Consider the following 57,671-nt stretch of genomic DNA (forward strand, 5'->3'; position numbering starts at 1 on the left):
CGGTACGCCGGACTCGTCTGCGCGTTCCAGCAACCTCGCCAGCGCCCCGGCACCGGGCAGGGCACGCCGCCTCCGCGACCGGCCCGCTGGACGTCCTTGCCCGCCGCACCCGCCACCGCCGCTCCCTGGGCCTCCCCGCCCGCCGCGTCGACACCCGCGCCCCCGGCGGACTCGCACCCGCCGGCCGGCCCCGTGCCCCCGGCCACCGTCACCCCGGCGGGCTCCCGGTCTCCGGCCGCCCCCGCAACCCCGGCCACCCCCGCGCCTCCGGCGGGCTCCCGGTCTCCGGCCGCCCCCGCAACCCCGCTCACCCCACCCGTCCCCGCCACCCCCTCAGCGCCTCCCGTCCCCGACCCCGCACCCCTCCCGTCCCCACCCCCCTCATCCCTCGACTACGTGGGCTCCGGGCCGCCCACCTACGACCCCGAGCCCACCGCGCTTCCCGCCGTCGATCCGGACGATCTCGCCGAGCTGGTTCCCGACACCGTGCTGGACGGGGCCCGGTACGGGGCCTGCACCTTGCGTGCGGTGTCGTTGCGCGGGGACTCGGCGCGGTACCGGGGTGAGCAGCGACGGGACGCGCTGCTCACCGCGCGGTTCGGGACGGGGGAGCAGGCGCTGGTGCTCGTGGCGGTGGCGACCGGCGCCCGGGCCACGCCGTACGCCCAGCTGGCGGCGGCCGAGGCGTGCCAGCTGATCGGGCGGGCCGTGGGCCGCAGCCACCAGCGGCTGGCGGAGGACATCAGGGCGGGGCGGCGCGGCGACCTGAAGTCGGGTCTGCACCGGCTGACCGACCGCGGTCTGGGCAAGCTGCGCGCCAGTGCCGTGGAGCAGGACCTCGACCCGGAGGAGTACGCGGCGAGCCTGCGCTGCCTGCTGCTGCCCGCCGACCCCGACTGCCGTACCCGGGTGTTCTTCGGCGTCGGCGACGGCGGTCTGTTCCGGCTGCGGGACGGCGAGTGGCAGGACATCGAGCCGCGGGTCGCGCCCGCCGACACCACCGGTGAACCCGTCCTGAGCTTCGGCTCACCGCCCGCCGAGACCCCGGAGGGCGACCGGCTCACCATGGACCTCGGCATCCCGACCCCGCCGAGCCCGTACGAGCCGGCGCCGGAGCCGCCGCGCGAGCCGTTCCGGTTCCGCGCCTCGGTAGCCCGCCCGGGTGATGTGCTCGTGATGGGCACGGAGGGGTTCGCCGAGCCGCTGCGCGGTGAGCCCGCGCTCTGCGCCTACCTGGCCCGCCGCTGGTCCGACCGCACCCCGCCCGGCCTCGCCGCGTTCCTGGCGGACGTCCAGGTGCGGGTGAAGGGCTACGCCGACGACCGTACGGCGGCGGCTGTGTGGGAGGCGTGATCGCGGACCCTGTGGATTGATGGACCGGGAGGGGCGGTTCCCGGGACAGCGAAGGGGCAGACGCGAGCCATGGCCAGACAGAACGTCGCCGAGCAGTTCGTCGACATCCTCGTCCGCGCGGGCGTGCGCCGTCTGTACGGCGTCGTGGGCGACAGCCTCAACCCCGTCGTGGACGCCGTGCGCCGCAACGCCGCCATCGACTGGATCCACGTACGGCACGAGGAGACGGCGGCCTTCGCGGCCGGTGCCGAGGCGCAGATCACCGGGCACCTGACGGCCTGCGCCGGTTCCTGCGGCCCGGGCAACCTGCACCTCATCAACGGCCTGTACGACGCCCACCGGTCCATGGCGCCGGTGCTGGCCCTCGCCTCGCAGATCCCCTCCAGCGAGATCGGCCTCGGCTACTTCCAGGAGACCCACCCGGACCGGCTGTTCCAGGAGTGCAGCCACTACAGCGAGCTGATCTCCAGCGCCAAGCAGATGCCCCGGCTGCTGCAGACCGCGATCCAGCACGCGGTCGGGCAGAGCGGCGTGAGCGTGGTCTCGCTGCCCGGTGACATCGCCGCCGAGCCCGCCCCGGAGAAGGCGGCGCAGAGCGCCCTGGTCACCTCCCGGCCCACCGTGCGGCCCGGCGACGCCGAGATCGACCGGCTCGTGGAGATGATCGACCAGGCGGGCCGGGTCACCCTGTTCTGCGGCAGCGGCACGGCCGGCGCGCACGCCGAGGTCATGCGGTTCGCCGAGCTGGTCAAGTCGCCCGTGGGCCACGCGCTGCGCGGCAAGGAGTGGATCCAGTACGACAATCCGTACGACGTCGGTATGAGCGGGCTGCTCGGGTACGGCGCCGCCTACGAAGCCACCCACGAGTGCGACCTGCTGATCCTGCTCGGCACCGACTTCCCGTACAACGCCTTCCTGCCCGACGACGTGCGGATCGCGCAGGTCGACGTGCGGCCCGAGGTCCTCGGCCGCCGCTCCCGGCTCGACCTGGCCGTGTGGGGCGACGTCCGCGAGACGCTGCGCTGCCTGATCCCGCGGGTGCGGGAGAAGACCGACCGGCGCTTCCTGGACCGGATGCTGAAGAAGCACGCCGACGCGCTGGAGGGCGTGGTCAAGGCGTACACCCGGAAGGTCGACCGGCACATCCCGATCCACCCCGAGTACGTGGCCGCGGTGCTCGACGAGACCGCCGACGACGACGCCGTGTTCACCGTCGACACCGGCATGTGCAACGTCTGGGCCGCCCGCTACATCTCGCCCAACGGCCGCCGCCGGATCATCGGTTCCTTCTCGCACGGCTCCATGGCCAACGCCCTGCCCATGGCGATCGGCGCCCAGTTCACCGACCGGCGCCGGCAGGTGATCTCCATGTCCGGCGACGGCGGCTTCGCCATGCTGATGGGCGACTTCCTGACGCTGGTCCAGTACGACCTGCCGGTCAAGGTGGTGCTGTTCAACAACTCCTCGCTCAGCATGGTCGAGCTGGAGATGCTGGTCGCCGGTCTGCCCTCGTACGGCACCACCAACGTCAACCCCGACTTCGCGGCCGTCGCCCGGGCCTGCGGCGCCTACGGGGTGCGGGTGGAGAAGCCCAAGCAGCTCGCCGGGGCGCTCCGGGACGCCTTCAAGCACAAGGGGCCGGCGCTGGTGGACATCGTCACCGACCCCAACGCCCTGTCGATCCCGCCGAGGATCAGCGCCGAGATGGTGACCGGGTTCGCGCTGTCGGCCTCGAAGATCGTGCTGGACGGCGGTGTCGGCCGCATGCTCCAGATGGCCCGCTCCAACCTGCGCAACGTGCCCAGGCCCTGAACCGGGGCCTCAAGGGACGTTTTCCGGCCAGTTTCACGCCCCGTGACGGACCGTCTGCGGCGCGTGCCGGACGGTTGTGACCGTCCGTGCTGGGGCCCCCGGGGCACGGTACGGCGGCCCTGCCGGGCGGGACACCGCCCGGACGGGGTCGGCGGGCCGGGCGAGAGGGCGGCCGGCCGTGGCCGAACAGAGGGACGTCCATGAGCCACCAGGACTGCCCGGTGGCCCGTTGGGCAAGGATCCCCGTGAACGTGTTCGACCAGGAGGGGCAGGGTCAAGCAGCGTGCGGGCGGGGGTCATGAAGAGGCAGGCACGAGGGGGCGGTCCCGTGGCCATCGGGGCCTCCTCGGCGAAGACGGGGGAAGAGTCCGACACCATCACCGAAGCGGCGCACCCGCCACCGCTCAGACGCAGACTGGGGCGCGCGGACCTCAGGGCGGTGCCCGAGGCCCGCAGGGAACTGCGCGAACTGCTGCGGCACTGGGGCAGGCCCGGCCGTTCGGAGATCGCCGAACTGCTCGCCAGCGAACTCGTGACCAACGCGCTCGTGCACACCGACGCCGACGCCGTGCTGATCGCGGTCGTCTCGGCGCGTGGACTGCGGGTGGAGGTACGGGACTTCGTGTCCCGCAGGCCGCTCCTGCGGGTGCCCGACCTGACCGAGGACACGCACGGCCGGGGCCTGCTCCTGGTGCAGTCCCTGGCGGACGCCTGGGGCGTCCGGCCGCACGGGGTGGGCAAGTCGGTGTGGTTCGAACTGGGCGCCGAGGCCGCCTGAGGGCGGTCCGTACGGACACGGGGCGGGGGCGCGACCCCTGATGGTCGCGCCCCCGCCCCGATGCCGGCCGCCCGTGTGCCGGGCGTGCTGGACGTTCCTGACGCCTAGCCGAACTGCTGCTCCAGGTCCTTCAGTTTGCGCTCCAGCGAGTCCAGGCGCGGCAGAGCCATCGTGTCGTCCTCCGCGGTGAGGTCGACGGTGACGGGCTCAGCGCTCTTGCGGACCGGCTGAAGGGAGGGCCGAGAGCGTACGGGCAGCTGCTCCGGCGCGGATATGGCAGGCTCCGCGGTCGCCTGCGCGGGGGCGCGCTCCACCGCCTGCACCTCGGCCTGCCGGCCGCCGCCGCGGCCGACGAAGCCGCGGTGGCCCCGGCTGATGGCCTTGAGCTGGGCGCGTTCCATGCGCTGCTGGTCGCGCCTGCGCCGGCGGGTCTCCTCCTTCTGCCTGCTGTCCTCGCGGACCTCCTCGACGGCCTCGTCCAGGCTGCGCACGCCCTCGAGGAGCATCAGCGACCAGGCCTTGTAGGTCTCGCGGGGGGCACGCAGCCAGCGCACTATCCGGATCTGCGGCAACGGGCGCGGCACCAGGCCCTGTTCGCGCAGCGCGGCCCGGCGGGTCTGCTTCAGCGCCCGGTCGAACAGCACGGCGGCGGACAGGGACATGCCGGAGAAGAACTGCGGTGCGCCCGCGTGGCCGACGCCCCTCGGCGCGTGCACCCAGTTGAACCAGGCCGCCGCCGCGGCGAACATCCACACGAGTATCCGGGAGCCGAGGGCCGCGTCGCCGTGGCTGGCCTCGCGCACCGCCAGGACGGAGCAGAACATCGCCGCGCCGTCCAGGCCGAACGGCACCAGGTACTGCCAGCCGTCGGTCAGGCCCAGGTTCTGCTCACCGAAGCCGACCAGGCCGTGGAAGGACAGCGCGGCCGCCACCGCCGCACAGCAGAAGAGGAGGACGTAGGAGGCCGTGCCGTAGACGGCCTCCTTGCGCCGGCGGCGCTCCTCGCTGCGCTCCCACGAGTCGTCCGCGCTCGCGTTCTCCCCGGAGGAGCGCTTTCCGCGCGCGAGCACCGCAACCGCCGCCAGCATGCCCAGGAGCAGTACGGCGCCGGGAAGCAGCCAGTTCAGCGATATGTCGGTCAGTCTCATCAGGGGTCCCTTGCATTGGGATAGGGCGTAACGCCCGCCATAGTGGCCCACTCCCGACGGCCCTCAGGGGGTTTCGGGGCAAGAGGCCGCCAAGGAGGTGCAAGGGGATGCCCAGGGCGACGTTCTGCTCGAACTGCCGTATGAGGGACGGAAGTTGAGTTCGAACAAGACTACCCGTACGGATGGTTCCCGGGAAAGTTCCCGAGGGCTGTGAGGAAGTTGTGAACTATTGTCCGGCACACGGGTGGCTCGATCGCGGTGATCTTAGTCGACCGGGTGCCCGCCGCCGACCTGAGGGTCCCTCAGGCGGCCGCCCCGGCAGTCGACTTGGCGACACGGTCACTGTCGCAGCTGCGCGGGCAGGTGGCGCAGGTGTCCTCCGGCCGGACGGTGTAGAACATGCAGCAGCTCGCCCGGTCCCGGGTGGGCAGCGGTTCGCCGGCCGGCCCGGTCAGCACCCGGAACGCGGCCGCGCCCACGTACGGCCGGGTCGCCCCCGGCAGCAGCAGCTCCAGCTCCCGCACCGCCCGCGCCTCCTCGGTCCCGCCCAGCAGCCGGGCGACGTACCACAGCCCCTCCACGACCTCGTCGGTCGCCATGCCCCACAGCGCCCGCCCGCGCCGCCGCATCCGCGGCCCGAAGGCGGCGAGCACCGGCTCCAGGTGCTCGGCGACGGCCGCGCGCACCTCGGCCCGCAGCGCCTCCTCGTCGTCGACCACGACGGCGCCGGGCAGCGCGGCCGCCGGGTCGCCGGGCAGGCAGGCGAAGGAGGCGGGACGCACGGCCATGCGTCCGGCGACGCGGTCGTAGGAGACATGCGTCACGGGCAGCCGGGGCACCCGGCGGTGCAGGAACCACGGAACGGTGATCAGCAGGGAGGCGGGCCACGCGTAGCGGTGCAGACCGAAGCCGGCCACGACGTCCGGCCGGGCGGGGCGCCCGTGGTCCCGCAGCACCTGCGCCTCGTCCCAGGCGAGGAAGGCGTCGAGCTCGCAACCGCCGCGCGAGCCCGGCGGTGGTGAGCCATCCGTCACCCCGCGGCAGCGGATCCGCCGGTCCGAGCACGGTCACGGCCGGGCCGGCGCCGGTCCCGGCGAGGCGGGCGTAGGCGACGGAGAGCGGCGAGGCCGCAGCGGGCATGGCGGTCCCTCCGGTCCAGGGGCGGGGGCGGGCTGTGCAGGTAAGCCTAACCTTACTCACTCGTCGGGAAGTTTGAAGTGCCGCCTTGTGCGCCTAAGGTGCTTGACGGACAAGTAACAACCCGCCGTTAATGACCCCTAAGTGCCGGCGGCCCGGAGGAGGAGCCCGTGGAACAGGGCGTGCAGGGCGCCGCCGAGGCGCGGGCCCACGCCGGGCCGCAGGGCGCTGCCGCCCGGGTGCCGGCGCAGGCGCGCGCGGCCGACCCGGTCCGCGAGCGCGACGCCGGCCTGCCGGGCGTCCGGGGCGAGCACACGCACGGCGAGGCGCCGCTCCCGCGGCCGCGGGTCGTGCAGCGCTCCTCGGTGCGCGGCCAGATCCTGGACGCGCTGCGCACCTCCCTGGTGGCGGGCGAGCTGAAGCCCGGCGAGGTCTACTCGGCGCCGGTGCTCGGCGAGCGGTTCGGGGTGTCCGCGACACCGGTGCGCGAGGCCATGCAGCAGCTCGCGCTGGAGGGCGCCGTCGAGGTCGTGCCCAACCGCGGCTTCCGGGTCGTCGAACGGGGGGCGCGGGAACTGGCCGAGCTGGCCGAGGTGCGGGCGCTCATCGAGGTCCCCGTGATGCTGCGGCTCGCCCGTACGGTGCCCGGGGAGCGGTGGGCCGCCCTGCGTCCGGTCGCCGAGGCGACGGTGCGTGCCGCCTCCTCCGGCTGCCCCGCGACGTACGCCGAGTCCGACCGGGCCTTCCACCGCGCGATGCTGTCCCTCTCCGGCAACGAGCAGCTCGTGCAGGTCGCTGACGACCTGCACCGGCGCGCGCAGTGGCCGCTGGTCGGGGGACCGGTCCGGCAGCGCCGGGCGGACCTGCTGGCGGACGCGGCGGAGCACACGGCGCTGCTGGACGCGCTCGTCGCACGCGACCTCGACGTGGTGCGCGGCCTGGTCGGCGAGCACTTCGCCGGCGCGGTCTGACGCTTCCGCGTGCCGCGTCAGGTCTCCAGGGTTCCCGTCCCCGGTCGACCGTCTTCAGTCGACTGTTTCCGGTCGACCGTCTGCATTCGACCGTCTGCAGACGACTGTCTCCGGTTCCGCGCCCGGGGCACGACTGCTCAGGAACCGTCCCCCGAGCCGTGCGCGCTCTTCGAGTAGGCGTCGTGCCAGGCCGCCTTCGCGCCGGAGTCACCGATCCGGTACACGTCGACGACCGCCCCGGCCGCCACGGCCAGCGACAGGACGGCGACCACGATCCGCACCGGCAGCGCCGCCGTCCGGCCGGCGCGCGCCGTACCCGTCGAACCCGTCGACTCCAGGTCCTCGCCGGGCACCGCCCTCTTCGTGCCGCGCGCCGTCCACCACACGACCGCCGCCAGGACGAACAGGCCCAGCGCCCACGGCAGCAGCCCGTCGCCCAGCTCGGTGTGCCGCCGGACCAGCGCGTCGGCCTCGACGTGCCGCTCGAGCCATTCGCCGGCCTGGGTGGTCAGGGGCACGCTGACCAGGGCGGCGAGGGCGAGCCCGGGCAGCAGCACCCCCAGCCGGCGGGCCGCCCGGGGCCACAGTGCGGCGGCCACCAGCGCCAGCGCGGTCAGCGGTATCAGCACGACGACGACGTGCACCAGCAGCACATGGGCCGGCAGGCCGTTGACCAGACTCATGGGGACACTCCTGAGGGGGGCGGGGGCTCGGGGCGCGCCAGCGTGGCACAGGAAGCTCTCAGTTGCCTCTGAGTGCGCCCTCGGCCCCGGCTACGCCGTGGCCGCCCCCGGAGCCGGCGGCGCCAACTGGCGGGCCAGCCAGGTCGGTACGCCCCCCAGCAGCCGGAACAGCCGTCCGGCCTCCTCCCGCAGCCGGGACGCCTCCGGCTCGGACTCCGCGTCCGCCAGGGAGGCCAGCGCCGGGGCCGTGCCCACCAGGTAGCCCAGCTCCTCGCGGATCCGCAGGGACTCGGCGAAGCCGTGCCGTGCCTCGGTCAACTCGCCGTCCCGCAGGGCGAGTCCGGCCAGATGGCGCCAGGTGAAGGAGAGCAGCAGCGGGTCGGCGTGCGCGGTGGCGCCCGCGTGCGCCCGGCGGTAGGCCGCACGGGCCGCCTGCGGGGAGCGGGCCAGGTTCTCGGCCAGCAGGCCCCGGCGGAAGTCCAGCAGCGCCCGGCCCGCGGCCCCCGGGGCGATCAGCGCCGCCGCCCGGCCCAGTGCCGCCCGCGCCTCGTCCGCCCGGTCGCGTACCCCGTGCAGGGTGGCCGCGTAGGCGAGCTGGCCGCGTTCGCAGGCGGCCGCCCCGCGCTCCTCGTCGGTGTGCGCCAGCGCCTCGGCCGTGCGCAGGGCGTCCTCCGCCTCCTCCCAGCCCCGCTCGGTGTACAGGCACCGTTCGACCAGCAGCGTGGCCCGCTGCAGGGCCAGGGCCGGGGTGTCCGGTGGCAGCAGGGCCGCGGCGTCGGCCCAGCAGGCCCGCGAGCGCAACCGCCATACCGCGGTCTGGAGTGGATCGTCACCGGCGGTCGTTCCATTACCAGACATGGCGGAATGCGCCACGTTGCCCTCCCCGAGCACGCCGTTGAGCTGTTGAGTGGTGGCGGCATTCCAGCACCAATGCCGGTGCCGGGCCAAGAGGGTGGGTGAAAGTTTTCACAAAGTAGGGGCCCGATGGCGTGACTTGATCGCCCGGCGTCACGCCCCGCCGGGTTCAGCTCATGCGCAGGGCCAGGAAGAAGTCCAGCTTGTCCTCCAGGCGCGAGAGGTCACGCCCCGTCAACTGCTCGATCCGCCCGACCCGGTAGCGCAGCGTGTTGACGTGCAGGTGGAGCCGGGTGGCGCAGCGGGTCCAGGAGCCGTCGCAGTCGAGGAAGGCCTCCAGGGTCGGGATCAGCTCGGCGCGGTGGCGGCGGTCGTAGTCCTTCAGCGGGTCCAGCAGGCGGGCCGTGAAGGCGCGGCGGACGTCGTCCGGGACGAACGGCAGCAGCAGGACGTGGCTGGCCAGTTCCTGGTGGCCGGCCGCGCAGACCCGGCCGGGACGGGCCGCGGCGACCCGGCGGGCGTGCCGGGCCTCCTCCAGGGCGCCGCGCAGCCCCTCGGCGGAGTGCACGGCCGCGCTGACGCCGAGGGTGAGCCGCCCGTCGTCGTTCAGGCCCGCCGACAGCGGTTCCCGTACGGTCTGCAGCAGCGCGTCGGCGAGCAGGCCGGTCTCCGAGCCGTCGTGCTCTGCGGTCACCGCGGGCAGCGGGACCAGGGCGATCGCCTCGTCCCCGGTGTGGGCGACGGCGATCCGGTCCGAGGGTTCGGGGCCAGTGGCCAGCGGGTCGACCAGGATCTCCTCCAGCAGCGACTGCGCCACCGGACCGCCCTCGACCTCGGCTCCCTCCCACTCGACCCGGGCCACGACCACCTGCCAGTGCGGGGCCGCGCCGAGCCCGGGCAGCAGCACCGGCGCCGCGACCCGCAGCCGGGCGGCGATCTCGGCGGGCGCGGCACCCGTCTGCACCAGCTCCAGCACCTCCTGCGCGAGCCTGCGGCGGACGGTGCGCGCCGCGTCACGGCGGTCCCGCTCGACGGCGATCAGCTGGGTGACGCCCTGCAGCAGGTCCAGGCGCTCCTCCGGCCAGTCCCCGGCGTCCGCCTCGACCGCCAGCAGCCAGTCCGACAGCACCGACTCGCGCACGTCGCGGGCGGCCTGCGGGGCGCGCCCGGAGGAGCGGATCGGGAAGAGGGAGTACGTCGTCCCGGCGAGCAGGACGCGGTGCGGTCCGCGGCGGCCCGTGCGGGCGGCGGCCAGGTGCTCGGCGGCCAGGCCCGCGCAGGTCTCGGCGGGCAGCGCCGGGCCGCCGAGCTTCGAGCCCGCGATCAGCCGGCCGGTGGGCGAGAGCACCCAGGCGCGCAGGTCCAGGTCGGTGCCGAGCAGGTCGAGCACCACGTCGGGGCCGCCGCCCGCCGGGCCCGAGGTCATCATCCGGCGGTGCCGGTCCACCACCGCCGCCAGGTCGCCGGCCCGCTCGCCGGAGACCTGCCGTACGACGTGCTCGGTGATCGAGGCGAACGCCACCGACTCGTGCACCGCGAACAGCGGCAGCCGGTGCCGCGCGCAGGCCAGGACCAGGTCGTCGGGCACATCGCCCAGCTCGGCCTCGCCCGCCGCCAGCGCCGCCACCCCGGCCTGCACCAGGAGGCGTACGAACGGTTCGGAGTCGTGGGCGTCCCGCCGCCAGGCCAGGCCGGTGAGCACCAGCTCCCCGCCGGAGAGGTAGCGGCTCGGGTCGCGCAGGTCGGTGGTCATGACCCCGCGTACGGAGCGGTCCAGCTCGTCCTCGCCGCCGAGCAGCCGCAGCCCCAGCGCGTCGGTGTCCAGCAGTGCGCGCAGCCGCATCTCGTCGCCGCCGTCCTTTGTCTCGAAAACTACGATGAATCCCGGTGGGAGGGACCCGTGAGTCACCCGGTGCGCGGGTGCGCGGGCCGGCCGGACGGGGCCGTCCGGGCCGCCTCCCGCGTTTCCCGGGGAATTCGGAGAGGTGACCGATGACCTCCGTTCATACGAATCTACAAGATGCCCGCCGTGGCCAGCCAACTCCTTCATGGTTTCGGTGACTGACCCCGCCGGAGTACGCAGCGGTGTACTGAGTCCACTCCGCGTTAACAGCACATGAACGAGCCGGGCCCGCCGCACACGGATTGGCTCATCTGTTACGACTCACGAGACGAAGAAGAGAGCCGGTCATGGACTTCCTTCGCCCCGCCAGCTGGGAGGAGGCGCTCGCCGCGAAGGCCGAGCACCCCACCGCTGTGCCGATTGCGGGTGGCACCGACGTGATGGTCGAGATCAACTTCGACCACCGCCGGCCCGAGTACCTGCTCGACCTCAACCGCGTCGGCGACCTCTACGAGTGGGAGGTCGGCGAGGACACCGTACGGCTGGGCGCCTCCGTCCCGTACACCCGGATCATGGAGAACCTCCGGGCCGAGCTGCCGGGCCTCGCGCTCGCCTCGCACACGGTCGCCTCCCCGCAGATCCGCAACCGCGGCGGCGTCGGCGGCAACCTCGGCACGGCCTCGCCCGCCGGCGACGCCCACCCCGCGCTGCTCGCGGCGGGCGCCGAGGTCGAGGTGGAGTCGGCGGCCCGCGGCACCCGGCTGATCCCGATCGACGCCTTCTACACCGGCGTCAAGCGCAACGCCCTGCAGCCCGACGAGCTGATCCGCGCCGTGCACGTCGCCAAGGCCGACGGCCCGCAGCAGTACTCCAAGGTCGGCACCCGCAACGCCATGGTGATCGCCGTGTGCGCCTTCGGCCTCGCGCTGCACCCCGCGACCCGGACCGTGCGCACCGGTATCGGCTCGGCCGCGCCCACGCCCGTGCGGGCCAAGACCGCCGAGGAGTTCCTGAACGCGGCCTTGGAGGAGGGCGGCTTCTGGGACAACGGAAAGATCATCACCCCGTCGGTCGCCAAGCAGTTCGCGGAGCTGTGCTCCGGCGCCTGCAACCCGATCGACGACGTCCGGGGCACCGCGAGCTACCGCCGCCACGCGGTCGGTGTGATGGCCCGCCGGACGCTCACCTGGACCTGGGAGTCGTACCGCGGCGCCCGCCGCGCATCTGAGGGAGCTGCGTAATGCGCGTCAACTTCACCGTCAACGGACGTCCGCAGGAGGCCGACGACGTCTGGGAGGGCGAGTCCCTGCTGTACGTGCTGCGCGAGCGCCTCGGCCTGCCCGGCTCCAAGAACGCCTGCGAACAGGGCGAGTGCGGCTCCTGCACCGTGCGCCTGGACGGCGTCCCGGTCTGCTCCTGCCTGGTCGCGGCCGGCCAGGCCGAGGGCCGCGACGTCGTGACCGTCGAGGGCCTCGCCGACTTCGCCCGCCAGCGCGCCGAGGGCGGCTGCGCGAGCGGCGCCTGCGGCACCACCCTGGACGAAGCCAAGGGCTGGCAGGCCAAGGGCACCGACTCGCAGACCGGCGAGGGCACCGCACTGGCTCCGATCCAGCAGGCGTTCATCGACGCCGGTGCCGTCCAGTGCGGCTTCTGCACCCCCGGCCTGCTCGTCGCCGCCGACGAGATGCTGGAGCGCAACCCGAACCCGACCGACGCGGACATCCGCGAGGCGCTGTCGGGCAACCTGTGCCGCTGCACGGGCTACGAGAAGATCATGGACGCGGTCCGCCTGGCCGCCGCCCGCCAGTCCGAGGGGGTCTGACATGCCGGCCAACGGCGCTCCTACGAAGATCACGCAGGGCTCGCAGACCAAGGGCGGCATCGGCGAGTCCACGCTCCGCCCCGACGGCACCCTCAAGGTCACCGGTGAGTTCGCGTACTCGTCCGACATGTGGCACGAGGACATGCTCTGGGGCCAGATCCTGCGCTCCACCGTCGCGCACGCCGAGATCGTCTCCATCGACACCGGCGAGGCCCTGGCCACCCCGGGCGTCTACGCGGTCCTGACCTACGACGACCTGCCCACCGCGGTGAAGAACTACGGCCTGGAGATCCAGGACACCCCGGTCCTCGCCCACGGCAAGGTGCGCCACCACGGCGAACCGGTCGCGATCGTCGCCGCCGACCACCCGGAGACGGCCCGCCGCGCCGCCGCCAAGATCAAGGTCGAGTACCGGGAACTGCCCGTCATCACCGACGAGGCATCCGCGACCGCCCCGGACGCGATCCTCGTCCACGAGGGCCGCGACGACCACCACGCCGGGCACGTCCCGCACCCCAACATCGTGCACCGCCAGCCGATCGTCCGCGGCGACGCGGACGCGGCCGCCCGCCGCGCCGACGTGATCGTCAGGGGCGAGTACACCTTCGGCATGCAGGACCAGGCCTTCCTCGGCCCCGAGTCCGGCCTCGCCGTGCCCGAGGAGGACGGCGGCGTCCACCTCTACGTCGCCACCCAGTGGCTCCACTCCGACCTGCGCCAGATCGCCCCCGTCCTCGGCCTGCCCGAGGACAAGGTGCGCATGACGCTCTCCGGTGTCGGCGGCGCGTTCGGCGGCCGCGAGGACCTGTCCATGCAGATCCACGCCTGCCTGCTGGCACTGCGCACCGGCAAGCCGGTGAAGATCGTCTACAACCGGTTCGAGTCCTTCTTCGGGCACGTCCACCGCCACCCGGCCAAGCTCTACTACGAGCACGGGGCGACGCGCGACGGCAAGCTGACCCACATGAAGTGCCGGATCGTCCTGGACGGCGGCGCCTACGCCTCCGCCTCCCCGGCCGTCGTCGGCAACGCCTCGTCCCTGTCGGTCGGCCCCTACGTCGTCGACGACGTCGACATCGAGGCCATCGCCCTCTACACCAACAACCCGCCCTGCGGCGCCATGCGCGGCTTCGGCGCCGTCCAGGCGTGCTTCGCCTACGAGGCGCAGATGGACAAGCTGGCGGCCGAACTCGGCATGGACCCGGTGAAGTTCCGGCAGTTCAACGCGATGGAGCAGGGGACGATCATGCCGACCGGGCAGCCGGTCGACTCCCCGGCCCCGGTGGCCGAACTGCTGCGCCGGATCAAGGCGATGCCGCTGCCGCCCGAGCGCCAGTGGGAGTCCAGCGAGGGCGCCGACGTACGGCAGCTGCCCGGCGGCCTGTCCAACACCACGCACGGCGAGGGCGTCGTACGGGGCGTCGGCTACGCGGTCGGCATCAAGAACGTCGGCTTCTCCGAGGGCTTCGACGACTACTCGACGGCCAAGGTGCGCATGGAGGTCGTGGGCGGCGAGCCCGTCGCCACCGTGCACACCGCGATGGCGGAGGTCGGCCAGGGCGGCGTCACCGTCCACGCGCAGATCGCCCGCACCGAGCTCGGCGTCGCCCAGGTGACCATCCACCCCGCCGACACCCAGGTCGGCAGCGCCGGCTCCACCTCGGCCTCCCGGCAGACGTACGTCACCGGCGGCGCCGTGAAGAACGCCTGCGAGCTGGTCCGCGAGAAGGTCCTGGAGATCGGCCGGCGCAAGTTCGGCACCTACCACCCGGCCTGGGCGACGGCCGAACTCCTGCTGGAGGGCGGCAAGGTCGTCACCGACGGCGGCGAGGTCCTCGGCGACCTGGCCGACGTGCTGGAGGGCGAGACCGTCGAGATCGAGGCCGAGTGGCGGCACCGGCCGACCGAGGCCTTCGACCTGCGCACCGGCCAGGGCAACGGGCACGTCCAGTACTCCTTCGCCGCGCACCGCGCGGTCGTCGAGGTCGACACCGAACTCGGCCTGGTCAAGGTCATCGAACTGGCCTGCGCCCAGGACGTCGGCAAGGCGCTCAACCCGCTCTCCGTCATCGGCCAGATCCAGGGCGGCACGACGCAGGGTCTGGGCGTGGCGGTGATGGAGGAGATCATCGTCGACCCGAAGACCGCCAAGGTCAGGAACCCCTCCTTCACGGACTACCTGATCCCCACCATCCTCGACACGCCGACCATCCCGGTCGACGTGCTCGAACTCGCCGACGACCACGCCCCGTACGGACTGCGCGGCATCGGCGAGGCCCCGACCCTGTCGTCCACCCCGGCCGTCCTCGCGGCGATCCGGAACGCGACCGGGCTGGAGCTCAACCGCACTCCGGTACGGCCCGAGCACCTGACGGGAACCGCGTAACACCCCACAGCACTCCGGGCGGCGCAGGGAACGTCACACACTCCGCAGCGCCGCCCGGGGGAACCCTCCTTCGAGTACCGCACCGCTCGCGGCCTTGAAGTACCAGGCAACACGTTCGTCTCGGGCCGTCCCCCGGGTCGTCCATTCCCAAATCCCGTGCCCGTAAAGGCGGTTGCGCGGGTGCCCCTTTGAACCTTGGGAGATGGCCCCCATGACCCAGCAGTCAGTGGAGCCCAGGACCGCAGCCGACGACGCGGGTGAAGGAACCCGCGTCCCGGCAGGGCGGTCCTGGCTCGACCGGTACTTCCACATATCCAGGAGAGGTTCCACGGTCTCGCGCGAAGTCCGTGGCGGCGTCACCACCTTCATGGCGATGGCGTACATCCTCCTGCTCAACCCCCTGATCCTGTCCGGCAAGGACGCGGCGGGGGACACGCTCGGCCAGAAGGCGCTGATCACCGCGACCGCGTTCGCGGCGGCCTTCACCACGCTCCTGATGGGTTTCGTCGGCAAGGTGCCGCTCGCCCTCGCCGCCGGCCTCTCCGTCTCCGGCGTCCTGTCCTCCCAGGTCGCCCCGGAGATGACCTGGCCGCAGGCCATGGGCATGTGCGTGATGTACGGCGTCGTCATCATGCTGCTGGTCGTCACCGGCCTACGCGAGATGATCATGAACGCGATCCCGCTCGCGCTCAAGCACGGCATCACCATGGGCATCGGCCTGTTCATCGCCCTGATCGGCTTCTACAAGGCCGGCTTCGTGCACCAGGGCAAGGCCACCCCGGTCACCCTCGGCCCCGCCGGTGAACTCGCCGGCTGGCCGGTCCTGCTCTTCGCCGGCACGCTGCTGCTGATCTTCATGCTCCAGGCCCGCAACATCCCCGGCGCCATCCTCATCGGCATCATCTCCGGCACCGTCGTCGCCGCCGTCCTCAACGGGCTCGGCGTCGTCGACCCCAGGCAGTGGGCCAACGGCGCGCCCGAACTGCACGGCAGCGCGGTCTCGATGCCCGACTTCTCGCTCTTCGGGCACGTGGAGTTCGGCGGCTGGGGCAACGTCGGCGCCATGACCGTCGGAATGATCGTCTTCACCCTCGTGCTCGCCGGGTTCTTCGACGCCATGGCCACCATCATCGGCGTCGGCACCGAGGCCCGGCTCGCCGACGACAAGGGCCGGATGCCGGGCCTGTCCAAGGCGCTGTTCATCGACGGCGCCGGAGGTGCCATCGGAGGCGTGGCGGGCGGCTCCGGCCAGACCGTCTTCATCGAGTCGGCGACCGGTGTCGGCGAGGGCGCCCGCACGGGACTCGCCTCCGTCGTCACCGGACTGTTCTTCGCGGCCTGCCTGTTCTTCACCCCGGTCACCGCGATCGTCCCGCAGGAGGTCGCCTCCGCCGCCCTGGTCGTCATCGGCGCCCTGATGCTGATGAACGCCCGGCACGTGGACTGGGCCGACCGGGCCACCGCGATCCCGGTGTTCCTCACGGTCGTGCTGATGCCGTTCACGTACACCATCACCACCGGTGTCGCCGCGGGCGTCGTCTCCTACGTGGCCATCAAGACCGCCCAGGGCAAGGCACGCGAGATCGGCGCCTTCATGTGGGGGCTGACGGTCGTCTTCCTGATCTACTTCGCGCTCAACCCGATCGAGGGCTGGCTCGGCGTCCACTAGCGGCCGCCGAACACCCCTGCCACGCAACCCCGTGAGGAGACCGACAGATGCTGGACATCGCCGACGAGCTGAACCGGTGGGTCGAGCAGGGCCGTGACTTCGCCGTCGCCACCGTGGTGGCCGTCGGCGGCAGCGCCCCGCGCCAGCCCGGTGCCGCCCTCGCGGTGGACGCCGACGGCACGGCGATCGGCTCGGTCTCCGGCGGCTGCGTGGAGGGCGCCGTGTACGACCTGTGCCGGCAGGCGCTCGAGGACGGGGAGACCGTCCTGGAGCGCTTCGGGTACAGCGACGAGGACGCCTTCGCCGTCGGCCTGACCTGCGGCGGCGTGATCGACATCCTCGTCGTGCCGGTCCGGGCGGACGGTCCCGCCCGGCCGGTGGCCGCCGCCGCGCTGGCCGCCGCCGCGCGAGGGGAGGCGGCGGCGGTCGCGCGGATCGTGGACGGCCCGGCCGAGCTGATGGGCCGGGCCCTCCTCGTCCGCCCCGACGGCTCCCACGAGGGCGGCTTCGGCGCCCACCCCGAACTGGACCGCACGGTCGCCGCCGAGGCCGGCGCCTTCCTGGACGCGGGCCGCACCGGCACCCTGGAGATCGGCGAACAGGGCTCCCGCTGCGGCGCCCCGCTCACCCTCCTCGTGGAGTCCTCGGTACCCGCCCCCCGCATGATCGTCTTCGGTGCCATCGACTTCGCCTCGGCGCTGGTCCGCGTCGGCAAGTTCCTCGGCTACCACGTCACCGTGTGCGACGCCCGGCCTGTGTTCGCCACCCCGGCCCGCTTCCCGGAGGCCGACGAGATCGTCGTCGAGTGGCCCCACCGGTACCTGGAGCGCACCGAGACCGACGCCCGCACGGTGCTGTGCGTCCTCACCCACGACGCCAAGTTCGACATACCGCTGCTCCGACTGGCCCTGCGGCTGCCGGTCGCCTACGTCGGCGCGATGGGCTCCCGCCGCACCCACCTGGACCGCAACGAGCGCCTGCGCGAAGTCGGCGTCGGCGACCTCGAACTCGCCCGCCTGCGCTCCCCGATCGGCCTCGACCTCGGCGCCCGCACCCCCGAGGAGACGGCCCTGTCCATCGCGGCCGAGATCGTCGCGAACCGGCGCGGCGGCAGCGGCGTCTCCCTGACCGGCGCGCACACACCCATCCACCACGACCGCTCGAAGCGCCCGACGGGCCGCCGGATCGGCTCGGTGGCCTGAACGGCCGGGCTGTCCTTACGGCGGGCCCGCTGACGGCCCTCGGCCGGTCGCTCAGGGCCGGCGCAGCAGGTGGTTGAGGGCGCGGCCGAACACCGTGCGGGACGTGTGCCGTACGACGTCGTCGAACAGGTGCGGCAGGAAGCGGATCCGCAGGTCCTCCTGCCACTCCACGCGGGTCCGGCCGCCGGGGCCCGGGCGGACCTCGATCTGCGCCCAGCCCAGGATCACCCGGCCGCGCTTCTCCAGGCGGCACAGCCCCGGCTCGCCGTCCACCGGCGGCCGCCAGACGGTGACCTCCATGGGGTCCTCGAAGGCGAGCGGGCCGAGGCCCGACCGGGCGACGACGCGGGTGCCCTCGCGGGTCGGTCCGGGCGGGACCGAGGTGACCCGGGTCAGCGGGACCGCGTCACCGTGGCGGGGCCATCGTGTCAGCCGGCGCCAGGTCTCCTCGACGGAGAGCGGCACGGTGCGTTCGAGAGAGAAGAAGGGCACAGCACGATCGTAGGCAATCGACGCCGCCGACCAGTGCGTTCGGCCACGGGTCACCTGTCTGGCCCATGGCCGCACCGCTCGCGGGCCGCCGCCTCAGGGCCGGTACACCTTGCCGGGCTCGGCCTTGCCCGGTGCCAGCAGCTGAGGCACCGTCACGAAGACGTAGCCGCGCGCCTTCAGGGCGTCGATGATGCCAGGGACGGCGGGCACGGTGCCCCGGTAGATGTCGTGCAGCAGGATGATCCCGTCCCGGGACGCCTGGTCGAGCACCCGCTTGGTGATCAGCGCCGAGTCCTCGGTCGTGTAGTCCTTCGCGGTCACGCTCCACAGCACCTCCGCGAGGCCCTCCTCCTTGGCGATCCGGTGCACGTCGGCGTCCGTACGGCCCTGCGGCGGCCGCATCAGGGTGGGCCTGCGCCCGGTGAGCCGCTCGATCGCGTCGTCGGGCCGCTTCAGCTCCTCGCGTATCCGCGCGTCCGATATGCGGGTGAGGATCTTGTGGTCCCAGGTGTGGCTCGCGACCTCGTGCCCCTCGGCCGCCATCCGCTCGACCAGCTCCGGATAGGTGTCGATGTGCCGCTTGCCCAGCAGGAAGAAGGTGGCCGGCACCTTCTTCTCCTTGAGGATGTCCAGCAGCCGGGCCGAGTTCTCGCTGGGCCCGGCGTCGAAGGTGAGCGCGATGCACTTGGCCTCGCGGCAGTCCACCGTCCCCAGCCGGGCCGCCTGCGCCCCGTGCGCGCCCCCGTGCCCGGCCTCGGCGCGCGCCGACGCGGGTGAGGTCGTGTCGACCTGCGCGCAGCCGGACACCGTCAGTGCCAGGCAGGCGGCGGCGGACGCGAGCGCGGACAGACGCAACCTTCGGCCGGGTCCGCGCATCTTCTTGGGCGCGGGCGGCGAGGCCGGATTCTTCTCGGAGGAACGCGAAAGAGCCATGCCGGGACTATACACAGAGTGTATAGCTCGCGTGTTCGAATCTTGGGGGTGCGCCCACAGCGCGGAACTCCCGGAATGGCCACCTGGCGCAGCACGGCACGCCCGGCAGACCGGTGCGCCGCCGTAGCACCATGGAGGTGCGGGGAGGGCAGCACGGCGGCCGGCGGGAGGACCAGCCCATGCGCTACCGGGACCGAACCGAGGCCGGACGGCGACTGGCCGCCCTGCTGAGCGAAGTGCGCGAGCGGGACGGACTGCCCGACCCCGTCGTCCTCGCCCTGCCCCGCGGCGGCATCGCCGTCGCCGAGCCCGTCGCCCGGGCCCTCGACGCCCCGCTCGACGTGCTCGTCGTCCGCAAGATCGGCGCACCGCACCACCGCGAGTTCGCCGTCGGCGCCCTCGCCGCCGGCGACCCGCCCCTCTTCGACGCCGGCACCCTCGGACAGCTCGGCCTGACCGAGGAGCGGCTCGCCCCGGCCGTGGCGAGCGAACGGCGGGAACTGGACCGGCGCGAGCGCCGCTACCGCGGCGACCGTCCGCCGCCACGCGTGGAGGGCCGCAGCGTGATCGTCGTCGACGACGGCCTCGCGACCGGCGCCACCGCACGCGCCCCCCTGCGTCATGTACGACGCCGGGCGCCCGCCCGGCTCGTCCTCGCCGTCCCGGTCGGCGCCCCGGACTCCCTCGACCGGCTCGCCGCCGAGGCCGACACCATCCTGTGCCCGCTGCGCCCGGCCGCGTTCAGTGCCGTCGGCCAGTGGTACGACGACTTCGAGCAACTCACCGACGCGGACGTGCTCGGCGTACTCGACGCGCTGCACCCGCGGTGAGGAGGCGAGCGGTCGAGGAGCCGGGGGTTCAGGGGTTCCGGGAGCGAGAGGAGCGAGGATGCCTCAACTGGCCGAGGCGGAGGCGCGGCGCCGGTTCACCGCCGCCCGGGTGGCCCGGCTGGCCACGGTGGACGCGCAGGGCCGCCCGCACCAGGTGCCGGTCGTCTTCGCCGGCTGCCTTCTCGAAGGCGCGGAGGGGCCCTTGGGAGGCGCCGCCGACCGGATCGTGACCGCCGTCGACCACAAGCCGAAGACCACCGCCCGCCTCAAGCGGCTGCGCAACATCGCCGCGCACCCGGCGGTCTGCCTGCTCGCCGACGCCTACGACGAGGACTGGGGCCACCTGTGGTGGGTCCGCGCCGACGGCGAGGCGAGCGTCCTGATTCCCGGCGCCGCCGACCCGGTCGTACGGCAGGCCCACGCGCGTGCCGTCGGGCTGCTGTGCGCCAAGTACCCGCAGTACCGGGACGATCCGCCGGCCGGCCCGGTGGTCGCGGTCACCGTACGGCGCTGGAGCGGCTGGCAGGCACGCGCGGAGCCATCCGGCCACTGAACCCCGTGCACACCAGTGGTACCGGAAACGCACGAAGAGTAACCTCGGGTGACATGACGCGCACGGGGGAGCGAGCCGTCAAGTCGCGCTTACGGACGCCACCTTGGGTGGCCCGCATCGAGGAGCCGGACGGACAGGTCCTGGGCGCCGGGGTGCTGCTCGCCCCTGACCGCGTGCTCACCGCGGCCCATGTGGTCCGGCCCGGACAGGCGTACGTCGTCCACTTCGTCGGCGTACCCGGCGTGCCCGGCGTGGCGGCCACCGCCCGCGAGGACGAGTACGTGCCGCAACAGCAGGACACCTTCGGCGACCGCAGCGGTGACCTGGCCCTGCTGCGGCTGGCCGAGCCTCTGCCCGCCGCCCACACCACCCGGCTCTACCGGCTCGCCGCGCCGCACGGACCGGTGAGCATGTACGGCTTCCCTGCGGGCGACGACGGCGGCCGCTGGCACGGCGCCACGCTCGTCGCCGCCCGCGGCCGGGACCACCAGGTGCAACTGCGTCCGGAGACCCCCGGCGAACTCGCCGAGATCGGCTTCAGCGGCGGGGGAGTGGTGGACCACGAGACGGACGAGGTCATCGGCATCGTCCTCAGCGTCGACGAGGGACCGGGCTCCCTCTTCAGCTACATGAGCCCCACCGAGACCATCCTCAGCCATCTGCCGCAGGTCGCCGCCTGGACCGACGGCGCCGAGGCCGTCGACCCGTCGCTGCGCACCGGCGCGCCCGGCGCCGGCGACCGGCTCGACGTGCCGTTCGCCACCGAACTCGCCTCCTGGTTCCGGGGCGAGGGCTGGCCGGTGCTCGTCACCGTCGTCCCCGCTCGCAGCGACCGCGCCTGGACCCTCTCCCGCGCCGTCACCCTGGCCGACCGTGAACTGCGCACGCAGCGGAACACCAGCGCCTTCGGCCAGGACCCGCCCGAGACCGTGCCCCCGGCTGGCGGCCACGACCTCGCCCTGGAGGTACGGAACATGACGGTCACTCAGGTCACGGACCGCATCGCCGCACGGCTGGGCATCCGCGGCGAGCCCCGGCCCGAACGGCTCGGTGCGCTGCGGGTCCCCCTCGCCGCCGTCCTCGTCGGGGTCGACCAGGCGGCCGAACCCGACGCCCTGCTCGGCCTGCTGGACCGGCTCGCCCGGCAGGGAGCCCGGCTGCTGCTGGTCTTCCGGAGCCGGGGCGACCGCGCGGAGCGAGCCGTCGCGTCCTTCGTCGAGCGGCCCCTCGGCGAGCGCTGGGCCCGGTTGCACCGCGAACTCGACCACATCGTGGACGAGTTGGGGCCAGCTCTGGAGGACCGCCGCGACCGGGTGCTGCCGGCCCCCGGCACCCGGCACCTGCTGGACCGGGCCGACTCGGGCGTACGGCGCACCCGGATGCTGCGCGCCTGGGTCGCGCACACCCCCGAACGGGAGACGGAACCCCGCCACGCCGACCTGCTGTTCACCTTCGAGGGCGCCGCGGGCCGCCGCCGGCGGCGCCTGGAGCGTGCGGTCGCCCTCCTCGACGAGCGGCTGCGCCGCCGCGACGAACTCCTCGGCCGCGTGACCGCCGAATGGCCGCTGTGCCGCGAACGGGCCGCCTCCGAGGGGGGTGACCGGGTCGTGGAGGCCTACCGGCTCTACGAACTGGCCCTGTCCCTGCTGCGCCACACCCCCTGCGACGTGGACGAGGCGGAGGCCGCCGCCCGGCGGTTCGTCGGCTTCTGCTCCGGCACGGCACCCGGAGCGGAGGGCAGCCGATGACCTCATGCCTCCGCCCCGGCTGCGCGGGCCACATCATGGCCACCGGATACTGCGACACCTGCGGCCACCGGCACCACGAGCCGCGCCCGGAGCCACGGCCAGAGCCGCGACCGGAGCCGCGCCCCGGGGCGACGCCCGCCCCGGCGCCGCCCGAGTCCGCGGGGCCGACGCGGCCGGACGCTCCGCGGCAGACGCGGCCGGACGCCCGGGGACGGACGCGGCCCGAGACGCTGCGGCAGACGTTGCGCGAGTACCCGGGGGAGCCGCGGTCCGAGGCCCCGGGGCAGCCGCGCTCGGCACCCTCCTGGGAGGCGCGTTCGGAGGCGGGGCCGCGGCCGCGTACCGAGGCAGCGCCTGAGGGGTGGGCCCGGTCCGGCTCAGGGTCTCCGTCCGAGGCACGCTCCGGGCCGCAGCCCGTGCCGCCGCACCGGCCGCAGACGTCCCACCCGGCACCCCCGGCCGTCCTCGGCGAGCGGCCCGCCGCCGTCGAGCAACCCGCTCCCGGCGAGCGGCCCGCAACCGCCGAGCCGCCCGCAACCGCCGAGCACCCCGGCCCCGGTGAGCGGCCCGCGCCCGGGCCCACCCACGCCGTGGCCGGCGTCGGCGAGCTCGACCAGCACGGGCTGGTGCGGCTGCCCGACGTGCCCGCCCCCGGTGGCGGGCTGCTCGTCGAGGAACCCCGGCCGCCCACCGGCGGCCGCCGGTGCGGCGCCAACGGCTGCACCATGACCGTCGGGGTCGGCTACGGCGGCCAGCCGGCCCGGGCCACCGGGCGCTGCCCCCGCTGCGGCACCCGCTACTCCTTCCTGCCCCAGCTCGCCGTGGGCGACGTGGTCGACGGCCACTACCGGGTCCTCGGCTGCCTGCCCCGCGGCGGCCTCGGCTGGGTGTACCTGGCCGAGGACACCCGCGCCGACGGCCACCGCGTCGTCCTCAAGGGCCTGATAGACGCCCAGGACGCGCTCGCCCGCCGCAACGCCGTGGAGGAGCGCCGCTCCCTGACCGACCTGCACCACCCGGACATCGTCCGCCTCGTCACCTACGCCGAGCACACCGCCGCGGGCGGCACCCCCACCGGCTACCTGGTGATGGACTACATCGCCGGACGCGACCTGCAGCGGCTCTTCCACAGCGAGGACGCCGAGCGGATCTTCCAGGGCCGCCCGCGCCTCGACCACGTCCTCACCTACGGCTGCATGATCCTCGGCGCCCTCCAGTACATGCACGAACGCGGCCTGCTCTACTGCGACATGAAACCGTCCAACGTCATCCACTTCGGACGCGCGATCAAGGTCGTCGACCTCGGAGCGGTCCGCGCCATCGGCGACCGGACCTCCGCCTACGTCTTCACCAGGTCCTTCGCCCCGCCCGCCGAGGAGATCCACAGCCGCGGCTGGCACGTCGACAGCGACCTCTACACCGTCGGCACGACCCTCCAGAGCCTGGCCGAGAGCGCCGAGCCGGCCCGCGGCCTCGCCCCCGACTCCTTCCGCCGCCTCGTCCACCGCGCCACCCACGCCGACCCCCGCGCCCGGTTCCGCTCGGCCGCCGAGATGTCCCGCCAGCTCTGGGAGGTGCTGCGCGAGTACCGGTCCCTCCAGTTCGGCGAGCAACTGCCCGAAGCCTCCACCCGGTTCCGCGCCACCGACGCCGGTCTCGACGCCGGACTCGGCGCCATCCCCGCCCTCGACCACTGGACCGCCCGGCCCGGCGCGCTCCCCGCCGGCCTGGACGTCTCCCCGCCCCCGCCCGCCGAGGCCGCGGGCGCGCTCCCGGCCCCGGTGCCCGACCCCGACGACGGGGCCGCCCTGCTGCTGGACACCTTCTCGCCCGACGCGCCCGACCGGGTCGCCCGGCAGTGGACCCGCGAGTCCCGCCTCGGCACCCCCGAGACCGCGCTGTGGCTGTGCCGCGCCTACCTGCGCCGGGGCGAGCAGGGCGCGGCGGAGAACTGGCTGGCCGAGGCCGGCACCCTGCTCGGCGAGCGGGCCGCCGGCCACGACTGGCGCATCGCCTGGCACCGCGGCGTCCTGCACCTGAGCAGGGCGGAGGTCCGGCAGGCCGGCGACTGCTTCGAGGCCGTCCACCGGGCGCTGCCCGGCGAGTACGTGCCCAAGCTCGCCCTCGGCCACTGCGCCGAACACGGCGGCGGGCCCACGGACCGGGCGATGCCGTTCTACGAGGCCGTGTGGGCCCGCGACTTCGCGCACACCGCCGCCGCGTTCGGCCTGGCCCGCGGCCACCTGGCGGCCGGCGACCGCGACGCCGCCGTACGCGTCCTCGACGACGTCCCCGCCACCTCCCGCCACTACGACGCCGCGCGCGTCGCGGCCGTCCGCATCCGCGCCGGCCTCCTGGCCGGCCGGGCGCCGTCACCCGCCGACCTGCGGGACGCGGAACGGCGGCTGCCCGAACTGCACCTCGATGGCGGCGCCACCGACGGCGAGTCACGGGCCCGGCTGGTCGCCGAGGTCCGCGAGAACGTGCTGCACAGCCTCCGGGAGCGCGCCGGACCGGCGCAGTTCCCCACGGGCGACCTGCTCGGGCCGGGCACCGAGGACGCCCTGCGCGCCCTGCTGGAGCAGTCCTTCAGGCACCTGGCCGCACAGGCGCGCACCGCGGACGAGCACGGCCGGCTGCTCGACCTGGCCCACGCCGTGCGGCCGATGACCACCTTCTGAGAACACCGGACCAGGAAGCGAGGGGAGCGCGGCCGTGAGCACCGCCGAGCACGCCGGAAACGACGGGCACGCCGGGGACGTCGTGGTGACCCTGGAGGTCGGGCAGAACAAGGAACTGCCCGTCGTGCCGGCCGCGCCCGGGCAGCCCCGCGACCGCGAGATGCACGCCATCCTGGAGATCGGGGTGACGTGCGCCGCCGGCCGCCCGGACCCCGTCACCGGCGCCGCCCACCGGCTCGCACCCGCCCTCGCCGAGGTGCTGATCGTCGACACCTCCCGCTCGATGCTGCACCCGGCCGCCAAACTGCGCGCCGCCAAGGACGCCACGGCCGCCGCCCTGCGGCTGCTGCCCGAGGGCAGCGCGTTCGCCGTGCTCTCCGGCCGGTTCGACGCCACTGTGGTGCACCCCGGGCCCGGCCACGACGGCATGGCCGTCGCCGGGCCCGCGGAGCGCGCGGCGGCCGAACGCGCCGTACGGATCCTGGACGCGGACGGCGGCACCGCCATCGGCCACTGGCTCGACCTGGCCCGGCGGCTGCTGAGCGGGCAGACCGCGCCCGTCAAGCACGTCCTGCTGCTCACCGACGGGCGCAACGAGCACGACCACCGCGCCGCCATGCCGCTGGACACCGCCCTGGACGCCTGCGACGGCCGGTTCGTCTGCGACGCCTGGGGCATCGGCGACGACTGGGACGCCGACCTGCTGCTGCGCATCACCCGCCGACTGCACGGCCGGGCCGGCGCGGTCCGCCGCGAGGCCGACCTCACCGGCGTGTACGAGACGCTGGTGAGCGGACTGCTCGGCAAGGCGCTCCCCGAGCTGCGCATCCGGCTCACCCCGACCCCGGGCACCGTGATCCGCCAGGTCAAGCAGGTCGTGCCCAGTGAGCAGGAACTCCCGCCGGCCGCACCGGAGTCCGGCGGACGCGGCACCGAGTACGTCACCCGGGCCTGGGGCGAGGAGACCCGGCACTTCCAGGTCGTGCTGAGCGCCGACCCGACGGGCCGCGCGACCGGCGAGGACCTCCAGCTCGCCGCCGTCGAGGTGGTCGTACCCGACTTCGGGCGCACCGTGCGGCTGCCCGCGCCCCGGCCGGTCCTCGTCCGCTGGACCGACAACCCGCTCGACGCCTCCCGCCCGCACCCCGCGATCCACCGCCACCAGCTGTACCAGCAGGCCAGCGCGGCCGTCGGCCGGGCCTACCGGGCCTGGCTGCGCCGCGCCGAGGGCAGGGCGGAGGCCGACCGGCGGCTCGCCCACGCGCTGGCCCTCGCCGGGGAACTCGGCGACGCCCACCTGCTGGGCGCGCTCGCCCGGATCGAGGCCGCGCCGGGCACCGGCCGGGTCCGCGACGGCCTCAAGGACGTCGACTGGCAGCACCTGATCCTCTCCAGCGCCATGACCACACCACCGGAACCGCCGGCCGCCGGGCCGCCCCCGCCCGTACCGCCGGACCCGCCCGGCACCGACGACCCCGCCCCCGCCGGGTCCGGCGGCCTCGTCGCGTGCCCCGACTGCGGCTGGATCGGCCCCGCGGACTCGGTCTACTGCGGCGGCGACTGCGGACGGCCGCTGAGGAGGACGCGATGAGGAGGACCCGGTGAGCGCCGGTCCGGGCGCGCCGGCCGGCGGCGGGGAGGGTGCGCCTACCGGGTCCGGCGGCCGGGAGCGGCCGGGCGCGGCCGCGGCCACGGCCGTGCGCCGCGTTTCCGGCCCGCGCGACGGCGGGTTCCTGCCGCGCCCGCTCGCCCGGCTGCTGGCCGGCGGGCGCCGGCCGCCCCCGGGCGGCAGCACGACCGCCCACGAACTGGCCGTGCGGCGACGGCTGCTGCTCGCCCTGAGCGCCCTGCTCACCCTCTCCCTGTTCCTGTCCTACGAGGGAGTGCACGGCGACGCGGACCCGCTGCGCACCTCCAGCGCGCCCGCCGTCCTCGCCATCGACACCGCCCTGTACGCGCTCGACGCGGCCCAGTCCGACGCGACCGGGACACCACCGTCCCTCAGCGGGTTCCAGCGGCAGATCTCGGTGGCCGCGCAGAGCATCTCGGTGGCCGCCGCCGACGACGCGGGCGGCCCGGCCGCCCGGCAGGCCGTGCAGACGATCGCCGGACTGATCACCGGCTACTCCGGCATGGTCCAGAAGGCCCAACTGGAGCCCGAGCGCAGCATTCTGCGGGACGCCTACCTCAGCTACGCGACGGACATCCTGAAGGGCGACGACGCGAGCATCGAGGCCCGGCTCAAGGCGCTGCGCACCCAGCAGCTCGCGGCGGTGAAGCGGCAGACCTCCTTCGGGCCGCTCATGTGGCTCGGCTGGACCGCCTCCACGCTGCTCGCCCTCGCCCTCCTCGCGGCCCTGACGGAGACGCAGCTCTTCCTGCGCCACCGGTTCCGGCGCCGCTGGAACCGCCGGCTGATCGCCGCCGGGGCGCTGCTGACGGCCGGGTTCGCGATCCTGCTGCTGTTCACCGTCTGGACCCACCGGGGCATGGCGGACACCCGTGCCCTGCTCGACGGGGCGCCGCCCGGCCCCGCCATCCCCCGCGCGGGGCAGGACGCCGCCGCGCACCTGGCGCACACCGGATTCCGCGCGGCGGCCGCGGTGTGGATCGTGATAGGAGGCGCCCTGCTCATGGCACTGGCGGAGACCGGACTGCGGCAGCACGTCAACGACTACCGTTTCAGGCCCCGGTGAGCGCCCCCGCCCCTGGCACCCGGCGCCGCCCGGCGCGGCGGCCGGTGCGCGTGGTCACCGTCGTGGCGAGCTGCCTGGCGGTACTGGCCGCCGCCGTCGTGGTGGGCGTCCGCACGCTCGGACAGGAGCCGACCGTCACTCTGCTGGCCAACTGGACCGGCGACGACGCCCGGCACCTGCGGGACGCGGTGATCGCCCCGTTCGAGCGGGCGCACCGCGTCCACGTCGACTACCAGGGCAGCTCCGCCGAGAGCCAGGTGCTCAGCGCCGACGTGGAGGCGGGCACGCCCCCCGACGTCGTGGTGCTCACCGGGCCGGGTGAACTCGCCGACTACGCGGGCCGCGGACAGCTCCGCCCGGTCGAGGACCTCCTGCCCGAGGGTGCGTTCGGCACCTCCTGGGCCACCCCGCTGCACGGGCACGTGTACTGGTTCCCGCTCAAGGCCGACGTCAAGAGCCTCGTCTGGTACCCCGGGGGCACCGCCGTCCCGGAGCTGCGGCGGGCGGCCGGGCGGCCGGACCGGTGGTGCGTGGGGCTGGGGTCCGGTGCCACCAGCGGCTGGCCCGGCACGGACTGGGTCGAGGACATCCTCCTCCAGCAGGCCGGCCCCCGGGCCTACCAGCGGTGGGCGCGCGGACTGCTGCCCTGGCAGTCCAAGGAGGTGGAACGGGCCTGGCGGACCTGGGGGCGGCTGGTCGGCGCCGGCCACTCGCCCGACCTGGTGGCACGGGCGCTCAAGACCGGCTACCAGGACGCCTCCAAGCTGCTCGCCGGGCACCCACGGCAGTGCACGCTGGAACACCAGGCGTCGTTCGTGCGCAGCTACCGGCCCTGGCAGGACGCGCACGGCGCCTACCGCCCCTCGGCCGAGCTGATCCCCGGTGCCACGGCCCGCGACACCTGGGAGGTCTCCGGGGACCTCGTGGCCCTGCTGCACGACACCCCGCAGGCGCGGCAGCTGATCCGCCACCTCGCCTCCACCGACGCGCAACGGGCCTGGAACGCGAAGGAGTCGGGGTTCTCCGTCTCCGCCGCGGCCCAGCCGGCCGCCGACCCCACCGGTACCTGGCACCGCACCCTGGCCCGTGAGCTGCTGGACCCCGACGCGACGCACTGCTTCGACGCCTCCGACGCCATGCCGCCCCCGGTCCGCGACGCCTTCGCCCAGGCCACCATCGACTTCCTCGCCGACCCACGCCACCTGGACGCCCTCCTGGCGGACCTGGACAGCATCAGCAGCAACGAGGAACTGACCTGGCTGCCCTCGGTCTGCGACCGCGGCACCTGAGCCCTCCGGGCGGGGCTACGGCGGCCGGTTCCCGGTGCCGCTGTTTTTCGTCCGACCTGCCGGCGGGGGCGGCATGGCGTCGGAGGCGTCGCGACGCCGGCCGCGCTCAGCCCGTCTGCGCGCCCCCGGCCCAGCCGCGGGTGACGACGGAGACGGCCCGGGCCGCCCGCGAGGAGGCCGCGGCGTCCGTGCGCGGTCCGGGAGCGAACTCCACGTGCAGGAAGGCGACCCCTTCGGCGGCGGCCTCGCGGCCCTGCACGTTGTCCCGGCCGGGCAGCGGGCAGGAGCGGACCCAGGCCCGGCACACGGAGAAGTGGCGTGCGCCCAGCTCGTCGGCGAGCCGGCGGCCCGCCGCGCGCCCGTCCGCCCCGGTGCCCGTGGAGGCGATCACGTCGTAGTCCGGGGCCGACTCCTGGGCGAAACCGTGCAGCTGGATGCCGGCCAGATGACGGGCGACGAGTTCGGAGCAGATCGCGTGGAAGACGGTGTCCCGGCGGTGCGCCACGTCGGCCGCGTTCCCCTCGCCGGATTCGCGATGTGCGCCAGCAATGACCAGCAGGCCGCCCGGGGCGCCCCTGAGGACGCGGACGCCCAGCCGTTCCGTGTCGCGGTCGGCGACCGGGTGGGGCACCTGTACGGACCAGCGCACTCGGTGGTCGAGATCGAGGAAGACACGGCCCCAGCCGCGCGGTGAGGGTCCCTCGTCCACGCGGTCGTACACCTCTGCGAAGCGTCTCCCGGTGGCCGTGTCGACCACCGTGCGCACCGCGAAATCGACCTCGGCGAGACGGTGTTCGGCCTGTTCGCGATGGTGGTCGAGAAGCAGTGCCACCCCCTGGGCGACGGTCTCCCGCTCGGTGCGGCCGGGCGGCCGGAAGCCGCCGTGCGGGGTGAAGCGGTCGGTGTAGGCGGCGACGGAGCGGGCCAGGTCGGCGGAGGACGGACCGTCCCCGCGATGGCCTGAGGGCACCTCGGCAGCGGTGTCGTGGGAGCCTCGCCACAGCACGGCGCCCAAGCCCGCCAGAGCGGCGGCGACTAGGAGAAGTGTTGCGATCGTTATCGTTCTGGAGCGGTTTGCCCTCATGGTTGTACCAAGATATCCCGGTGATCAGACGCCGATGCCGCCGCGCCCTGCCCTCGATGCTGACCCCGCTCGCCCTCGTCGCCGCACTGGCGGGATGCGGACTCGTCGGAGGCAGTGACGACTCGGCGCCGGCGGGCGGCGGACGCTCGTTCACCGTAGCCGCGGCGGGGGACATCCTCATCCATCCGCAGCTGATCGACCAGGCCAGGGCGGACGCCGAGAGGACCGGCAAGGGCATCGACGGGCTGGACTTCGGCCCGCTGATGGCCGGGATCAAGCCGGTGATCAGCAAGGCCGATCTGGCGATCTGCCACATGGAGCCGGTGATCGGCAAGCCGAAGGGGCCCTTCGAGAGCTACCCCAACTTCCTCATCCCGCCGCAGACAGCCGGGACGATCAAGGACATCGGGTACGACACCTGCTCGACCGCCTCCAACCACTCGATCGACCACGGCTACGCCGGAGTCAAGCGCACCCTGGACACCCTGGACGCCGCCGGCCTGAAGCACACGGGCTCCTTCCGGACCGAGAAGGAGGCACTGACCCCGCTGATCATGGACGTCAAGGGGGTGAAGGTCGCGCAGATCTCCTTCGCCTTCGGCTTCAACGCCCACGAGCTGCCCAAGGACAAGCCCTGGCTGGTCAACCAGAACGACCTGGGCCGGATCCAGGCCGCCGAGAAGCGGGCCCGCGCGGCCGGCGCCGAGGTAGTGATCCTCTCCATCCACTGGGGCCGTGAGCACCACCCCAATCCGTCGACCCCGCAGCTGAAGTTCGCCCGGCAGCTGGCCCGCAACACCGGCATCGACCTGATCATCGGGCACCACGCGCATGTGGTGCAGCCGATGGAGAAGGTCGACGGCACATGGATCGCGTACGGCCTCGGCAACCAGGTCGCCCGTCACGACGTGCCGACCGGCCTCACCGAGGAGGGGGTCATCGGCTGGTTCACCTTCACCGAGCGCGACGGCGCGTGGCAGGTCGAGCCGCGCTACGAGCCGACCCTCGTGGAGATCCCGCCGGACCCCGAGGTGACGGCGGACGGCACCCCGGCCGAGCCGGCGAAGGGCCAGGTGCGCGACTACCGGCTGGTGGACGTGGCGGCCGAGCTGAAGCGGGACGGCCTCAGCGATCTGGAACGCTCCCGTCTCCGGCTGGCCTTCGAGCGGACCGAGGGCACCATGCTCAACCGCGGTGCGGCGAAGGACGGTCTCGAGCCCCTGACGGAGCTGCCCGGCTGAGCCGTCGGTCGACGAGATCCGCGCCCGGCCCGCACTGGGGCCGGGCGCTTTCGTGCGCCCTGCCCGCGTGAGGAGGGGCGCTTTCGCCCGGCCCGCCCCGCCGGACCGGCGAGACGAGGCACACCCCAAACGATCACATCTGCTCGGAACTGTTCGCCTAAAACGCCGATGTAGTCCAGATCACTCCGAACCCGTGCAACTTCCTGGCGGCCTCACCGGTCTGAACCGCTCGGAGACTCGGTTTTCTCACCCGTTTCTCACCCGTTTCACACTGATGTCTCCGTACCGCACCCGACCCGTCGGCGGGACCGCCACCCGGCGCTCCCGCCCGTAGCACCGCCTGAGAGGACCTGTCCGTGGCGTCATCGCCCCCGGCGCGGCAGCACCGTGCCCGCCGTAGAGCCGACATGTCGCTGCTCGGTGGCATCAGACCGCCCATCGCGGTCCTCTCGGCGCTGCTCCTCTCCCTCGCGGCCGTCACCGCCCTGGTGCTCGGCCCGGCCGGCGACACCAGCCTCCCCGAGGCCGTCCGGACCTCGCAGCAGCACTTCGCCGAGGACGGCGCGATCGCGCTGCGCGCCTCCATCGACGAATCGGTGACCGACCTGGAACGCTCCGCCGGTCTGTTCAGCGCCGGCGCCCCGGTCTCCGGTGACGCGGTGCTCGACAAACTGGGCAACACGTACCAGAAGTGGATGGGAACGGCGGTCATCGAGATCCGCTCCGGCAAGCTCGTCGCGGCCCGCGGCGAGACCGTCCCGCTGACCTCGCTCGACCGGTCGAAGCTCGGCGCCGAGGGCGGACTGGCCCCGCGCATGGTGCGCCTGGAGAACGGCGAGGTCCGGTTGCTCTCCTTCGCGCTGCTGTCCTGGCCGGGCCGGCCCCAGCTGCTCCTCGTCGCCTCCAACAGCCTGAAGTTCCCGGGCATCAGCCTCGGCCAGTTCCGGGCCATCGCGGTCGTCGACCGGGCTGGGACCATCCTCAGCAGCGACGGCATCCCCGAGCCCGAGCAGGTGCTCACCGACCTCCAGCGCAAGGAGGTCGCCGCCTCGAACAAGCAGCTCAGGGCCTTCGCGAAGAAGGCGGCGGGCCAGGCCGGCCGCAAGCCGCTCACCACGAAGGAGCCCGGCTCCGGCGGCTACCTCGGCATCAGCGGCAGCCTGCTCGGCGGCACCTGGCTCAGCGACCGGTCCGTGGCCGGCTACGCCACGCTCTCCTCGCCCCAGCCCGGCGAGACCACCACCGCCACGGCCCTCGGCCTCACCGTGGTCGCCATGGTGAAGGTCGCCGAGGACCCCACCCACACCACCTCGCCCGTCTTCGGCCTCGCCGCCGCCGGTGCCCTGCTGCTGATCGGCGGCATAGCCGTCGCCGTCCTGCTCGGCACCGTCCAGCGGCCGCTGATCCGGCTCTTCCTCGAATCACGCCGGCTCACCCGCGGCGACCTGGCACGCCCGGTGACCGTCCCCGGCTACGGCGAGGCCCACCGCATCGGCACGGCCCTGGAGCGGCTGCGCCGCCAGCTCCTCGGCGAACCCGGGGGCGACGACGGGGCCGCGCCGGCCCCGCGCGGGGCGCGCCGCATCGGCACCCGCGGCCTCCTCGCCGTGTGCGCGCTGCTGCTGCTCGCCTGGTCGGCTCCGCTGCTGCTCGTCCTCAACCGGGCGGACGCCACCGTCGTCGTGCCGCAGCAGCTCGTCAACGACCAGCGCGAACGCACCGACACGCTCACCGACCGGGTGCGCCGCGCGCTCAACGAGGGCGAGGCCGACCTCCAGTCCGTGGCCTCGCTGATCGGCGACCGCACCACGCCCGCCGACATGACCAAGGTTCTGGACCGCACCCTCAACCAGCACCTGCGCTACCAGTCGCTCTACGTCGTCGACGCCGCCGGCCGGGTGGTCGCCCGGGTCGGCGGCACACCGCACGCGGCCCGTACCAGGCCGGCCACCGCCGACCCGATCGAACTGCTCGGCCGGGGCAGCACCAAGCCCCTGATCATCGGCACCGCGGAGATCCCCGGGCGCGACGGCTCGGCGCTCGTCGGCGAGTTCCGGATCGACTTCCTCAACTCGATGCTCAAGCGGCCCGGCCTCGGTGTCGTGCGTGTCGTCGACGACCACGGCAAGGTCATCGCGGGCAACACCGGATACCTCGCCTTCCAGTCCCTGCCCGGCGACCGCCTGAAGGACCTGGTCCTCGCGGCCGGCCAGCGGGTCGGCAAGTCCGCCCACCCCGCCGGCGTCCTGTACCGCGAGAACGGGGTGCAGATCGCCGGCGCGGCCCCCTTCGTGGGCGGCGGCCCAGCCAAGCAGCTCGGCTGGACCGTCGTGAGCTGGCAGCCGGCGAACCGGCTCGCCATCCCGGAGTACGACGTCCAGCACCGCACCGTCCTCGCCGGACTGCTCGGTGCCGCCGCTGCCGCCACCTGCCTCGGCTGGATGCACATCGTGGTGGCCCGGCCGCTGCGTGCCCTCGCGGGACAGGCCGAGGCCCTCGCCGACGGCGACCGGAGGACCGTCCTGTTCCCGCGCAACCACGACGAGGTCGGCGCGGTCACCCGCTCCCTGGAGCTGATCCGCCAACAGCTCCAGGGGCAGCGCAGACAGCAGCCGGCCGGGCGCCGCGGCATCCCGGACACCGCTTCCCAGCAGCAGGTAAGGAACTGATCGGCCGTGCTCTTCCTCTACGCCGTCCTGATGGTGGGCTGCGCGATCCTGCTGGTCGCGGGCGTCGTCGAACAGCGGCGGCACTTCACCAACCTGAACAACGTCCCCACCCGCGTGCTGGTCAACGGCATCCGCGGCAAGTCGTCCATCACCCGGCTGTGCGCGGGCGCGCTGCGCGGCGGCGGCCTCGTCACGGTCGCCAAGACCACCGGCACGGCGGCCCGCTTCATCCACCCGGACGCCACCGAGGAGCCGGTGTACCGCAAGTTCGGCATCGCCAACGTCGTCGAGCAGATCGGCATCGTCCGGCGCGCGGCCGCGTACCACCCGGACGCACTGGTCATCGAGTGCATGGCCGTCATGCCGGCCCTCCAGGAGATCAACCAGTCCAAGCTGATCCGCTCCACGATCGGCGTCCTGTGCAACGTGCGTGAGGACCACCTCGCCGAGATGGGCCCGACCCTCGACGACGTGGCCCGCTCCCTCTCCCGGTCCATGCCGGAGGGCGGCATCTGCGTCACCGCGGAGCAGGAGCGCTTCGCGATCCTCCAGGAGGAGGCCGACTCCCGCGACTGCGAGCTGGTCTACGCCGACCCGGAGACGGTCACCGACGAGGAGCTGCGCGGGTTCAGCTGGTTCACGTTCAAGGAGAACGTGGCGATCGCGCTCAAGGTCGCCGAACTCCTCGGTGTGGAGCGGCAGACGGCCCTGCAGGGCATGTACGACGCGCCGCCGGACCCGGGTGTCCTCTCGGTCGAGCGGTACGTCACCGAGGACGGCAGGAAGCTCCGCTTCGCCAACGTCTTCGCGGCCAACGACCCCGAGTCGACGCTGATGAACATCAACCAGCTCCTCGACCTCGGCGCCATCCACCGGCCGCTCAACGTGGTCATCAACTGCCGCCCCGACCGCGTCGAGCGCAACGGGCAGATGGGCGAGATCATCCCCGATCTCGACCCCGAGAAGGTGTTCGTGATCGGCCATCCGGCCAAGAGCGCCATCGACGCGATGCCCGCCGAGTACCGCTCCCGCGCGGTGGACCTCGGCGGCGACCGCCGCGATCCCGAGGAGTTCATGCGGCTGCTGCTCGGCGAACTCGGCCCGGACAGCTCGCTGGTCGCCATCGGCAACATCCACGGGCAGGGCGAGCACCTCCTGGAGCACCTCGCCGAACTCCCCGCCGACGACAGCGAGGACGCCCCCGAGGACGGCGGCGCGAACGTACGGCGGGGCACGGCGCCGACGCACGGCCCCGGAACCGCGGAAACCGGGCGGCGCCCGGTCCCGGCGGGCGTGCCCGAGCACGTCGAGACCGTGCAGCTGTACGCGCCGAGGATCGACCCGTACCAGGGGTACTCGGAGGCGTACGAGACGCGCTACGCGCCGCAGCCGCACGTCCCCCCGCAGCGCACCGCGCACGATCCGTCCCCCCGCCGGCCGGACCGCGTGGAACCGTCGGGACGGGCCCCCGAGCCCTGGCCGCCCGTGCCGCAGGGGCCCGGCGGCGCACCCGCCGGGCCGCACGGTCCCGCCGGACAGCACGGCACCCGCGGCCTCTTCGAACCCCGCGTACCTCCCGCCCATCCCGTCGACGACCCGCAGCAGTGGCGCAGCCCAGGAGAGCCCCGTTGATCCCCTCCGTCCTCACCCCCGAGATCGCCGCGATCGGCATCGGCCTGGGCCTGATGTTCTCGCTGATCTGCTACCTCACGACCAACCTCTCGCCCGGCGGCATGATCACTCCGGGCTGGCTGGCGCTCACCCTCATCGAGGACCTGCAGCGCGCGGCCCTGGTCGTCGGCGTGACCGTGCTGACGTACGTGAGCACCCTGCTGCTCCAGCGCTTCGTGATCCTCTACGGCAAGCGGCTGTTCGCGGCCGTAGTGCTGACCGGCGTGCTGATCCAGGCGACCGTGATCATCGTGCTCCAGATGGAGTTCCCGCTGCTGTACGCCAACCAGACCCTCGGCTTCATCGTTCCCGGTCTCGTCGGCTACCAGCTGGTGCGTCAGCCCAAGGGGGCCACGCTGCTGTCGACCGGTTCGGTCACCCTCGCCACCTATGTGGTGCTGACCGCCGGAATCCTCCTCGGCGCCATGCCGTCCGCCTGAGCCCGCCCGCCATTCGGAAGACCCCTGGAGCCTCATCATGCCGAAGCGCAAAGGCCGTCCCGTTCTCCACGCGGTCACGGTCCTCTCGCTGCTCGCGGGCAGCGCCTACTTCACCTACGAACTCCGCAAGGACGAGGAGGCGAAGATCCCGGCCGTGCAGGCCGTGACCGACCGCCCCGACCTGGAGAACTCGGGCAAGGCCACCGGGAAGCAGACCTGGGAGCGGCTGAACAACCCGACGCGTTCCGTGCTGCGCGGCGAGAACGGCGACATCCTCGGCACGTTCACCGACGGAGCCCGCACCGCGACCCTCCGCGGCCCTTCGCGCACCTTCACCGAGCCGGCCAACACGAAGTCCCGGGTGGTCACCCAGGACTGGGTGCGCCTGATGCCGGAAGCCTGGCACAAGGGCGCCGAGAAGGAGAAGTGGTTCAAGGACTGGTTCAAGGAGTACAACGGCAGCGAGGCCGACGACATCTTCGCGATCGCCTTCCAGTACGTCCAGGGCGCGCCGGTGAAGAAGGACGACGAGGGCGTCCCGTACGCGGGCGACGCCGTCTTCGGCCCCTTCAAGGAGGACGGCGTCGACCGCCTGGAGCAGAACGACTTCTACGACTACCTCGGCATCGACTACACCTTCCGCAACGGCACCACGATGGTGGCGCGCAAGGAGCGCTACCGCGCCCTCGACTGCTCCGGGTTCATGCGGATGGTCTGGGGCTACCGGGCCCGCTTCCCGCTGATGGCGACCAACGCCGACGGGGACGGACTGCCGCGCAGCGCCGACGGCATGGCCCGCTCGAAGGTGGGCGTGGACGTCCTGAAGCTCTCCGGTCCGTCCCCCTGGTACACGCGCCCCCAGAACATCGACGTCGTCCAGCCCGGCGACCTGCTCTTCTTCAAGATGGACCACCGCACCGGCAACCATCTGGACCATGTCGCCCTGTACCTGGGCGTGGACACCGACGGCCACCGCGTCTTCATCTCCAGCCGCAAGGAGGTCAACGGGCCGACGATGGGCGACAAGGGCGGTGCCTCACGCATCGACGGCAACGGCTTCTACGCCGGCCTGCTGCGCAGCGCCAAGCGCCTGTGAGCCGCGGGCGCCAGCCGGATCCGGCCGCCCCGCGTCCGTGAGCCGCGCGTACCGGCCGGACGGCTGACGCCAGGGTGACGGGTTACGCCCTGGGAATCGGAGCCGCCGACTGCTCCTCGGAACGGTGGACGGGGGCAGCCCAGCTACTGGAAGGGCATTTCTCGCTCGCCTTCGACTTCGAGAACACCCTCGAAATGGAAGCTCTGCGCAGGAAGCTGGTGGCACTTTACGTGTCGACGGCCATCGAGACGGAGCTGATGCCGCTGATCCCTCTCCACAGGCACCCGGCCGGCGGCCATGTGCTCTTCTGCCGCAGCAGTTCCTACTCCACGGCGGCAGAAGCGCTGGCTGGGTGGGGCGGCTTCATCCCTCGGGTTATCCAGGGCACGACCTGGAGGACGCCGAACGCCACCTCGACGGCGAAGAAGAGCCACACGAGCCGCGACACACCATGGGCCAGTGCGTACGCCTGCCACGTCGCGAACAGGGCACGCGCGATGCCGTCGAACAGTCCGTGCTCCGGCAGCGGCCTGACGAGGCGCAGAACGGCCCAGACGACCACCACCGAGCCCATCAGATCGGCGAACAGGATCTGCCACGGGTCGAGTTCGGGCAGGGCGCCGAGCCCGAGCGCCGTGCCGCACGAGGACAGCGCGTCGTGGACCAGGGCGTAGGTCCACGGAGTCGCGAATCCGGCGGTGACGGCCAGGTCGTACCAGGCGCTCGCGCGTACGACGCGGAGGTAGGTTGGGTGAGAGGGGGTGCGAAGACGGCTCACGATGAGGCTCCTGCTGGTTTCGTGACGACGGCGCCTCACGCTAAACAGTGGAGCACGCTCCAAGGTCAAGCCCGACATCCGACGGAGGGGCATGCGCATCGGTGAGCTTGCCGCGCAGGCAGGCATGACCAGGGACACGATCCGGTTCTACGAGAAGCTCGGTCTCGTCACCGGCCGGCGTCTGCCCAACGGATATCGCGACTTCCCGCCGGAGACGGTGGTCTGGCTCCAGTACATCCGCACTGCCCAGGCACTCGGATTCTCCCTGGCGGAGATCGCGCGAAACGGAGAGGCGTTGCGCGAGGCGCCGGACACCGCGGAAGCACTGTCCACGCTCTTCGAGGAGAAGCTTCGGGTCGTCGACACCCGAATCGCCGAACTGACCACCCTGCGAGCCGAACTGACCACGCGCGTCGGCACCGGATGCCCACTGCGGCCGACCGGCCGACCCGCCGGGGCAGAAGCTGGAAGCGCCCTTGCGAAGGGGGCCGTGAGCACGGCCTGACGTGAGCCATCGCGCCGCGGTCACAGCCGGGATGAGCGGTGCGCCGGCCGCCGTCACGAGCAAGGCCCGACCGGGGAGTCGGGGAGAGCCGACCTGTGCCGGTCGTGGGGACGTGGTCACCGCGTCTCGAACGCAGCGGGCGCCGCGATCGGTGCGAGCGCGAGCCAGTTCGTGCACCACTCGTACTACGACGGCGTCGTCCCGCCACGGTCGCCCGCACCGGTCCGACCGGCGCGGCCCCCCACCTGGACTCGCTCAAGACGGTCCGGCACCGGCAGGGCGGCCGGCGCCTGGGGGGCAAGCCGTAGGGGGCCGGGCCCGGACGGGGCTCAGCCCCGGTTGACCCAAGGCGGCGTCAGTCGCCGCCCCTGGGCTCGGCCTGCCTCGGCTGCGGGGCGGCGGGTGGCCGGGTCGAGGGCGTTGTCGCCGATCGCCGTCCGGGACGCCTCGTCCGGCTCGATCACCCACACCTCCGCGCCCGCCGCGCGCCGTTCGGCGACGACGCGCTCCACCGGCCGCTCGGTGGGGAACGGATCGGTGGCGCCCAGCGGGAGCAGGATCACCAGCCGGTCCGCGCCGTCCGCGTGGTCGGCGTTGGCCATGGACCGTACGCCGCCGTCGACGTAGCGGCGTCCGTCCACGGTGACCGGCGGCCACACGCCCGGCACGGCGCAGCTCGCCGCCACCGCGTCGACCAGCGGCACCCCCGAGTCCCGGTCGAAGACACGGGCCTCTCCGCTCCCGGCGTCCACGGCGACCACCTTCAGCGCGCGCTCGGGCCAGGTGTGGGAGGGCAGCCGCGACTCGATCACCGCCCGCCGCTCGGCCTCCGTGACGGTCCGCGCCTCCAGCGCCATCCGTCCCACCGCGCGCCGCAGTTCCGGCAGCGAGGAGGAGGCGGCCGCCGCGGCACCGAACTCCGCGCCGAACTTCTCCAGATCCATCTCCGCCATGATCTCGGCGGACTGCAGCGCGGGGTCGACCTGACGCGCGTACAGCTCCTCGAGACCGAGCCCGCTGCCCAGTTGGGCGGCGACGGTCGCGCCCGCGGAGGTCCCGAGCAGCAGATCGGCCCCCGTCACGTCCCGCCCCCGCTCCGCGAGCCCCGCCAGCACCCCGGTGAGCCAGGCGATCCCGCCCACACCGCCGCCGCCCAGCACCAACGCCTCGGTCATGTCCGCTCCTCCGAAGTCCCTGGAAGTCCCTGAACACCGTTGATCCGCAAGGGAATCTACGCCGCACCGGCCGCCGGGGTCCCCGGAGGGCCCGGGACCGGGTCAGCGGGCGTGCCGGGCCCGGCGGGCCAGGAGCCTGCCCAGTTCCCACAGGAACAGCAGGGCGACGGCGGACAGCAGGGGCCAGCCGAAGTGCCGGGCGTCGATCTCCGTCGTCCCCAGCAGGCGGCGGAAACCGTCCAGTTGGGTCACGAACACGGCGAGCGCGAACCGGGCCAGGGCCACCCGGTTCATCGGCCGGCTGTCGGACCTGGCCGGCGTGAGCACCGACTCCGTCTCGCTGCGGCATTCGAACGCGGCGACGATCAGGCAGAGCGCGAAGGCCGTGAAGGCGACCGACTGCCCGATCGCGACGCCGGCGAAGACGGCCTGGCCGAGCCTGATCATGCCGAGCAGCACGACGGTGATCGCCAGCCCGCCGGGCCCGACCGTCACCAGCACCGGCCGGGTGAGCACCGACTCCCCGCGCGGCCGGGGCCGACGGCGCATCAGCCCGGGGCCCGGTCGACTCCGAGCGCCGCCACGGCCTCGGGCGCGGGCAGCGCGTACCACGGCCGCCGCGCCACCTGTGAGGAGTCCGAGCCCCGCTCCGCCGAGTCCGGCCGCACCGTCATCGCGTTGCCTCCGGTCCGGGCGCTGCGGGCCCGGTCCTGTCAGCGCCGGCCGTGCTTCCCGCCGTGCTTCCCGCCACGCCGTCCGCCGTGCTTCCCGGCGTCCGTCCGCTTCGTCCCCTCCTGGCCGGCCGCCCCCGCCGTGTCCGCCCGCGCGTGCCGGGCCGCGTACGGATCGGCCGCGGCTCCCGCCGGGGCCTCCCGCTCCAGGTCCTCCCGGGCGGCGAGCAGTTCCCTGCGCGCCTCCTCGCCCACGTCCGGGTAGCGGGGGTCGATGTCCATCAGGGTGTGCGCGAGGACGGCGGACGTGCAGAGCCGCGCGACCCACTTGCGGTCCGCCGGCACCACGTACCAGGGGGCCCACTCCGTGCTGGTGGCCGAGAGCATCTCGGAGAAGGCCCGCTGGTACTCGTCCCAGTGGCGCCGCTCGCGGACGTCGGACGCGGAGAACTTCCAGTTCTTCTCCGGCAGGTCGATCCGCTTCAGGAAGCGGACGCGCTGCTCCTCCCTGGACAGGTTCAGGAAGACCTTGACCACCTTGAACCCGTTGTCCGTGAGGTAGTGCTCCCACTCGTTGATCTCGCGGTAACGCCGGTCCCAGACGCCCGGGCCGCGGGCCCGTTCCGGCAGCCGCTGCCGTACCAGGTTCTCCGGGTGCACCCGTACCACGAGGACCTCCTCGTAGTGCGAGCGGTTGAAGATGGCGATCTCGCCGCGCCGGGGCAGCCGCCGGGCGTAGCGCCACAGGTAGTCGTGGTCCAGTTCCTCGGCCGAGGGCACCTTGAAGCTGCTCACTCGCACGCCCTGCGGATTGACGCCGCTCATGACGTGCCGGATCGTCCCGTCCTTGCCCCCGGCGTCGAGCGCCTGGAGGCACAGCAGGACCCCGTAGGTGTCCTGCGCGGCCAGCCGTTCCTGGTACTCGGCCAGCAGCGCCACCCCGGACCGCAGCAGCTCCGCCGCGTCCCGTTTGCGCAGGCCCGCCTTCCAGGCCGGGTCGAAGTCCCGGGCGAGGTCCACCCGCGCGCCCGGGGCCACGCGCAGGGGCGCGATGAACTCCGCGACCCGTGCGGCTCTGTCGTCCGACACCACCGGTCAGCCCCTCTCCGGTCAGGGCGGCCGGGGGCCTGCCCACGACACCGCACCCGGCCGGCGGGCCTGGCGGTCGGCCCACACTCATTCTCGGCGCGCCCGGACAAGATCGCCTGTCGGGCCCCCGACCGCCCCACGGGGGGGATGAGCGGGCGGCCCGGGCATCGCCGCGCCGGGTGGGCCCGGGCGTCGCCGTTCCGCCATGGTCCGGCCACCCGGTCGGGTGAGCGCTCTACAGTCGGGGAATGGAACTGCGGCAGCTCACCTATTTCGTCGCCGTGGCCGAGGAGTTGCACTTCGGCCGGGCGGCCGGCCGGCTGCACATCGTGCAGTCCGCGGTCAGTCAGCAGATACAGCGCCTGGAACGGGAGCTGGGCGCCGAGCTGTTCGACCGCTCGCCGCGCCGGGTGCGGCTGACGGCCGCCGGTGAGCGGCTGCTGCCCGAGGCGCGGGCGGTGCTGACCGCGGCCGAGCGGGCCCGGGCGGCCGTGGCGCCGCCCGCCGGGCTGCGTATCGGCACCAGTACCGGCCTCGGCGCCCACCTGGACCGGGTGCTCGCCGCGTTCACCGCGCGGGAACCGGACGTACCGGTGGAGCTGTTCTCGCTGCCCGCCGGGGAACGGCTGGCCGGGGTCGCCGCCGGCCGGCTGGACGCCGCGTTCGTGCGGGCGGCCGAACCCCCGCCCGGCGTACGGGTGCGGCCCCTGTGGCCCGATCCGCTGGTGGCCGCCCTCCCGGCCACGCACCCGCTGGCCGCCCGGCCGGAGGTCGCGCTCGCCGACCTGGCCGGGCTGCCACTGGCCCTGACCCCACGCCGCAACAATCCCGCCCTGGTCGACCTGCTCCTCGGCGCCTGCCGGGCGGCCGGGTTCGAGCCGCGGCCGGGGCCCGTCGGCGGCTCCCTCCAGGACACCCTCGCCACCATCGGCTCCCGGCCGCTGTGGACGGTGGTGTTCGCCTCCCACGCGCGCGTGCTGCACACGCCCCGGGTCTCCTTCGTCCCCTTCGGCGCGCCCGGCCTCGCCCTGCCCACCGGACTGGCCGTCCCCGCCGCCGACCCCACGCCGCACCTGGAGCAACTGCTGCTGGCCTGCGGCGATCACGAAAGCTGATCGCCGCGGTCGCGATCTGCTTCTTGGCCGGCGCCCCGCCGCGCGGTGGACTGGTGGCACGGGCGACCACCCTCGGTCGCCGACCACCGGGGAAGACCACCAGGGAGTCAGTCATGCCGATCGTCACCATCCAGCAGGGCCCGCGCGACACCGAGCTCAAGCGCGACCTCGTCAAGCGGGTCACGGACGCCTTCGTGGACGCCTACGGGGTCCCGGCCGAGAGCGTGCAGGTGTGGATCCACGAGGTGCCGGCCGACAGCTGGGGCGCCGCCGGGAAACTCACCGCCGACCGGTAGCCGGGCAGGTGGAAAGGGGGGCGCTGCGGGCCGCTCGTGGTGGCTCGCAACGCCCCCCCGGCATCTACCTGAGGGGTGCTCAGGCGCGCTGCTCCCGGGTCAGGACCCGACCTGCGCGGTCACGAGGGCCGAGAAGGTGGTCAGCCGGGTGTACACACCCGGGTAACCGGCCTCCGCGCACCCCTCCCCCCAGGAAGTGATCCCTGCCAGGACGCCCCTGATGAGCAGGGGACCGCCGCTGTCGCCCTGGCAGGTGTCTACGCCGCCGGAGGTGTATCCGGCGCAAACCATGTCGGACTGGACGAAGTCCGAACCGTAGGAGCTCTTGCAGCTGGAGTCGGACACGACCGGGACGGTCGCGGTCCGCAGCTGGTTGGAGGAGCTGCCGTTCTCCGAGGTGGTGCCCCAGCCGAGGATCCGGGCGGTGGTGCCGGACGCGTACAGGCCGGTCTGGGACGGGGTGACGTACGACGCCGGCTTGTACGGCATCGACGTCGCGAGGGTCAGCACGGCCACGTCGTCGCCGTCCGTGGCGTCGCTGTAGTCCGGGTTCACCCAGATCTTGCTGACTTTGCTCACGGTGCCGTCGGTGCCGTTCAGGTTGGTCCGCCCGCCGACCACCCGGACACTGCTCGTCGTCTCGCCGACCATGCAGTGCGCGGCCGTCACGACCTTCCGGGCGGCGACCAGGGTGCCGCCGCAGAACTGGCTCCCGGACGCGTCGGTGATCTGCATCACGAAGGGGTACGCCGCGGTGGTGGTGGTCGTACCGCCCACGATGGGCTGGGGTGCGGCGGTCGCCGTGGGGGAGGCGACCAGCGCGGTCGCCGCGGCGGCGGCGGTGGCCACCAGGACCGCGGCGGCGGGTCTTGCACGTCTGGGCCCGAACATGAGTCTCCTCAGTGGGGTTGCCGGTGGGGGGTCGCACGGGTGTGGGGGTCGGTCACGGAAGTCGCGGGAGCGGACCCCGTATGCCCGGGCGAGCGGCACACCCCTTACGCTAGGACCCGCGACCTCCGTCCCCCAATGAGGGAAACCCCCTGGGGGGTGGGGGAGGGAAAACCCTCGGTCCGGCTCAGTTAACCTGGCGCGTCGTCACTTCGCGCGCCGCGCCGCCGCCAAACGGACGATGTCCACGCGCGAGCGGATGCCGAGCTTGCGGTAGACGCGGGTCAGGGTCGCCTCGACCGTCTTCACACTGACGAACAGCCGCCCGGCTATCTCCCGGTTGGTGGCGCCCTCCATCACCAGCGCGGCCACCTGACGCTCCATCGACGCGAGGCCCGCCAGCGCGTCCAGCGCGTCCGGGGTCCCGGGCACCGCCAGGGACGGCTCCGGTGCCTGCCCGGTGAGGGACTCCTCCACCTGGCGCAGCCACGGCAGCGCCCGGCAGCGCCGGAACAGCCGCGTGGCCTCGTCGTACGCCGCCGTCCTGCGGGGGCCGTTCTCGGTGTGCCGGGTGCGCAGCTGGGCCAGCGCGAACGCGGCCCTCGCCTCCTCCAGGCCGTAGCCGAGCTTGGCGAGCCGGTCCTGAGCGGACGTCAGCTGGGCCACGGCGCCGTCCTGGTCGCCGAGTGCCGCGCGGACCAGCGCCTGCGCCCGGTCCAGGACGGCGAGCACGCTCTCCCGGCCGAGCCGCAGGGCGTGCTCGCGGCTGGCGTCGATGACGTCCTGCGCCTCGGCCGGCTCACCGATGCGGACCAGTGCCTCGGCGAGGTCGCCGTGCCAGCGGCCGCGCGCCGGGTCGGTGATGCCGAGCCCCAGCTCCAGGCGGCGCACCCGGCGCAGCGACCGGACCGTGCCCGCCGGGTCCCCGGCCACCAGCTGGGCGTATCCGAGGGCGCCCAGGGCCCGGGACAGGTACATCTGGTCGCCGTCCTCCTCGGCGTGCTCCACCGCCTCCCGGGCGAGGGCCAGCGCGCGGTCCACGTCGCCGCCGGAGGCCTCCGCGAGCGAGGTGAGCATCGCCGAGGCGGTCTCGCCGATACCCGAGTCCCGGGCGAGGCGCAGGCTCTCGCGGGCCAGTTCCAGGGCCCGGCCGCAGTGCCCGGCCCGCAGCTCGGTCTCGGCCAGGCCGCGCAGGAAGTGCACCTCGCTCTCCACCGAGCCGCGCCGGCGTACCTCGCGCAGCAGCGCGGTGACCGTAGCGCGGGCCTCCACGAGCTGGTCGCCCATGACCAGCCAGCGGAACCGGGCGCTGCCCGCGCCGTTGTGGTGCCAGGTCACCCGCGGGTCCTGGGGCTCCTTCAGGGCGCGCTTGATGGTCCGGGGGGCCTCCGGGTGGCCCATCAGCGTCTCGGTCTGCGCCTGGAAGGCGAGGGCGAGCAGTTCGGTGCGCCGGTCGCCGCCGCGCTCGGCCAGCTCGGCGGCGTGCGCGGCCTCTTCGCGGGCCTCGGTGAAGTCGCCCTCCACGATCAGCCCCCGCCAGGCGAGCTGATAGTGGACGAGGGCCAGCAGCCGCGGGTCGTCGCCGGCGTCGGCCAGGGCCTGCGGGAAGACGGCGTCCACCTCGGCCATGGTGTGCCCGGCGGTGTCGATGACGATGATCCAGGCGCGTACCCGGTCCGCGGGCACGGTCGCCCGGGTCAGCACCTCGCGGGCGATGTCCCGGGCCAGGTCGACCTCGCCCGCGGTGATCGCGTCCTCGGCCGCCTGCAGCCGCCGGTCGTCGGGGCCGGGCACGCTGTCGGCGGGGGTGTGCCGGGCGGCCAGCAGCCCGAGCTGGGCGGCGACCGAGGGGGCGCCCCGGTCCCGGGCCAGGGCCGCGGCCTCGGCGAGCCGGGCGGCCACCTCGGGGTCGGTGCCGGTGGTGGCGAGGGCCAGGTGCCGGGCCCGTTCGATCGGGTCGGAGGCCGCGGTCGACAGCGCCGCGTGCGCGGCCCGCCGCTCCTGGGCGGGTGCCTCGGCGTAGAGCGCGGCGGAGATGAGCGGATGCGCGAACCGTACCGCCGACGGCGCCTCCTGCTCGGTGGACAGCAGGCCGAGTTCGGCGGCCTGGGCGCACTCGGCCTCGGCGTTGTCCCGGCCGGCCGCGTGCAGCAGGGCCAGGGTGGGGCGGGCGCCGGCGCTGGCCACCAGCAGGGTGCGGCGGGCCTCGACCGACAGCATGTCCAGGCGGCTGAGGACCAGGGCGCGCAGCGAGGTCGGCACCGGCAGCGGCTCGCCCGGCCGGGGCCGGGCGGTGCTCTCGGCGAGGGCGCGGCCCAGCTCCAGGGCGAACAGCGGGTTGCCGCCGCTGGTGCGGTGGATCTCGCGGACCGTGGAGCGGGGCAGGCCGCCGTGGCCCCGGTGGTCGAGGAGCTGGGCGACCTGGGCGCGGTTGAGCGGGCCGAGCCGGACGGCGACCGTGTCCGGCGGGCAGGCGCGCAGGTGGCGGGCGTACTCCTGGCTGTCCTGGCCCTCCGTGCGCACCGCGCACAGCAACTGCACCGGGGTGCCCTCGAGACGGCGGGCGGCGAAGCCGAGCAGTTCGGCGCTGGCCGGATCCAGCCACTGCAGATCGTCCGCGACGACCAGGACCGGACCCCGGGTGGCGAGTGCGCGCAGGGCGGAGAGCACCGCCAGGCGCAGCGCGAGGCCGTCGCGCAGCAGGCTGGACTCGCCGCGTCCGGTCAGCGCCGACTCCAGGGCGGTGCGCTGGGCGGCGGGCAGCCGCGGGGCGATGTCGTCGAGGACCAGGCCGAGCAGGTCGGCGAGGGCCAGGAACGGCAGGTGCGATTCGGACTCCGTCGCCGAGCAGCGCAGGACGGTGTGCGCGGTGGCCCCGTATTCGTCGGCCAATGCCCGCAGGACGGTCGATTTCCCAATTCCGGCGGCGCCGTGCAGCAGCACGCTGCCGCCCGAGGCGAGCTGGTCGCGCGCGGTGGCGAACAGGTCCTCGCGGCCGATGAGCAGGTCGGGGCGGCATCGGGCAGGCTCCTGGAAGTCCCGTCGCACGGTCACCGCTCCCCTCCTGTGTCGCGTACTGGCCAAATTCTAGGCAACGATCCATGAAATCCGGATGGAGGCCGTGGTGAGGGAAATAACAAACGGTCACGCATGGGAAAATTCAGAGCACCGTCGCATGAATGGGCAATTTCCTCACGGTCGCGGTCGGGGGGCCCGGCGCCCGCCCGCCTAGGGCAGCAGTCCGGCCCGGCGTGCCGCGGTCACCGCCTCCCCTCGTGTGTGCGCGCCCAGCTTCCGCATCGCCGAGCGCAGATAACCCTTCACCGTCTCCGGGCGCAGGCCGAGCCGCTCGCCCACGGCCGCGTTGGTGGCGCCCGCCGCCACCCAGGACAGCACGTCCAGCTCACGCGGCGCCAGGCTCGTTCCGGCGGCCGGGCGCGGCGCGGTCAGCAGGCCGCAGGCGGCGAGCAGCTCCGCCCGCAGCGCCGGATCGGCGATCCGCGGTGCCAGCGCGCGCAGCGCCGCGTGCGCCTCGCGCACCTGTTCCCAGCCGGCCGCCCCGTCCGCCCCGTCCGCCCTTTTCGAGCCCGCGGCCGGCTCCGGCCCGGCCGCGGCCAGCAGCCCCCGCACCTCGTCCCGGACCACCAGCGCCTGCTCCACGTCCCGCGCCGCCGCCACCGCCGCGTCCAGCGTGCGGTCGCCCAGCGGCTGGGCCGAGCGCAGCGCGCCGTACAGCACCCCGCGCACCCGCCGTCGCACCACGACCGGCACCGCGAGCACCGAGCGGATCCCCTCGACGGCCACCGGCACGTCGTACTCGTGGCTGATGTGCCGGGAACTGGGGTAGTCCATGACCGCGCACGGCCGGCCCAGCGCCACCGCCTTGCCGCCCAGCCCGTTGCCCGATGTCACCGCGAGCGAGCTGAGCGCCGCCGTCGCGGTGCCGCTCAGTTCGCTGATGCGGATCTGCCGCCTGCCGGACTCGACCAGGCCCCCGAAGGCGACGGGGAGTCCGGTGCCGCGCCGCAGCCGGGCCAGCGCACCACGTATCTCCACCGCCGCCACGGCCTCTGCTGCCACTTCATCGCTCCTTCGGCGCGGCTCCCGTGCTGCCCACACCCCCGTTTCGCGTGGCTCACACCCCCGTTCGGGGGTAGTGAGACCTGCATCACGGATTAGACGATGCCAGAGAGCCGCCCGGCAATGGTCGGGAACACCGGGAGTGAGCCCGCGGAAGCACACCGGCACCGTCCGGGACCCCGCCGGGGGCGAGCGACCAGACAGGCCTGGAGGAGAGATGACGACGGCGACCGAGCTGTTCCGCAGCGCTCGGGACTTCCTGCTGGAGCACCGCGAGGACTACGCGACGGCCTACGAGGGCTTCCGCTGGCCGCGGCCCGAGCACTTCAACTGGGCCCTGGACTGGTTCGACGTGATCGCCGCCGGCAACGACCGGACCGCGCTGCACATCGTCGAGGAGGACGGCACCGAGACCCGCCTCTCCTTCGCCGAGCTGGCCGAACGCTCCAACCGGGTCGCCAACCACCTGCGCGCGCGGGGCGTCGGCGCCGAGGACCGCGTCCTGGTCATGCTCGGCAACCAGGCCGAGCTGTGGGAGACCGCCCTGGCCGCGATGAAGCTGCGCGCGGTCGTCATCCCGGCCACCCCGCTGCTCGGCCCCGCCGACCTGCGGGACCGGGTGGAGCGGGGCCGGGTCAGGCACGTGCTGGTACGGGCCGAGGACACCGCGAAGTTCGCCGACGTGCCCGGCGCCTACACCCGGTTCTCGGTCGGCGGGCTGCCCGAGGAGGGCTGGGAGCCGTACGAGGACGCCTGCACCGCGTCCGCCGAGTTCGTGCCCGACGGCCCCACTCTGGCCGACGACCCGCTCATGCTGTACTTCACCTCCGGCACGACCGCCCGGCCCAAGCTGGTCGAGCAGACCCACACCTCGTACCCCATCGGGCACCTGGCCACCATGTTCTGGGTCGGCCTGAAACCCGGCGACGTGCACCTGAACATCTCCTCGCCCGGCTGGGCCAAGCACGCCTGGTCCAACCTGTTCGCGCCGTGGAACGCCGAGGCGACGGTCTTCATCCACAACTACACGCGCTTCGACGCGGCCCGCCTGATGTCCGAGATGGACCGGGCCCAGGTCACCACCTTCTGCGCGCCGCCGACGGTGTGGCGCATGCTCATCCAGGCGGACCTCGGGCAGCTGCGCGGCCGGCCCCGCGAGGTCGTGGCCGCGGGCGAACCGCTCAACCCCGAGGTCATCGAACAGGTGCGGCGCGCCTGGGGCGTCACCATCCGGGACGGCTTCGGGCAGACCGAGACCGCCGTCCAGGTCTCCAACAGCCCGGGCCAGCGGCTGAAGACCGGCTCCATGGGCCGGCCGAGCCCCGGCTACCGCGTCGAGCTCCTCGACCCGGTCTCCGGCGCGCCCGGCGCCGCCGAGGGGGAGATCGCCCTCGACCTGTCCGAGCGCCCGGTGGGCCTGATGGCCGGCTACCACGGCGACCCGGACCGCACGGCCGAGGCGATGGCCGGCGGCTACTACCGCACCGGTGACATCGCCGCCCGTGACGAGGACGGCTACCTGACCTACGTCGGGCGCGCCGACGACGTCTTCAAGGCGTCCGACTACAAGATCAGCCCGTTCGAGCTGGAGAGCGTGCTGCTGGAGCACCCGGCCGTCGCCGAGGCGGCCGTCGTGCCCGCGCCCGACGAGCTGCGGCTCGCCGTGCCGAAGGCGTACGTCGTCCTCGCCGAGGGCTGGGAGCCGGGCCCCGACACCGCCAAGGTCGTCTTCGAGCACTCCCGCGAGGTGCTGGCGCCCTACAAGCGCATCCGCCGCCTGGAGTTCGGGGCGCTGCCCAAGACCGTCTCCGGCAAGATCCGCCGCATCGAGCTGCGCGAGGCCACGGCCGCCGGCTCGGCCCACGAGTACCGCGAGGAGGACTTCCGGTGACCGCAGCGACCCCGCACGCCCCGTCGGCCCCGTTGTCGTCGTACACGCACGGCACGGGCGGCACCGCCCTGCTCGGCGACACCATCGGCGCCGACCTCGACCGGGCGGTGGCCGCCTGGCCCGGCCGCGAGGCCCTGGTCGAGGTCGCCACCGGCCGGCGCTGGACCTACGCGGAGTTCGCCGCCGACGTCGACCGGCTGGCCCGCGCCCTGCTCGCGAGCGGGATCGCCAAGGGCGACCGGGTGGGCATCTGGGCGGTCAACTGCGCCGAGTGGGTGCTCGTGCAGTACGCCACCGCGCGGGTGGGCGCCATCATGGTCAACATCAACCCGGCGTACCGCACCCACGAGGTGGAGTTCGTCCTCAACCAGGCCGGGATCTCCCTGCTGTTCGCCTCGCTCAGCCACAAGTCCAGCGACTACCGGGCGATGGTCGAGGCGGTCCGCGGCCGGTGCCCGCGGCTGACGGAGACCGTGTACATCGGGGACCCGGGCTGGGACGTGTTCACCGCGCGCGGCACGGAGGACCGGCGGGACGAACTCAAGGCCCGCGAGGCGTCGTTGTCCTGCGACGACCCCATCAACATCCAGTACACCTCGGGCACGACCGGCTTCCCCAAGGGCGCCACCCTCTCCCACCACAACATCCTCAACAACGGCTTCTTCGTCGGAGAGACGGTCGGCTACACGGAGCGGGACCGGATCTGCATCCCGGTGCCCTTCTACCACTGCTTCGGCATGGTCATGGGGAACCTGGCCGCCACCTCGCACGGCGCCTGCATGGTGATCCCGGCGCCGTCCTTCGAGCCGAAGGCCACCCTGGAGGCGGTGCAGCGGGAGCGGTGCACCTCCCTGTACGGCGTCCCCACCATGTTCATCGCGGAGCTGAACCTCCCCGGCTTCGACGGCTACGACCTCTCCACGCTGCGCACCGGGATCATGGCCGGCTCGCCCTGCCCGGTGGAGGTGATGAAGCGGGTCGTCGCCGAGATGCACATGGAGGAGGTCTCCATATGCTACGGCATGACGGAGACCTCCCCGGTCTCGCTGCAGACCCGCATGGACGACGATCTGGAGCACCGCACCGGCACGGTCGGCCGGGTGCTGCCGCACCTGGAGGTCAAGGTCGTCGACCCGGCCACCGGGGTCACCCGGCCGCGCGGCACGGCGGGGGAGCTGTGCACCCGCGGCTACAGCGTGATGCTCGGCTACTGGAACGAGCCGGAGAAGACCGCCGAGGCCGTGGACGCGGGCCGCTGGATGCACACCGGCGATCTCGCCGTGATGCGGGACGACGGGTACGTGGAGATCGTCGGCCGGATCAAGGACATGATCATCCGGGGCGGCGAGAACATCTACCCGCGCGAGATCGAGGAGTTCCTCTACGCCCACCCCAAGATCCGGGACGTCCAGGTCGTCGGGGTGCCGCACGAGACGTACGGCGAGGAGGTCCTCGCCTGTGTGATCCCGCGCGACGGGGCCGAGCCCCTGACCCTGGAGGAGCTGCGCGCCTTCTGCGAGGGCAGGCTCGCGCACTACAAGATCCCGAGCGCCCTGCGGCTCCTCGACGCCTTCCCGATGACGGTGTCCGGGAAGGTGCGCAAGATCGAGCTGCGGGAGGCGTACGGCTCCTGAGGCCCGGTCAGGCCGCGCCCGCCTCGGCCAGGGCGCGGCCCGGGCCGTTCACCGGGGCGGGGGTGCCGGTGAGGTCGAGGACGAACAAGGGGACGCCCAGCGTGTCGGCACACGCGCGGGCGTCCTCGTCGTATCCGGCGAGCGTGAAGTAGGCGCAGGCCGCCGACTCCGTCATGGCGTTCAGCCACAGGCACTCCACGTCCCGTGGGGCGGCGGGGCGCATCGCCGGGTCCACCTGGGCGACGAGGCCGTGCGCGGCCAGTCCGATGCCGGACGGGGGCCGCTGGTCGGCGCGCCGGATGCCCCGGTAGCCGAGCCAGCGCAGGTAGAGCGCCGTGGCCGTGACGGCGTCGCGGGCGGTACGGATGGTGACCGGCCGGAAGGGACCCCGGCGCGCGGGAGCGGGGGTGGACGCGGGCGCCGGAGCCGGCGGGGGAGCGGGAGCCGGGGGGAGAGCCGGAGCCGGAGGGGGAGCGGCGGGCTCCGGGCCGGGGAGGGCCGCCGGGGGCGCGTCGCTCACCGCGAGGCGCAGGACCGTGCCGCACGGGCAGCCCAGTTCGGGGTGCGGCCACTGGTTGCCGCGACCGCAGGCGGCGCAGCGCACCGTGACCCACTCCTCGTCCCAGGCGCGGTGCGCCAGGACGGCCGGTCCGGCGGCGCCGTCCAGCCGCACGGCGGTCGGCGCGCCGCACCGCACCGTGACCCACTCCTCGTCCCAGGCGCGGTGCGCCAGGACGGCCGGTCCGGCGGCGCCGTCCAGCCGCACGGCGGTCGGCGCGCCGCACGCGCACGGATAGGACGGCGCGGTGCAGACGTGCGCGCGCCGGCAGACCGGACAGCGCACCGGCACGCTCTCGGGCATGGCCCCTCCCGGGCGTCGCGTGGGGACGGCGGTCCCCATCGTCCTCCCGCCGCCCGCCTCCTGTCCGCCGCTTGCGCGGTCCGGCCGGCTCTTGACGGCATGCGCGCGCCCCCTTAAATTGCTTCCAGATAGTAGAAGTTGTTTTCCATAATGCGGAAGTGCTCACCGCGGGGCGCGCCGGGAGTACGCATCCGAGAAGCCGAAGCAGGAGTACTCGATGGCTCGTATGACCGCTGCCCGCGCGGCAGTTGAGATCCTCAAGCGCGAGGGCGTCACGGACGCCTTCGGGGTGCCGGGCGCGGCGATCAACCCGTTCTACAAGGCGCTCAAGGAGGGTGGCGGCATCCACCACACCCTCGCCCGCCACGTCGAGGGCGCCTCGCACATGGCCGAGGGGTACACCCGGACCACGCCGGGCAACATCGGCGTCTGCATCGGCACCTCGGGCCCGGCCGGCACCGACATGATCACCGGCCTCTACTCGGCCATCGGCGACTCGATCCCGATCCTGTGCATCACGGGCCAGGCGCCCACCCACGTGATCCACAAGGAGGACTTCCAGGCCGTCGACATCGCCTCGATCGCCAAGCCGGTGACCAAGATGGCGGTCACCGTCCTGGAGGCCGCGCAGGTCCCCGGTGTCTTCCAGCAGGCCTTCCACCTGATGCGCTCCGGCCGTCCCGGCCCGGTCCTGATCGACCTGCCGATCGACGTCCAGCAGACCGAGATCGAGTTCGACCCGGAGACGTACGAGCCGCTCCCGGTCTACCGGCCGGCCGCCACCCGCGCCCAGATCGAGAAGGCGATCTCCTTCCTGCTGGCCGCCGAGCGCCCGGTCATCGTCGCCGGCGGCGGCGTCATCGGCGCCGACGCCTGCGACCTGCTCGTCGAGTTCGCCGAGCTGACGCAGACCCCGGTGATCCCGACCCTGATGGGCTGGGGCGCGCTGCCCGACGACCACGAGCTGAACGCCGGCATGGTCGGCGTCCAGACCTCGCACCGCTACGGCAACGCCAACTTCCTGGAGTCGGACTGCGTCCTCGGCATCGGCAACCGCTGGGCCAACCGCCACACCGGCTACAAGCTCGACGTCTACCGCGGCGACCGGAAGTTCGTCCACGTCGACATCGAGCCCACCCAGATCGGCAGGATCTTCCCGCCGGACTACGGGGTCGTCTCCGACGCCAGGGCCGCGCTGGAGCTGTTCATCGAGGTCGCCCGGGAGCTCAAGGCCGAGGGGCGGCTGCCCGACCGCGCCGGCTGGGTCGCCTCCACCCAGGAGCGCAAGGCCACCCTGCTGCGCCGCACGCACTTCGACGACGTGCCGATGAAGCCGCAGCGCGTGTACGAGGAGATGAACAAGGCCTTCGGCCCGGACACCCGGTACGTCACCACCATCGGCCTCTCCCAGATCGCCGGCGCGCAGATGCTGCACGTCTACAAGCCGCGCCACTGGATCAACTGCGGCCAGGCCGGCCCGCTCGGCTGGACCGTCCCGGCCGCGATCGGCGTCGCCAAGGCCGACCCTGGCTCCCCGGTCGTCGCGCTCTCCGGCGACTACGACTTCCAGTTCATGATCGAGGAACTGGCGGTCGCCGCCCAGCACCGGATCCCCTACGTCCACGTGCTGGTGAACAACGCCTACCTGGGCCTGATCCGCCAGGCGCAGATCGGCCTGGACATCAACTTCCAGGTCAACCTGGAATTCGAGAACGTCAACACGCCCGAGATCGGCGTCTACGGCGTCGACCACGTCAAGGTCGCCGAGGGTCTGGGCTGCAAGGCGATCCGGGTCACCGACCCCGACCAGCTCGGCGCCGCGTTCGAGCAGGCCAAGAAGCTGGCCGCCGAGTACCGGGTGCCGGTCGTCGTCGAGGCGATCCTGGAACGGATCACCAACATCTCCATGAGCCGCACCATGGACATCAGCGACATCTCCGAGTTCGAGGACCTGGCCACCGAGCCCGGGCACGCGCCGACGTCGCTCAAGCCGCTGAAGGTCTGACCCGGCCCGGCCGGCACACACGAGGGGCGGCCCTTCCCGAGGGGGGAGGGGCCGCCCCTTCTTCGCGCCTCCGTCCCCCGTCGCTCCGGTGCGCCGGCCGCCCGCACCCTCACACCGTCCCGCAGGTGAAGCCGCCCCCGCCGCCCCCGCGCTCCCACGACGTGCGCAGCTCGCGCTCCGTCGTCCCGCCGCGGCCGGTCAGGCCCGCCTCGCGGGCGAAGTGGGGCGCGAGCAGGGTCAGCGCCCGGTCGCCGTGCAGGGCCACCAGCAGGACCCGGTCCCCGGCGGACAGGCCGTCCGGGGCGGCGGGCAGCGGGTGCCGGGCGCGCAGGTCCCGCAGGGCCCGCCGGCCGGCGCGGGTGCGGCCGGGCGGGAAGCGCCGCAGCAGACCCGCCCCCACGAGCTCGTCGCGCAGCGCGCCGAGCGCCTCGCGCACCGCGCGCCGGTCCAGCAACTGGCGCAGGCCCGCCGGGCGGTAGAGGCTCGCGTGCACCGCTTTCGCGAGCGCCGGCAGCGGTGTCCCGGAGGGCCGTCCCGAGGTGCGCATGATGCCGGGCCGCCCCGCCCGCACGGTGCCGCGCAGATGCAGGTCCAGCACGGTCGCCACCACCGCGGCCCGGGGGCCGCCGCGCAGCAGGGCCAGCGCGTGCGGCTCGGCGGGGACCCTTGTCGTACCACCCATGACACACCCCCGTGCGGGGTCCGCCGCCCCCGTGCCGGCGGGCCCCGCGTACCCGTGATGTGCCCACGGAGGGTGGCGGTCCAAGCCTGTACGGGCGTGTTCAGAGCTTGATTTGAGGATGCCGTAGGCCGGGTACGGCCGCTGCCGTACCCGGCCTGGTCACCCCTCGTGCTCCGACAGCCCGGGCCAGTCGTCCGGCCCGCCGCCCTGCCACTCGATGAGGTCGCTCTCCTCGACCTCGATCCGGTCCAGGTCGGCCAGGCGCAGGATCTCCACGACGTCGTCCAGGTGGGAGGCGAGTCCCAGGGTGACCTCCCCCTCGGTGACCCGCCGGGAGCCGTCGAGGGCCGGGGAGTGGACCACGATGTGCGGGTGCTGCGTCGGATGTCCCATGGATTCAGCGTGCTGCGGATACGGCCCCGGCGCACGCCGGGGCCGGACGGCACGAGAGCGCCCCCGGGACCGGGGGCGCTCTCGTGGTGGGGTGTGATGGCCGTCCGACGGCGCGAGGCTGGGCGCGACAGGACGTTCGCGCCGCCGGACGGAGCCGGGAGGGACCTCTGCCGAGGTCGTGGCTGGGGACCGCGGCGGAGGCGACGGAGCCGGGGACCCTTCCCTCTGGTCGAGAAGGGGACCCGGTTCCTTCACCACCGCACTGGCTCGCGCACCGCCGCGGTCCTCGCCCTGCCCGCTGTGCCGGCGATCACCCCTCATCCGGATCGCTCGGCGGCGGGTCGTTCACGTCCGGGGCCGGACCTCCCCGTCGGGTCCCGGACGCGGTCCGTGGGTCAGTCCTCGCGCAGGGCGCGGACCGCCTCCTCCACGCGCCGCCCGTACTCCGGGTCGGCGGCGTGGAAGTGGGCCAGGTTCTTCTCGATCACGTCGTCGCGGGAGACCTGCGAGAGGCCGCCGGCGATGTTCGCGACCAGGCGCTGCCGCTCCTCCTCGGACATCAGGCGGTACAGGTCGCCCGCCTGGACGAAGGGGTCGTCCTTGGTGTGCAGCGGGGCCTCGTGGGTGCCGGTGTGGCCCGTCACCGCCAACGGGGCGGACAGCGGGCGGCCGGTCTCCACCGGGCCGTCGTAGGAGTTCGGCTCGTAGTTCTTGGCGTACCGGCCCTGGGAGTTGACCGCCATCAGGCCGTCACGGCCGTAGTTCTGCGCGGTCGTCGCCTTCGGCGCGTTGACCGCCAGCAGGGTGTGGTTGACGCCGAGGCGGTAGCGGTGGGCGTCCGCGTAGGCGAACAGGCGTCCCTGGAGCATCTTGTCCGGGGACGGTCCGATGCCGGGGACGAAGTTGTTCGGGGCGAAGGCGGCCTGCTCGACCTCGGCGAACACGTTGTCCGGGTTGCGGTCGAGCACCAGCCGGCCGACCCGCTGGAGCGGGTAGTCCCGGTGCGACCACACCTTCGTCAGGTCGAACGGGTTGAAGCGGTAGTCCGCCGCCTCGGCCGCCGGCATGAGCTGCACGTACAGGGTCCAGGACGGGTGCACGCCGCGCTCGATGGCCTGCAGCAGGTCCGTCTGGTGGGAGTTGGGGTCCTTGCCCGCGAGCTCGGCGGCCTGCTCGCTGCTCAGGGAGCGGATTCCCTGGTTCGTCTTGAAGTGGTACTTGACGAAGAAGGCCTCGCCCTCGGCGTTCGTCCACTGGTAGGTGTGCGAGCCGTAGCCGTTCATGTGGCGGTACGACGCCGGGATGCCGCGGTCGCCCATCAGCCAGGTGACCTGGTGCGTGGCCTCGGGGGAGTGGGCCCAGAAGTCCCAGACGTTGTCCGGCTCCTGGCGGCCGGTGAACGGGTCGCGCTTCTGCGAGTGGATGAAGTCGGGGAACTTGATCGGGTCCTTGATGAAGAACACCGGGGTGTTGTTGCCGACGAGGTCGTAGTTGCCCTCCTCGGTGTAGAACTTCACCGCGAAGCCGCGCGGGTCGCGGACCGCGTCCGCGCCGCCGAGGGAGTCGGCGACCGTGGAGAAGCGCAGGAAGACCTCGGTGCGCTTGCCCACCCGGTTCAGGAAGTCGGCGTGGGTGAAGCCGGTGACGTCGTCCGTCACCTCGAAGTGGCCGTACGCGCCGGAGCCGCGGGCGTGCACCACACGCTCCGGGATCCGCTCGCGGTTGAAGCGCGCGAGCTTCTCCAGCAGGTGCTGGTCCTGGAGCAGGAGCGGACCGCCGACGCCGGCGGAGGCGGAGTTCTGGTTGTCGGCGACCGGGGCGCCGGACTCGGTGGTGAGCACGCGCTTCGACATCGTGGACCTTCCGTGCGGGTGTCAGCGGAAACCTGTTTCCGCTTCGTGGAGCCTAGAAGTGGGGCGATCCGGGCGTCAACAGTTTGTTGAACCGAATCCGTGGTTCGCGGGAGGTGATTCCGGGCCGCGGCGCCGCCTGGGCGCGACAGGACAGGTGTCGGCGGCGCCGCGGCCCGGAAGTCTCGGGGAGGGGCTCAGACCCGGGCGCCGGACAGCCGCTCCACGGCCCGCAGCAGGGCCGAGTGGTCGAGGCCGCCGTCGCCCTGCGCGCGCAGCGACGCCACGAGCTGGGCGACCACGGCGCCGACCGGCAGGGCGGCGCCGACGGTGCGGGCGGCGTCGGTGACGATGCCCATGTCCTTGTGGTGCAGGTCGATGCGGAAGCCGGGCTTGAAGTCGCGGTCGAGGAAGTTGTCCTTCTTGCGCGTGAGCACGGTCGAGCCCGCGAGACCGCCGTTGAGGACGTCCAGCGCGGCCTTCAGGTCCACGCCCGACTTCTCCAGGAAGACCACGGCCTCGGCGCACGCCTGGATGTTGACGGCCACGATGAGCTGGTTGGCCGCCTTCACGGTCTGGCCGGAGCCGTGCGGACCGCACAGCACGATCGTCCTGCCGAGGGCGTCGAAGATCGGCTTCGCCCGGTCGAAGTCGTCCTGCTCGCCGCCGACCATG

47 protein-coding genes and 1 pseudogene (1 of these 48 running past the window's edge) are annotated in these 57,671 nt (G+C 73.6%); 27 read left to right on the forward strand and 21 right to left on the reverse strand.

From position 1 onward, the window contains the following. From PV343_RS29715 to PV343_RS29725, 3 genes are all read left to right on the forward strand, one after another. The coding region (locus PV343_RS29715; protein WP_415923523.1) for a protein phosphatase 2C domain-containing protein at positions 1 to 1,353 on the forward strand (1,353 nt) is incomplete at its 5' end. 69 nt (positions 1,354 to 1,422) lie between these two features. After that, entirely contained in the window at positions 1,423 to 3,165 is a 1,743-nt protein-coding gene (locus PV343_RS29720; RefSeq protein WP_319150119.1) for a pyruvate dehydrogenase, read from the forward strand. 328 nt (positions 3,166 to 3,493) lie between these two features. Continuing rightward, positions 3,494 to 3,943, forward strand: a complete 450-nt coding sequence (locus tag PV343_RS29725; protein ID WP_319150121.1) for an ATP-binding protein — start codon at positions 3,494 to 3,496, stop codon at positions 3,941 to 3,943. 104 nt (positions 3,944 to 4,047) lie between these two features. Here the strand turns inward: PV343_RS29725 and PV343_RS29730 are convergent, their stop codons facing one another. Beyond that, complete coding sequence (locus tag PV343_RS29730) at positions 4,048 to 5,091, reverse strand: DUF2637 domain-containing protein (RefSeq protein ID WP_319150122.1); 1,044 nt, start codon at positions 5,089 to 5,091, stop codon at positions 4,048 to 4,050. 302 nt (positions 5,092 to 5,393) lie between these two features. Further along, a pseudogene (locus PV343_RS29735) lies at positions 5,394 to 6,231 on the reverse strand ((2Fe-2S)-binding protein). A 167-nt stretch (positions 6,232 to 6,398) separates the two neighbouring features. Between PV343_RS29735 and PV343_RS29740 the strand changes: the two are divergent. Then, entirely contained in the window at positions 6,399 to 7,199 is an 801-nt protein-coding gene (locus PV343_RS29740; RefSeq protein WP_319150123.1) for a GntR family transcriptional regulator, read from the forward strand. Positions 7,200 to 7,336: 137 nt separating this feature from the next. On the opposite strand, the gene PV343_RS29745 is transcribed toward PV343_RS29740, so the two are convergent. The 3 genes from PV343_RS29745 to PV343_RS29755 all read right to left on the reverse strand — a co-directional run bounded on the left by PV343_RS29745 (position 7,337) and on the right by PV343_RS29755 (position 10,580). Next, entirely contained in the window at positions 7,337 to 7,882 is a 546-nt protein-coding gene (locus tag PV343_RS29745) for a DUF2231 domain-containing protein (RefSeq protein WP_319150124.1), read from the reverse strand. Positions 7,883 to 7,972: 90 nt separating this feature from the next. Next, the gene (locus tag PV343_RS29750; protein WP_319150125.1) at positions 7,973 to 8,755 is read right to left on the reverse strand and encodes a hypothetical protein; all 783 of its coding nucleotides are present in this window, start codon (positions 8,753 to 8,755) and stop codon (positions 7,973 to 7,975) included. Between the two features lie 151 nt (positions 8,756 to 8,906). Then, on the reverse strand, positions 8,907 to 10,580 hold the full coding sequence (locus PV343_RS29755; RefSeq protein WP_319150126.1) for a PucR family transcriptional regulator: 1,674 nt from the start codon (positions 10,578 to 10,580) through the stop codon (positions 8,907 to 8,909). Between the two features lie 347 nt (positions 10,581 to 10,927). Here PV343_RS29755 and PV343_RS29760 point away from each other — a divergent pair, with 347 nt between their 5' ends. The 5 genes from PV343_RS29760 to PV343_RS29780 all read left to right on the forward strand — a co-directional run bounded on the left by PV343_RS29760 (position 10,928) and on the right by PV343_RS29780 (position 17,659). Further along, positions 10,928 to 11,821 carry an FAD binding domain-containing protein gene (locus tag PV343_RS29760; RefSeq protein ID WP_319150127.1) on the forward strand — a complete coding sequence of 298 codons (894 nt, stop codon included), beginning with the start codon at positions 10,928 to 10,930 and terminating at the stop codon, positions 11,819 to 11,821. Continuing rightward, positions 11,821 to 12,402, forward strand: coding sequence for a (2Fe-2S)-binding protein (locus PV343_RS29765; protein WP_319150128.1), 582 nt, complete (start codon positions 11,821 to 11,823; stop codon positions 12,400 to 12,402). Before PV343_RS29760 ends, PV343_RS29765 begins: the two co-directional genes overlap by 1 nt. A gap of 1 nt (position 12,403) precedes the next feature. Continuing rightward, on the forward strand, positions 12,404 to 14,788 hold the full coding sequence (locus tag PV343_RS29770) for a xanthine dehydrogenase family protein molybdopterin-binding subunit (RefSeq protein ID WP_319150129.1): 2,385 nt from the start codon (positions 12,404 to 12,406) through the stop codon (positions 14,786 to 14,788). Between the two features lie 211 nt (positions 14,789 to 14,999). Further along, positions 15,000 to 16,457: an NCS2 family permease gene (locus PV343_RS29775; protein ID WP_319150130.1), complete on the forward strand. Its 1,458-nt coding sequence runs from the start codon at positions 15,000 to 15,002 to the stop codon at positions 16,455 to 16,457. 47 nt (positions 16,458 to 16,504) lie between these two features. Continuing rightward, positions 16,505 to 17,659, forward strand: coding sequence for an XdhC/CoxI family protein (locus tag PV343_RS29780; RefSeq protein ID WP_319150131.1), 1,155 nt, complete (start codon positions 16,505 to 16,507; stop codon positions 17,657 to 17,659). A 51-nt stretch (positions 17,660 to 17,710) separates the two neighbouring features. Here PV343_RS29780 and PV343_RS29785 read toward each other — a convergent pair whose 3' ends face one another. Both PV343_RS29785 and PV343_RS29790 read right to left on the reverse strand, forming a co-directional pair. Continuing rightward, positions 17,711 to 18,151 (reverse strand): SRPBCC family protein, encoded by a 441-nt coding sequence (locus PV343_RS29785; RefSeq protein ID WP_319150132.1) that lies wholly within the window; start codon positions 18,149 to 18,151, stop codon positions 17,711 to 17,713. Between the two features lie 93 nt (positions 18,152 to 18,244). Next, positions 18,245 to 19,027 (reverse strand): polysaccharide deacetylase family protein, encoded by a 783-nt coding sequence (locus PV343_RS29790; protein WP_319150203.1) that lies wholly within the window; start codon positions 19,025 to 19,027, stop codon positions 18,245 to 18,247. A 236-nt stretch (positions 19,028 to 19,263) separates the two neighbouring features. On the opposite strand from PV343_RS29790, the gene PV343_RS29795 reads away from it, so the two are divergent. From PV343_RS29795 to PV343_RS29825, 7 genes are all read left to right on the forward strand, one after another. After that, on the forward strand, positions 19,264 to 19,914 hold the full coding sequence (locus PV343_RS29795; protein ID WP_319150204.1) for a phosphoribosyltransferase: 651 nt from the start codon (positions 19,264 to 19,266) through the stop codon (positions 19,912 to 19,914). A 58-nt stretch (positions 19,915 to 19,972) separates the two neighbouring features. Next, positions 19,973 to 20,467, forward strand: coding sequence for a TIGR03668 family PPOX class F420-dependent oxidoreductase (locus PV343_RS29800; RefSeq protein WP_319150133.1), 495 nt, complete (start codon positions 19,973 to 19,975; stop codon positions 20,465 to 20,467). 107 nt (positions 20,468 to 20,574) lie between these two features. Beyond that, on the forward strand, positions 20,575 to 22,215 hold the full coding sequence (locus PV343_RS29805) for a trypsin-like serine peptidase (RefSeq protein WP_319150134.1): 1,641 nt from the start codon (positions 20,575 to 20,577) through the stop codon (positions 22,213 to 22,215). A gap of 416 nt (positions 22,216 to 22,631) precedes the next feature. After that, on the forward strand, positions 22,632 to 24,896 hold the full coding sequence (locus PV343_RS29810) for a serine/threonine-protein kinase (RefSeq protein ID WP_319150135.1): 2,265 nt from the start codon (positions 22,632 to 22,634) through the stop codon (positions 24,894 to 24,896). A gap of 34 nt (positions 24,897 to 24,930) precedes the next feature. Further along, positions 24,931 to 26,487 carry a VWA domain-containing protein gene (locus tag PV343_RS29815; RefSeq protein WP_319150136.1) on the forward strand — a complete coding sequence of 519 codons (1,557 nt, stop codon included), beginning with the start codon at positions 24,931 to 24,933 and terminating at the stop codon, positions 26,485 to 26,487. Between the two features lie 10 nt (positions 26,488 to 26,497). After that, positions 26,498 to 27,592 (forward strand): hypothetical protein, encoded by a 1,095-nt coding sequence (locus PV343_RS29820; protein ID WP_319150137.1) that lies wholly within the window; start codon positions 26,498 to 26,500, stop codon positions 27,590 to 27,592. Then, a complete protein-coding gene (locus PV343_RS29825) occupies positions 27,589 to 28,881 on the forward strand; it encodes an extracellular solute-binding protein (RefSeq protein ID WP_319150138.1) in 1,293 nt (430 codons plus the stop codon). Before PV343_RS29820 ends, PV343_RS29825 begins: the two co-directional genes overlap by 4 nt. A gap of 106 nt (positions 28,882 to 28,987) precedes the next feature. Here PV343_RS29825 and PV343_RS29830 read toward each other — a convergent pair whose 3' ends face one another. Next, a complete protein-coding gene (locus PV343_RS29830; protein ID WP_319150140.1) occupies positions 28,988 to 29,851 on the reverse strand; it encodes a hypothetical protein in 864 nt (287 codons plus the stop codon). Between the two features lie 170 nt (positions 29,852 to 30,021). On the opposite strand from PV343_RS29830, the gene PV343_RS29835 reads away from it, so the two are divergent. The 5 genes from PV343_RS29835 (at position 30,022) to PV343_RS29855 (ending at position 37,082) form a co-directional block, all read left to right on the forward strand. Next, positions 30,022 to 31,206 carry a CapA family protein gene (locus tag PV343_RS29835; protein ID WP_387951177.1) on the forward strand — a complete coding sequence of 395 codons (1,185 nt, stop codon included), beginning with the start codon at positions 30,022 to 30,024 and terminating at the stop codon, positions 31,204 to 31,206. Positions 31,207 to 31,613: 407 nt separating this feature from the next. Continuing rightward, positions 31,614 to 33,875, forward strand: coding sequence for a cache and HAMP domain-containing protein (locus tag PV343_RS29840; RefSeq protein WP_319150142.1), 2,262 nt, complete (start codon positions 31,614 to 31,616; stop codon positions 33,873 to 33,875). Positions 33,876 to 33,881: 6 nt separating this feature from the next. Next, positions 33,882 to 35,507, forward strand: a complete 1,626-nt coding sequence (gene pgsB / locus PV343_RS29845) for a poly-gamma-glutamate synthase PgsB (RefSeq protein ID WP_319150143.1) — start codon at positions 33,882 to 33,884, stop codon at positions 35,505 to 35,507. Beyond that, a complete protein-coding gene (locus PV343_RS29850; protein WP_133919228.1) occupies positions 35,504 to 35,986 on the forward strand; it encodes a poly-gamma-glutamate biosynthesis protein PgsC/CapC in 483 nt (160 codons plus the stop codon). The genes pgsB and PV343_RS29850 overlap by 4 nt, the downstream gene beginning before the upstream one ends. 37 nt (positions 35,987 to 36,023) lie before the next feature. After that, complete coding sequence (locus tag PV343_RS29855) at positions 36,024 to 37,082, forward strand: NlpC/P60 family protein (RefSeq protein WP_319150144.1); 1,059 nt, start codon at positions 36,024 to 36,026, stop codon at positions 37,080 to 37,082. 322 nt (positions 37,083 to 37,404) lie between these two features. On the opposite strand, the gene PV343_RS29860 is transcribed toward PV343_RS29855, so the two are convergent. Continuing rightward, complete coding sequence (locus PV343_RS29860) at positions 37,405 to 37,860, reverse strand: hypothetical protein (RefSeq protein WP_319150145.1); 456 nt, start codon at positions 37,858 to 37,860, stop codon at positions 37,405 to 37,407. 91 nt (positions 37,861 to 37,951) lie between these two features. Here PV343_RS29860 and PV343_RS29865 point away from each other — a divergent pair, with 91 nt between their 5' ends. Continuing rightward, positions 37,952 to 38,365 carry a MerR family transcriptional regulator gene (locus tag PV343_RS29865; protein WP_319150146.1) on the forward strand — a complete coding sequence of 138 codons (414 nt, stop codon included), beginning with the start codon at positions 37,952 to 37,954 and terminating at the stop codon, positions 38,363 to 38,365. 329 nt (positions 38,366 to 38,694) lie between these two features. Here PV343_RS29865 and PV343_RS29870 read toward each other — a convergent pair whose 3' ends face one another. The 4 genes from PV343_RS29870 to PV343_RS29885 form a co-directional block, all read right to left on the reverse strand. Continuing rightward, positions 38,695 to 39,540 (reverse strand): patatin-like phospholipase family protein, encoded by an 846-nt coding sequence (locus PV343_RS29870; RefSeq protein WP_319150147.1) that lies wholly within the window; start codon positions 39,538 to 39,540, stop codon positions 38,695 to 38,697. A 102-nt stretch (positions 39,541 to 39,642) separates the two neighbouring features. Further along, on the reverse strand, positions 39,643 to 40,089 hold the full coding sequence (locus tag PV343_RS29875; protein ID WP_319150148.1) for a cation-translocating P-type ATPase C-terminal domain-containing protein: 447 nt from the start codon (positions 40,087 to 40,089) through the stop codon (positions 39,643 to 39,645). After that, entirely contained in the window at positions 40,089 to 40,214 is a 126-nt protein-coding gene (locus tag PV343_RS29880; RefSeq protein ID WP_319150149.1) for a hypothetical protein, read from the reverse strand. The genes PV343_RS29875 and PV343_RS29880 overlap by 1 nt, the downstream gene beginning before the upstream one ends. A gap of 39 nt (positions 40,215 to 40,253) precedes the next feature. Further along, positions 40,254 to 41,300: a polyphosphate kinase 2 family protein gene (locus PV343_RS29885; protein WP_319150150.1), complete on the reverse strand. Its 1,047-nt coding sequence runs from the start codon at positions 41,298 to 41,300 to the stop codon at positions 40,254 to 40,256. A 248-nt stretch (positions 41,301 to 41,548) separates the two neighbouring features. Between PV343_RS29885 and PV343_RS29890 the strand changes: the two genes are divergently transcribed. Both PV343_RS29890 and dmpI read left to right on the forward strand, forming a co-directional pair. Next, positions 41,549 to 42,415 carry a LysR family transcriptional regulator gene (locus PV343_RS29890; RefSeq protein WP_319150151.1) on the forward strand — a complete coding sequence of 289 codons (867 nt, stop codon included), beginning with the start codon at positions 41,549 to 41,551 and terminating at the stop codon, positions 42,413 to 42,415. Positions 42,416 to 42,528: 113 nt separating this feature from the next. Continuing rightward, positions 42,529 to 42,711: a 4-oxalocrotonate tautomerase DmpI gene (gene dmpI, locus PV343_RS29895; protein ID WP_319150152.1), complete on the forward strand. Its 183-nt coding sequence runs from the start codon at positions 42,529 to 42,531 to the stop codon at positions 42,709 to 42,711. Positions 42,712 to 42,810: 99 nt separating this feature from the next. On the opposite strand, the gene PV343_RS29900 is transcribed toward dmpI, so the two are convergent. From PV343_RS29900 to PV343_RS29910, 3 genes are all read right to left on the reverse strand, one after another. Further along, positions 42,811 to 43,602, reverse strand: coding sequence for a S1 family peptidase (locus PV343_RS29900; protein ID WP_319150153.1), 792 nt, complete (start codon positions 43,600 to 43,602; stop codon positions 42,811 to 42,813). Between the two features lie 204 nt (positions 43,603 to 43,806). After that, a complete protein-coding gene (locus PV343_RS29905; RefSeq protein ID WP_319150154.1) occupies positions 43,807 to 46,653 on the reverse strand; it encodes an ATP-binding protein in 2,847 nt (948 codons plus the stop codon). A gap of 174 nt (positions 46,654 to 46,827) precedes the next feature. Further along, entirely contained in the window at positions 46,828 to 47,679 is an 852-nt protein-coding gene (locus tag PV343_RS29910) for a helix-turn-helix transcriptional regulator (protein WP_319150155.1), read from the reverse strand. Positions 47,680 to 47,896: 217 nt separating this feature from the next. On the opposite strand from PV343_RS29910, the gene PV343_RS29915 reads away from it, so the two are divergent. Next, positions 47,897 to 49,570, forward strand: a complete 1,674-nt coding sequence (locus tag PV343_RS29915; protein ID WP_319150156.1) for an AMP-binding protein — start codon at positions 47,897 to 47,899, stop codon at positions 49,568 to 49,570. Between the two features lie 32 nt (positions 49,571 to 49,602). Then, the gene (locus tag PV343_RS29920) at positions 49,603 to 51,204 is read left to right on the forward strand and encodes an AMP-binding protein (protein WP_415923524.1); all 1,602 of its coding nucleotides are present in this window, start codon (positions 49,603 to 49,605) and stop codon (positions 51,202 to 51,204) included. A 7-nt stretch (positions 51,205 to 51,211) separates the two neighbouring features. Here the strand turns inward: PV343_RS29920 and PV343_RS29925 are convergent, their stop codons facing one another. Then, positions 51,212 to 52,066, reverse strand: a complete 855-nt coding sequence (locus PV343_RS29925) for a hypothetical protein (RefSeq protein ID WP_319150158.1) — start codon at positions 52,064 to 52,066, stop codon at positions 51,212 to 51,214. 217 nt (positions 52,067 to 52,283) lie between these two features. Here PV343_RS29925 and gcl point away from each other — a divergent pair, with 217 nt between their 5' ends. After that, complete coding sequence (gene gcl / locus PV343_RS29930; RefSeq protein WP_319150159.1) at positions 52,284 to 54,071, forward strand: glyoxylate carboligase; 1,788 nt, start codon at positions 52,284 to 52,286, stop codon at positions 54,069 to 54,071. A 109-nt stretch (positions 54,072 to 54,180) separates the two neighbouring features. Here gcl and PV343_RS29935 read toward each other — a convergent pair whose 3' ends face one another. The 4 genes from PV343_RS29935 to PV343_RS29950 all read right to left on the reverse strand — a co-directional run. Then, positions 54,181 to 54,753 (reverse strand): TIGR04222 domain-containing membrane protein, encoded by a 573-nt coding sequence (locus PV343_RS29935; protein WP_319150160.1) that lies wholly within the window; start codon positions 54,751 to 54,753, stop codon positions 54,181 to 54,183. 159 nt (positions 54,754 to 54,912) lie between these two features. After that, entirely contained in the window at positions 54,913 to 55,146 is a 234-nt protein-coding gene (locus tag PV343_RS29940; protein ID WP_319150161.1) for a hypothetical protein, read from the reverse strand. 395 nt (positions 55,147 to 55,541) lie between these two features. Beyond that, the gene (locus tag PV343_RS29945; RefSeq protein ID WP_319150162.1) at positions 55,542 to 56,999 is read right to left on the reverse strand and encodes a catalase; all 1,458 of its coding nucleotides are present in this window, start codon (positions 56,997 to 56,999) and stop codon (positions 55,542 to 55,544) included. Between the two features lie 194 nt (positions 57,000 to 57,193). Further along, a protein-coding gene (locus PV343_RS29950) for a 2-hydroxy-3-oxopropionate reductase (protein WP_319150163.1) crosses the window boundary here: on the reverse strand, positions 57,194 to 57,671 show its 3' portion. Its footprint extends 416 nt past the window's final position; the window shows 478 of its 894 coding nt (coding positions 417-894); its start codon lies beyond the right edge, outside the window — the gene reads right to left on this strand; the stop codon is at positions 57,194 to 57,196.

The sequence above is a fragment of the Streptomyces sp. WI03-4A genome, from assembly GCF_033792105.1.
In the GTDB taxonomy this organism is placed as follows: Bacteria; Actinomycetota; Actinomycetes; order Streptomycetales; family Streptomycetaceae; genus Streptomyces; species Streptomyces collinus_A.

What these genes read in the sequence shown, in the direction of transcription:
- PV343_RS29890 (WP_319150151.1), top strand. Translation starts at nt 41,549, where the DNA reads ATGGAACTGCGGCAGCTCACCTATTTCGTCGCCGTGGCCGAGGAGTTG.
- PV343_RS29945 (WP_319150162.1), bottom strand. Translation starts at nt 56,999, where the DNA reads ATGTCGAAGCGCGTGCTCACCACCGAGTCCGGCGCCCCGGTCGCCGAC.
- PV343_RS29935 (WP_319150160.1), bottom strand. Translation starts at nt 54,753, where the DNA reads ATGGGTGGTACGACAAGGGTCCCCGCCGAGCCGCACGCGCTGGCCCTG.
- PV343_RS29875 (WP_319150148.1), bottom strand. Translation starts at nt 40,089, where the DNA reads ATGCGCCGTCGGCCCCGGCCGCGCGGGGAGTCGGTGCTCACCCGGCCG.
- PV343_RS29790 (WP_319150203.1), bottom strand. Translation starts at nt 19,027, where the DNA reads ATGCGCGGACCCGGCCGAAGGTTGCGTCTGTCCGCGCTCGCGTCCGCC.
- PV343_RS29775 (WP_319150130.1), top strand. Translation starts at nt 15,000, where the DNA reads ATGACCCAGCAGTCAGTGGAGCCCAGGACCGCAGCCGACGACGCGGGT.
- PV343_RS29760 (WP_319150127.1), top strand. Translation starts at nt 10,928, where the DNA reads ATGGACTTCCTTCGCCCCGCCAGCTGGGAGGAGGCGCTCGCCGCGAAG.
- PV343_RS29720 (WP_319150119.1), top strand. Translation starts at nt 1,423, where the DNA reads ATGGCCAGACAGAACGTCGCCGAGCAGTTCGTCGACATCCTCGTCCGC.
- PV343_RS29770 (WP_319150129.1), top strand. Translation starts at nt 12,404, where the DNA reads ATGCCGGCCAACGGCGCTCCTACGAAGATCACGCAGGGCTCGCAGACC.
- gcl (WP_319150159.1), top strand. Translation starts at nt 52,284, where the DNA reads ATGGCTCGTATGACCGCTGCCCGCGCGGCAGTTGAGATCCTCAAGCGC.
- PV343_RS29880 (WP_319150149.1), bottom strand. Translation starts at nt 40,214, where the DNA reads ATGACGGTGCGGCCGGACTCGGCGGAGCGGGGCTCGGACTCCTCACAG.
- PV343_RS29765 (WP_319150128.1), top strand. Translation starts at nt 11,821, where the DNA reads ATGCGCGTCAACTTCACCGTCAACGGACGTCCGCAGGAGGCCGACGAC.
- PV343_RS29925 (WP_319150158.1), bottom strand. Translation starts at nt 52,066, where the DNA reads ATGCCCGAGAGCGTGCCGGTGCGCTGTCCGGTCTGCCGGCGCGCGCAC.
- dmpI (WP_319150152.1), top strand. Translation starts at nt 42,529, where the DNA reads ATGCCGATCGTCACCATCCAGCAGGGCCCGCGCGACACCGAGCTCAAG.
- PV343_RS29870 (WP_319150147.1), bottom strand. Translation starts at nt 39,540, where the DNA reads ATGACCGAGGCGTTGGTGCTGGGCGGCGGCGGTGTGGGCGGGATCGCC.
- PV343_RS29780 (WP_319150131.1), top strand. Translation starts at nt 16,505, where the DNA reads ATGCTGGACATCGCCGACGAGCTGAACCGGTGGGTCGAGCAGGGCCGT.
- PV343_RS29940 (WP_319150161.1), bottom strand. Translation starts at nt 55,146, where the DNA reads ATGGGACATCCGACGCAGCACCCGCACATCGTGGTCCACTCCCCGGCC.
- PV343_RS29915 (WP_319150156.1), top strand. Translation starts at nt 47,897, where the DNA reads ATGACGACGGCGACCGAGCTGTTCCGCAGCGCTCGGGACTTCCTGCTG.
- PV343_RS29795 (WP_319150204.1), top strand. Translation starts at nt 19,264, where the DNA reads ATGCGCTACCGGGACCGAACCGAGGCCGGACGGCGACTGGCCGCCCTG.
- PV343_RS29835 (WP_387951177.1), top strand. Translation starts at nt 30,022, where the DNA reads ATGCTGACCCCGCTCGCCCTCGTCGCCGCACTGGCGGGATGCGGACTC.
- PV343_RS29755 (WP_319150126.1), bottom strand. Translation starts at nt 10,580, where the DNA reads ATGCGGCTGCGCGCACTGCTGGACACCGACGCGCTGGGGCTGCGGCTG.
- PV343_RS29855 (WP_319150144.1), top strand. Translation starts at nt 36,024, where the DNA reads ATGCCGAAGCGCAAAGGCCGTCCCGTTCTCCACGCGGTCACGGTCCTC.
- PV343_RS29730 (WP_319150122.1), bottom strand. Translation starts at nt 5,091, where the DNA reads ATGAGACTGACCGACATATCGCTGAACTGGCTGCTTCCCGGCGCCGTA.
- PV343_RS29900 (WP_319150153.1), bottom strand. Translation starts at nt 43,602, where the DNA reads ATGTTCGGGCCCAGACGTGCAAGACCCGCCGCCGCGGTCCTGGTGGCC.
- PV343_RS29865 (WP_319150146.1), top strand. Translation starts at nt 37,952, where the DNA reads ATGCGCATCGGTGAGCTTGCCGCGCAGGCAGGCATGACCAGGGACACG.
- PV343_RS29800 (WP_319150133.1), top strand. Translation starts at nt 19,973, where the DNA reads ATGCCTCAACTGGCCGAGGCGGAGGCGCGGCGCCGGTTCACCGCCGCC.
- PV343_RS29745 (WP_319150124.1), bottom strand. Translation starts at nt 7,882, where the DNA reads ATGAGTCTGGTCAACGGCCTGCCGGCCCATGTGCTGCTGGTGCACGTC.
- PV343_RS29840 (WP_319150142.1), top strand. Translation starts at nt 31,614, where the DNA reads ATGTCGCTGCTCGGTGGCATCAGACCGCCCATCGCGGTCCTCTCGGCG.